We start from the raw sequence: 41,394 nt of genomic DNA, 5'->3' as shown, positions 1-41,394 counted from the left end.
GGACGTCCGCGGACGTCCGCCCTACTCCGAATCGATCGGAGGGCGAGGGGGTCAGAAGAGCAGGCCGCCCACGTATGCGGCCTTCTGCGACTGGTCGACAGTGGCCGTGTCGCAGGCGGCGTAGTGCGAGTTCGGCGCGGCGACGCCACCAAGGACGGCACCGTTCGACCACGGCGCGACGCAGCGGAGGTCGACGGCGTCGCCGTTCGCGACGAGAACACCCTGCTGAGGGGAGTTCACGACGACCGGGGACGACGAAAAGCCGTCGCCGCCCTTGACGGTCGTGCAGTTGTCGGCCGCGGCGGTGCCGGCCGCCGCGAGGACGATGCCTGCGGCGAGGGCGGAGAGGGCCGTAACCTTGTTACGCATGAGATGGCCTTTCCGGGCTGCGTTTAGAGGGGTTCACCTGCTCGGAACTACTCGGAGCAGGGGGTCAGAAGAGGAGGCCGCCCGCGTATGCGGCCTTCTGTGACTGGTCGACAGTGGCCGTGTCGCAGGCGGCGTAGTGCGAGTTCGGCGGAACGACGCCGCCGAGGACGGCACCGTTGGACCACGGTGCGATGCAGCGACCATCGACGAGCGTGCCGTTGACGACGACGACACCCTGCTGGGGCGCGTTCACGACGACCGGAGACTCCGAAAAGCCGTCACCGCCGGTGACGTTGGTCGTGTTCGAGTGGGCTGAGGCAACGCCAACGCTGCCGCAGACAGCGCCAAGGGCGAGTGCAGTGATGACCGCGAGCTTCCTGGGCAACTCGGTTCCTTCCTGAAATTCACGGTAGGCCACGCTTACATAGCAAGAAACCGAAATATGCGGTGAAAAGTCACGCGGACACTGCTCATGCGGGGTGGATTCCACCGGATGGCGGAATGGCCCCGTACATGCCGGGGACCCGGAATCAATGCGCCGCGTTTCACCCGGGCCGCAAAGGGCCGGAGGAGTGAATGCAGACATGCGTCCGGCCCACTGGCAAGGAGGGGTCCAGTGGGCCGGACAGGCTTGAAGGCGGGTTCCCGGCACGGCATCGGGCGCCGAGTGGGTGCGGAGCTTTTCGGTCCGGATCCAGCCTCTGGGGCTGGGCCTTCGAGGCACCCGGACGGGGGTCGAACCAGGGCCGCCACCGGACGGACCGTCCCGCGGCAGTGCGGTGTCGGTCTCCGGCTGACGAGAACCGGATCAGAGTTCAGAATTCCAGGGGTTTACGCGTCACGCCTGGTTGAGCAGGCTGCCGAGCCCGGCACTGGTCGGCCCATTCAGCGGGTGGAGCTGAACGGCGCCGGTTCCGACCGGGTTCTTCACCGGAATTGCAGGCTTCTTGGCACTGTTGCGGCCCATACCGTCCAGGTATACGCCGGAAATCTTCGCGGCCTTGTTCGTGCCGGTGACCGTCGACGACTGGCTCTGGTCGAACGCACTGCCCTTGGTGACGTTGCCATTGCGGGCCACCCGCATCACGGTGTCGGCCGCGGGCACGAGCGCCGGAGTCACCTCGGTCTGCGACATGAGGCCGAGCGGACCGGTCTCATGGGCAGGCGTCTTGGCGGCGGCCGACGCGGCCACGGCTGAGCCACCCACAAGACCCGCACCGATGGCCAACGCCGCAGTTGTGAAAACTGCCTTCTTCATGATTCACCTCACTTGAAAGTTACCTCTGATCCGACAGATGGAGAACATAGCAGTCCGCAGTCGGCTCAAAGCGATGCACTACTCCATACGCATGAATGCCACAGGAGTGAAACAGTGCATTGCTCAGGTTTATCCAGAGGTATTCGCATCTGGTCGGCGAATCAATTGATCGTATGGTGCGTCAAGCATGGGGCGGCAATATGCTCAAATGAAAGAGAAAATGCCGCCCGCACTTGCACGGGGGATTTTACGACACCACGTCCTTGCGGGCGAATCCCCGGAAGGCCAGGGCGAAGAGCACGAGGGCGTAGGTCACGGAGATCGCCGTTCCCTGGATCATGCCGGACCATTCGGGGTGCGGCTGGACTGCGTCGGCCCAGGCGAACTGCCAGTGCGCGGGCAGGAAGTCGCGCCAGTGGCCGAGGGCCGTGACGGCGTCCAGGACATTGCCGACGATGGTCAGGCCGACGGCGCCGCCGACCGCTCCCAGCGGGGCATCCGTCCTGGTCGACAGCCAGAACGCCAGCCCTGCGGTGACCAGTTGGGACACGAAGACGTAGGCCACGACCACCACGAGCCGCTGTGCCGCCGTGGCCGGGTCCAGTGCGCCACCGGTGGGGATCTGCAGCGGGCCCCAGCCGTAGGCGGCCGTGCCGGCCGCGAGGGCCACCACGGGCAGCAGCACCATCGCGGCGAGGCTGAGCCCGAGCGCCACGACGAGCTTGGACCACAGCAGGCGGGCCCGGGGCACGGGCGCGGCGAGCAGATAGCGCAGGGAGGACCAGCTCGCCTCGGAGGCGACCGTGTCCCCGCAGAACAGGGCGACCGGGATCACCAGGAGGAAGCCCGCCGAGACGAACAGGTTCACCGCGGCGAAGTTGGCGCCGGACGCGGTGGCCGTGTCCATCAGGGTGACCTGGCCGTTGCGCCCCGCCGGGTCGCCGCCGATCGCGAAGGCGATCAGCAGCACGAACGGCAGGGCGGCCAGGATCCCGCCCATGATCAGCGTGCGCCTGCGCTTGAGCTGCCGGGCCAGCTCGACGCGCAGGGGCAGGGTGCGGCCCGCGCGGTAGCCGGAGGCGACCTCGACGGGCTCGGTGAGCGCGCTCATGCGGAACCTCCGATCAGGGTGAGGAAGGCGTCTTCCAGGCGCCGGTGGGGGCCGACCGAGGCGACGGGCACCTCCAGGCGCACCAGCTCCACGACCAGGTGCTCGGCCGCGTAGCCGGATTCGAGACGGACCAGCAGTCCGTCCTCGGTGCGTACCGCCGAGGTGACACCGGGCAGCGCGGCGACCTTCTCCGCGACCGGCTCCTCCACGGGCGTGCCGGTGCCGACGAGGAGCGTGTCGCCGGAGCCCACGATCTCCTGCACGGGACCGGCCTGCACGAGCCGCCCGCGGTCCATGACCACCAGGTGGGTGCAGGACTGCTCGACCTCGGCGAGGAGATGGCTGGAGACGATCACGGTGCGGCCGGCGGCCGCGTAGCGGATCATCACCTCGCGCATCTCGCGGATCTGCGGCGGGTCGAGGCCGTTGGTGGGCTCGTCGAGGATGAGCAGGTCGGGCAGGCCGAGCATGGCCTGGGCGATGGCCAGGCGCTGGCGCATGCCCTGGGAGTAGGTGCGCACCGCGCGGGCGAGGGCGTCGCCGAGGCCGGCGATCTCCAGGGCCTCGTCCAGGTGCGCGTCCTCGGGCGGGCGGCCGGTGGCCCGCCAGTACAGCTCCAGGTTCTCCCGGCCGGACAGGTGCGGCAGGAAGCCCGCGCCCTCCACGAAGGCGCCGACCCTCGACAGCACGGGCGCGCCGGGCCGGATGGCGTGGCCGAAGACACGGATCTCGCCGCCGTCCGGCTTGATCAGGCCCATCAGCATGCGCAGGGTGGTGGTCTTGCCCGCGCCGTTGGGGCCGAGCAGGCCGAGCACCTGGCCCTTCTCCACGCGGAAGGACAGCCCGCGGACCGCGTACCGGTCGGTGGACCCGGCGTACCGCTTGCTCAGGTCCGTTATCTGCAGCGGGACTTCGGCGAGTTCCGCATCGGGCGCGGGGGCGGTCGTACGGCGGCGGGCGGTCAGCAGCAGGGCGAGCGCGACGGCGGCACCGGCCGGGGGCAGCCACCACACCCAGGCGGGCAGGGGCGCGGCCGCGGTGGTGACGGCGGGGGCCGTGGGCACGCTCAGGGCACCCTCGAGGGAGACGGTGTACGTCGCCGGGGCGGCCGGTGAGGCGTAGCCGAGGTCGGTGGAGGCGAGGACCAGGCGGAGCCGGTGGCCCTTCTGCACCTCGTGGTCGATCGCCGGGAGGGTGACGGTGACGTCCTTGCCGGTCCTGGCGCCGGTCACCCGCAGGGGCGCGACCAGTTGGGAGGGCAGCACCTGCTGTCTGCCGCCGGGGCCGACGTCGTAGACCTTGCCGAAGAGGACGGCGTCCCCGGTGGTGGAGGTGACATGGACGGTGACCGTCGGCGAGCCGGTGACCGTGAGGCCGGTGGCGAGCGGGGCCGAGTCGAACTTCGCGTACTGGCCGGGGAAGTCGAGGGAGACACCCACGCCGAGCGCGGACAGCTGGGCGAGGCCGCCGGAGCCGCCGAGGCCGGGCAGGGCGGAGACGCCGGGCGGGCTGGCGCCTGCCGGGTTGGCGAAGTGCTGTTCGCGGCCGGTCAGGACGATGGTCCGCCGGTGACCGTGCAGGCCGGGATAGCTCGTGGCGCTCGCGCCGCGCAGCTGGGCGGCACCGCTGGTGGAGTTGACGCCTCCGGTGCGGGTGATCCGGAAGGCCGGGCCGGTGTCGGCGGACCTGTCGCCCTTGAGGTAGCGGTCGAACCAGGCCGTCACCCGGCCCTCCACCCGGGCGTTCTCCAGGTCGCCGCCGTCGTGCCCGCCGGTGATCCAGTCGACGTCCACCGGGGCGCCGCTCGCGCGGATGGCCTTCTCGGCCGCGTCGGACTGGGCGAGGGTGAACAGGGAGTCGGTCTGGCCCTGCACCAGCAGGGTGGGCACCTTGATGCGGTCCGCGACCGCGGACGGGGAGCGCTCCTGAAGCAGCTTGCGCGCGGCGGCGTCCGGGGTGCCCGACTCGGCGACGCGGTCGTACATCCGGCACAGGTCCGGCTCGAACTTGGCGCAGCCGCCCCCGGTGTTGAAGAAGATCCCGGCCCACAGCTTCTTGAACACGCCGTTCGGGAACAGCGCGTCGGCCAGGTTCCAGTAGGTGATGGCCGGGGCGATGGCGTCGACCCGGTGGTCGTACCCGGCGGCGAGCAGGGAGACCGCGCCGCCGTAGGAGCCGCCGGCCATGCCCACGCGCGGGTCGCCCGGCTTGTCGAGCCGGACCTGGGGCTGCTTCGCCAGCCAGTCGATGAGCCGGGAGACGTCGGCGACCTCGTGCCGCGGGTCGTTCAGCCCGATCTTCCCGGTGGAGTGCCCGAAGCCGCGCGCCGACCAGGTCAGCACCGCGTATCCGTCGCGGGCGAGGTCCTGGGCCTCCTCGTGCACGTCGTCCTTGGTGCCGCCGAAGCCGTGTCCCAGCAGGACGGCGGGGCGGCGGCCGGAGGCGGCGCCGGTGAAGTACGAGGTGTCGATGCGCGTCCCGTCGGCCATGGTCATGACCCGGTCGCTGCGGTGCACCGGCGCCGTGTCGCCGGAGGCGACGGCCGTCCAGGTGCCGGCGCCGGCGAGCACCACGACGGCGGCCGCGGCGGCCATCAGCCGGCGCGGCCCCTTCAGCACCCCTCGCAGCGCGGGCGCGCCCTGCCCCTGTCGCCCCCGGGAGGGCGCGCGAAGATCCATGCCTCAACGGTACGGGCCGCCGCCGACAACGGATGCGGCCGCCGGGCTGAACCCCGGCCCCTCCTTGGGGAGTACGGCGCTGTCGCCGCGTACTTCGGTCGTGGTACGAGAGGCCCCATGGAGATTCGCCGAGCCACCGCCGTCGCCGAGGTCGCCGCCGCCGGTCCCCTCTTCGACCACCCCGTGCGCACCGAGTGGGCGGAGCGGTTCCTCACCGCCGCCGGGCACCATCTGTTCCTGGCGTACGAGGACGGCAAGGACACCCCGGTCGGCTTCGTCAGCGGGGTCGAGACCGTCCACCCCGACAAGGGCACCGAGATGTTCCTGTACGAGCTGGCGGTCGCGGAGTCCTGCCGGCGCCGTGGGATCGGGCGGGCGCTGGTGCTGCGGCTCGCCGCCCTGGCCCGGGAGCGGGGCTGTTACGGCATGTGGGTCGGGGTCGACGCCGGAAACGACGTCGCCCTTGCCGCGTATCGCAGTGCGGGCGGCAAGGACGACGGGACGTGCACGGTGGTGGTGTGGGACTTCGGCTGACCGTCAGGCCTGCGCGTCCTCCGGGATGGACACCAGCCAGCGGGTGTCACGGCGCGGGCGGAGGTAGAAGACCCAGTAGAGGGTGGCGACGGCGGTGATGCCGCCCGTCCACAGCAGGTAGCTCGCCTCCTGCTGGGTGAGGATGTAGGCGAGGACCGCGATCAGCAGGACCGGCATCGTGGGCCACAGCGGCATCCGCCAGGCCGGCGTGTGCTTGTGGGAGCCGCGGCGGGCCAGCAGGGCGGCGACCGCGACCAGCAGGTACATCCCGGTCACCGAGACGCCCGTGACGCCGTACAGGGTGTCGAGGTTGACGAAGCACAGCAGCGCGCCGGGGACGCCGACCGCGAGCGTGGCGACCCACGGGGAGCCGAAGCGGCCGAGCTTGGAGAAGACGTTGTTCACCGGGCCGGGCCAGGCCTTGTCGCGGGCGGAGGCGAACAGGACGCGGGAGTTCTGGATGACCATGACGATGCCCGCGTTGATGATCGCGAGGGCGACGCACAGGCTCACGAAGGTGCCGACCGCGGAGTTGGACCAGGCGGTGACCATGGAGCTGATGTCGCCGCCGGTCAGCTCCTTCAGGTCGCCGGCGCCCATGGTGATGGCGGCGACCGGGACCAGGATGATCACGGTGGAGATCGCGAGGGTGGCCAGCACCGTGCGGGCGACGTTGCGGCGCGGGTGCTCCAGCTCCTCGGAGAGGTAGACGGCGGTCGAGAAGCCCTGGGTGACGAAGAGGGCGATGGCGAGCCCGGAGACGACCAGCATGGCCGTCACGGTGTCCGTGTGACCGTCGGCGCCGGCCACCTGCATGGAGACCAGGCTGCCGACACCGCGGTGGCTGTGCGTGAAGCCCAGCATCGCGACGACTCCGGCGGCGATGACCTCCAGGACCAGGAAGATGCCGGTGATCCAGGCGTTGGCGCGCAGGTCGAGCAGGCCGGCGAGGGTGGCCAGCAGCATCACGCCGGCGCCGGTCATCGCGGGGTCGAGATGGACGATGGGCGCCAGATAGTCGGCCGTGCCCATGGCGATCACCGGTGGCACGATCATGACGACCAGCAGGGACAGTACGAAGACGAGCCAGCCCGCGAGCCGTCCGGCCATCGTCGACACCATGGCGTACTCGCCGCCCGCGCTGGGGATGAGGGTGCCCAGCTCGGAGTAGCAGAAGGCAACGGCGATACAGAGGAGGGAGCCGATGGCGATCGTCAGGGTCGTGGCGGTGCCGAGGGAGCCGAAGAGGTCGGGGACGACCACGAAGAGCGTGGAGGCGGGCGTGACGCACGAGAGCGTCAGCAGGGTGCCGCCGACGACGCCGATGGAACGCTTGAGCTTCTGAGGGCTGTCAGCGGCCGCAGAGACTTCTGTGGCGGCTGTCTCGACAGGGCGGAGCGTGTCGGTCATGCGGCGGTTCCGATCGACTCGTGCGACTGAGGGTGGGGGTCGGGAGCGCTATCGCCTCCGGCGGCTCGTCGTACGTTCGTCTCGTCCGCTCCCGGCGCTGCATAGAGAACCCCGACGAAAACCGCCGCGTCAATGGCCGTTTACCTTCGGATTCCGCACCTCGAACCGGAGTTGCGCAGCATCACTTTCACAGGCTGTAGGGCCCTATTGATGCATCCATCAAGCTCCAGTCGGATGTGACCTTGCTTTTGAAGGTCATCCGGCGGCAACTCCTTCGCCACCCGTTTCATCCCGCCTGAACGGGAATCGCAGCCATGGCGTCAAAAAAATGTCAGGCCGTCCGGAATCCGGACGGCCTGACGGGGGCCTGGAGGGCTCTGGAGCCGGCCTCAGTGGTTGCGCGGGAAGCCCAGGTCCACGCCCGCGGGGGCATCGGCCGGGTCGGGCCAGCGCGTGGTGACGACCTTGCCGCGGGTGTAGAAGTGCGTGCCGTCGTTGCCGTAGATGTGGTGGTCGCCGAAGAGCGAGTCCTTCCAGCCGCCGAAGGAGTGGTAGCCGACGGGGACCGGGATCGGGACGTTCACGCCGACCATGCCGGCCTCGACCTCCAGCTGGAAGCGGCGGGCTGCGCCGCCGTCCCGGGTGAAGATGGCGGTGCCGTTGCCGAACGGCGAGGCGTTGATGAGGGCCAGGCCCTCCTCGTAGGTGTCGACGCGCAGCACGCACAGCACCGGGCCGAAGATCTCGTCCCGGTAGGCCTTGGCGGACGTGGGCACCTTGTCGAGCAGCGAGATGCCGATCCAGTGGCCGTCCTCGAAGCCCTCGACGGTGTAACCGGTGCCGTCGAGCACCACCTCCGCGCCCTCGGCGGCCGCACCCGTCACGTACGAGGCCACCTTGTCGCGGTGGACCTTGGTGATCAGCGGACCCATCTCGGAGGTCGGGTCGTCGCCGGGGCCGATCTTGATCTTCTCGGCGCGCTCGCGGATCTTCTCGACCAGCTCGTCGCCGATGGCGCCGACCGCGACGACCGCGGAGATGGCCATGCAGCGCTCGCCCGCGGAGCCGTAGGCGGCGCTCACGGCCGCGTCCGCCGCCGCGTCCAGGTCGGCGTCCGGCAGGACCAGCATGTGGTTCTTGGCGCCGCCCAGGGCCTGGACGCGCTTGCCGTTGGCGGAAGCGGTGGTGTGGATGTAGCGGGCGATCGGGGTCGAGCCGACGAACGACACCGCCTTCACGTCCGGGTGCTCCAGGAGGCGGTCGACGGCCACCTTGTCACCGTGCACGACGTTGAAGACACCGTCGGGCAGACCGGCCTCGGCCAGCAGCTCGGCGATCTTGACGGCGGCCGACGGGTCCTTCTCGCTCGGCTTGAGCACGAAGGTGTTGCCGGTCGCGATGGCGATCGGGAACATCCACATCGGGACCATCGCCGGGAAGTTGAACGGCGTGATGCCCGCGACGACACCGAGCGGCTGGCGGATCGCGGCCACGTCGACGCTGCTGGCGACCTGCGTGGACAGCTCACCCTTGAGCTGGACGTTGATGCCGCAGGCCAGGTCGACGATCTCCAGGCCGCGCGCGACCTCGCCGAGCGCGTCGGAGTGCACCTTGCCGTGCTCGGCGGTGATCAGCTCCGCGATCGCGTCCCGGTTGGCGTCCAGCAGCGCCCGGAACCTGAAGAGGATCGAGGTGCGCTGGGCCAGCGAGGACCGGCCCCAGGTCGCGAAGGCGTCCTTGGCCGCGGCGACCGCCGCGTCCACCTCCTCGACCGACGCGAACGCGACCTTGGTGGTGACCGCGCCGGTCGCCGGGTCCGTGACCGGCCCGTACGTACCCGACGCGCCTTCGACGGTCTTGCCGCCGATCCAGTGGTTGACGATCTTCGTCATGCCCAGAAACTCCTTTTACAGATGGCGGCGTCGGGTCGAGACGTGCCGTTCGTACAGCTCACGTGCCTTGACCGCGGACGAACGGGTCGCGGTCTCGGCCACAGGAACATCCCACCAGGCCTGCGCCGGAGGCGCGCCCGACACAGTGTCGGACGTTTCGGTCTCCACGTAGACACATGTGGGAGTGTCGGCGGCCCGCGCCTCGGCGAGCGCCGCGCGCAGGTCCCGTACGGTCTTCGCGCGCAGCACGCGCATACCGAGGCTGGCCGCGTTGGCGGCGAGGTCGACGGGCAGCGGAGCACCGGTGAAGGTGCCGTCGTCCGAGGTGAAACGGTAGGCGGTGCCGAACCGCTCGCCGCCCACCGACTCCGACAGGCCGCCGATCGAGGCGTACCCGTGATTCTGCACGAGCAGCATCTTGATCGCGACGCCCTCCTGGACGGCGGTCACGATCTCCGTCGGCATCATCAGGTACGTGCCGTCGCCGACCAGCGCCCACACGTTGCGCTCGGGGGCGGCGAGCTTCACGCCGATCGCGGCCGGGATCTCGTAGCCCATGCAGGAGTAGCCGTACTCCAGGTGGTACTGGTCCCGGGACCGGGTGCGCCACAGCTTGTGCAGGTCGCCGGGGAGCGAGCCGGCCGCGTTGATGATGATGTCCGTCTCGTCCACCAGGGCGTCCAGCACCCCGATGACCTGCGGCTGCGTGGGCCGTATGTCCGGCTCGTCGGCCTCGAAGCAGGCGTCGACGCGCTGCTCCCAGCGCTCCTTGTCCTCGGTGTACTCGGTGACGTAGGAGCCGGCGGCCCGGTGGGCGTGCATCACCAGCGCCTCGGTCAGCTCGCCCAGGCCGCTGCGGGCGTCCGCGACCAGCGGCAGCCCGGCCAGCTTGTGGCCGTCGAAGGGCGCGATGTTGAGGTTGAGGAACCGGACGTCCGGGTTCTCGAAGAGGGTGCCGGAGGCCGTGGTGAAGTCGGTGTAGCGGGTGCCCACGCCGATCACCAGGTCCGCGGTGCGGGCCAGCTCGTCGGCGGTCGCGGTGCCGGTGTGGCCGACGCCGCCGACGTCCTGCGGGTGGTCGTGGCGCAGGGATCCCTTGCCGGCCTGGGTGGAGGCGACCGGTATCCGGGTGGCCTCGGCGAACTCGGCGAGGCTCTCCTCGGCGCGGCTGTGGTGGACTCCGCCGCCCGCGACGACGAGCGGCCGCTTCGCCGCCCGGATCGCCCGGACGGCCTCGGCCAGCTCGGTGGGGTCCGCGCCCGGGCGTCGCACGGTCCACACCCGCTCGGCGAAGAACTCCGCGGGCCAGTCGTACGCCTCCGCCTGCACGTCCTGGGGCAGGGCGAGGGTGACCGCGCCGGTCTCCACGGGGTCGGTGAGGACCCGCATGGCCTGCAGCGCGCTCGGGATCAGGGCCTCCGGCCGGGTGATCCGGTCGAAGTACCTCGACACCGGGCGCAGGGTGTCGTTGACCGACACATCGCCCGCGTAGGGCACCTCCAGCTGCTGGAGCACCGGGTCGGCGGGGCGGGTGGCGAAGACGTCGCCGGGCAGCAGGAGGACCGGGAGGTGGTTGATGGTGGCGAGGGCGGCGCCGGTGACCAGGTTGGTCGCGCCCGGGCCGACGGAGGTCGTCACCGCGTGCGTGGACAGGCGGTTCGACTGGCGGGCGTAGCCGACCGCCGCGTGCACCATGGACTGCTCGTTGCGGCCCTGGTGGTACGGCATGACGTCGGCGTACTCGATCAGCGCCTGGCCGAGGCCGGCCACGTTGCCGTGGCCGAAGATGCCCCAGGTGGCGCCGATCAGCCGGTGCCGCTCGCCGTCGCGCTCGGTGTACTGGGCGGCGAGGAAGCGGACGAGTGCCTGTGCGACCGTGAGTCTCGTCGTCGAGGTCTTCATCGGTACCCCCCGGTGCTTTCCGTGTGGGCCGGGTGGAAGCAGATCCGCCACTCCCGCAGCGCGCCGGGCCCGGCCATGACGTTCAGGTAGTACATGTCGTGCCCGGGCTGGGCGACGGACGGGCCGTGCCAGCCGTCGGGAACGAGGACGGTGTCGCCGGAGCGGACCTCGGCGAGGACGTCGGATCCGCCCTCGCGCGAGGGGGATACGCGCTGATAGCCGAAACCGTTCGGTCCGTCGATCTCGAAGTAGTAGATCTCCTCCAGCTCGGACTCCTCGCCCGGCCGGTGCTCGTCGTGCTTGTGCGGCGGGTACGACGACCAGTTGCCGCCAGGGGTGATCACCTCCACGGCGATCAGCTTGTCGCAGTCGAAGGAGTCGGCGGAGGCGAAGTTGCGCACCTGGCGGGCGCAGGTGCCGCTGCCGCGCTGTTCGACGGGGACCTCCGGCGCGGGGCCGTAGCGGGCGGGGAGTCGTCGCTCGCACTTCGCTCCTGCCAGGGCGAAGCGGCCTCCCGCGCCGGAGGCGATCTGGACCCGGGCGTCCCGGGGTGCGTACGCAAAGTCGGAAGCTGCTGCGAACACGCTTTCCCGACCCAGGAGTTGGAACTCGTTTTCCTCAATTTTTACGGTACATCCGCCTTCCAGCGGAAGCACGATCCATTCGCTGTCCCCGGTGGTGAACGTATGCGTACCGCCCGGTGACAACTCCACGATGCGCAGGCTGCTGTGGGCCCAGCCGGCCCGCTTGGGGTCGATGTCGACCGTGTACTGGGCGTTCGCGGTGGTGCCCTGGGGCAGATGCAGGTCGATGCTGGTCATGCGGCCCTCACAGCAGTCCTACGGCGGTGTCCACGGCGGCGGCCACGTCGCCGTCCGCCGGGTACAGCAGCGAGCGGCCGACCACCAGGCCGCGCACGGTGGGCAGTTGGAGCGCGCCGCGCCACTTCTCGTAGGCGGCGACCTGCTCCTCGGGGGAGTCGCCGATGTCACCGCCGAGCAGCACGGCCGGCAGGGTCGAGGTCTCCATGACCCGGGCCATGTCGTCGGGGTTCTCGGTGACCGGCACCTTCAGCCAGGTGTAGGCCGAGGAGCCGCCGAGGCCCGAGGCGATGGCGATGGACTTGGTGACCGCCTCCGCGCTCAGGTCGTTGCGCAGCCGGCCGTCGGGGCCGCGCCGGCTGATGAACGGCTCCACGAAGACGGGCAGCCGGTGCGCGGCCATCGCGTCGATGGCGCGGGCGGTGGCCTCCAGCGTGGTCAGGGAGCCCGGGTCGTCGTAGTCGATGCGCAGCAGCAGCTTGGCGGCGTCGAAGCCGAGCCGCTGGATGTCCTCGGGGCGGTGGCCGGTGAAGCGGTCGTCCAGCTCGAAGCTGGCGCCCTGCAGGCCGCCGCGGTTCATCGAGCCCATGACCACCTTGTGGTCGAGGGCGCCGAGCAGGAGCAGGTCGTCCAGTATGTCGGCGGTGGCGAGGACTCCGTCGACGCCGGGCCGGGACAGCGCGAGGCACAGCCGTTCCAGCAGGTCGGCACGGTTGGCCATGGCGAGCTTGCGGTCGCCGACGCCGAGCGCGCCGCGGGCCGGGTGGTCGGCGGCGACGATCATCAGCCGGCCGTTCTCGTTGAGCAGCGGGCGGCGGGCCCGGCGCACTGCGGCCTCGGCGATCGCCTCGGGGTGATGCGTGCGGGTGTCGACCAGCGCGGAGACGTCCACGCGCGGCTGCCTGGCGGCGTCCCCGCCCTCGGTGTGCGTGCCGGCCACGCGACCGGCCCTCACAGCACCGCTCCCGTCTCGAGCGCGGATGCCACCTCGGCGGGGGTGGGCATCGCGGAGGAGCACTCCAGCCGGGAGGCGACGATCGCGCCGGCCGCGTTGGCATGTCGCATGATCGTCTCCAGGTCCCAGCCCTCCAGCAGACCGTGGCAGAGGGAGCCGCCGAAGGCGTCCCCGGCACCGAGCCCGTTGAGAACGGTGACCGGGAGCGGTGGGACCTCGGCCGACTCGCCCTTGCTGTTCACGGCGAGGACGCCCTTGGGCCCCTGCTTGACCACGGCGATCTCGACGCCGGCGTCCAGCAGCGCGCGGGCCGCGTCATGGGGTTCGCGCACGCCGGTGGCGACCTCCACCTCGTCCAGGTTGCCGACGGCGACCGTGGTGTGGCGCAGGGCCTCGGCGTAGAAGGGGCGGGCGGACTCCGGCCCGGGGCGGGCGCCGCCGGTCTCGCTGCTCCAGAACATCGGGCGCCAGTCGAGGTCGAACACCGTCGTGCCGGACTTCGCGCGGTGGGCGAGGGCCGTCAGGGTGGCCGTACGGCTGGGCTCCTCGCTCAGGCCGGTGCCGGTCACCCAGAAGATGCTCGCCTCGCGAACGGCGTCCAGGTCCAGCTCGTGGGCGTCGATCTCCAGGTCGGGCGCCTTGGGCTGCCGGTAGAAGTACAGCGGGAAGTCGTCCGGCGGGAAGACCTCGCAGAAGGTGACCGGTGTGGGCAGCCCGGGTACGGGAGTGACCCAGCGGTCGTCGACGCCGAAGCCCCGCAGGGCCTCGTGCAGATAGGCACCGAACGGGTCGTCGCCGGTGCGGGTGATCACGGCGGTCCGCCGGCCGAGTCGGGCCGCGGCGACCGCCACGTTCGTCGCCGACCCGCCGAGGAACTTGCCGAAGGACGACACCTGGGCGAGCGGGACACCGGTTTGCAACGGATAGAGGTCCACTCCGATCCGCCCCATGGTGATCAGGTCGTACGCCATCGGCTTCCCTTCGTCACGGCTCTCCCCGGATTTTTAGTCCTCTCCGCCGAGCCCTGTCAATGTTTTGTCCAGACATTCGGACTAGAGCTTGACACCGCTTTTCGCGGCCCCGCACGCTGGCGGCCATGACGTCCTTGTCGCCCTCCTCGCCTTCCCCTCTTTCCTCACCTTCCCGGATCCGGGTCGGATCGGCGCCCGACTCCTGGGGCGTGTGGTTCCCGGACGACCCGCAGCAGGTCCCCTGGCAGCGCTTCCTCGACGAGGTCGCCGGCTCGGGCTACGAATGGATCGAGCTGGGCCCCTACGGCTATCTGCCGACCGATCCGGCGGTGCTCGCCGAGGAGACCGCCCGGCGCGGCCTGAAGGTGTCGGCCGGCACGGTCTTCACCGGCCTGCACCACGGTGCGGCCGTCTGGGACAAGACCTGGGCGCACGTCTCCGACATCGCCGCCCTGACCCAGGCGATGGGCGCCCGCCACCTGGTCGTCATCCCGTCCTTCTGGCGCGACGACAAGACGGGCCAGGTGCTGGAGCCGTCCGGGCTGACATCCGAGCAGTGGCGGAATCTCACCTCGCTGACCGAGCGGCTCGGACACGAGGTGCGGGAGCGGTACGGCCTGACGATCGTCGTCCACCCGCATGCGGACACCCACATCGACAGCGAGGAGAACGTCACCCGCTTCCTCGACGCCACCGACTCCGCACTGGTGTCGCTGTGCCTGGACACCGGGCACTACGCCTACTGCGGCGGGGACAGCGTCAAGCTGATCGAGACCTACGGCGAGCGGATCGGGTATCTGCATCTCAAGCAGGTGGACCCGGAGATCCTGGCCGACGTGCACGCGAAGGGCACGCCGTTCGGCCCGGCGGTCGCCCAGGGCGTGATGTGCGAGCCGCCGGCCGGGGTGCCCGCGCTGGGGCCGGTACTGGAGGCGGCGCAGAAACTGGACGCGGACCTGTTCGCCATCGTCGAGCAGGACATGTACCCCTGCGAGCCGGACGCTCCGCTGCCGATCGCGGTGCGGACCCGGGCGTTTCTTCGGTCGTGCGGGGTGTAGGAACGCCGGGTGGCCTGCCGGGTTCTGTGGCGGCGCGAGGCGCAGGAGCGCCGACTCGTCTGCTTGGTTCTGTGGTGGCGCGGGGTGTAGCAGCGCGCCCGGCCGGAGTGCGCCTTTTCCAAGACCCGCGGCAACCGGTCCGGGCAGGCTGATCGTCGTCAGGCCGCGTGACGCCCGGAGTCCCGGGGGAAGCGGGGTCCTTCGGCGGCTCGGCCGAAGGGGGGAGCCGAGACGATCACCGAAGGAAGCGGGGGAAACCGGCGGGCCGGGCTCTGCACAGCTGAGTCCCGGCCCGCCCTCCTGCGCAGGGGCCCCGTCGACGGTGGAAGGTGCCCTGCGCGCCGGGGTGGTCCGGAGTGATCCCGGGTGATCCGGGGCGGCCCTGTCGGCACACCCGCTCCGAGTGCGGCGTGCAGGCCCCTTTGCTGCGGGCGTGTCACAAACACCTCCCTCTCGTCACACATGTCACACCTACGTGGGTTCTCGGTCACACCAGGTCAACAGGCGCTTTCCCGTGGTCACTCTGTGTCGTTGACCGGGCACAGGCTTGGTAATCGCCAGCGCAGCGCCCGGCTCCCCCGACGGCCGCCCATGGCCGCCGCTGCGGCGCGCGCAGGGAGGTGCACCTCATGACCGACCGAAGGCTCTGGTCCTACAGGGAGATCGCCGCGCACATCCGGGTGCAGCCCGACACCGTACGGTCCTACCGCAAGCACGGCCTGCTGCCGCCACCCGACCATGTGGAGGGCGGCAAACCCTACTGGTACGCCGACACCGTCCGCGCCTGGGTCGCCTCCCGACCCGGCAACCGCGGCCGCAGAGAGGACTGATCCGCGCCGGCCCGCCGCAGGAGCCGCTGTGCCCCGCCGCCCGGGGCACAGTCACCCTGCGAGCCGGCCCGAGGTCCCCCGCGAGGCGATCACGCCCGTCCTGGACCGGGAGCGGGCCGCTCTCGCCCCCCCGGGGAGCGGGCCGCCCTCATCCCCACGGCTCGACGACCGTCACACCCGCGCCCGGTGCCGTCCCCATCGCCGCCAAGGCCTGCGGGGCCGCGTTCAGCGCAATCGTGCGTGTGACGAGACGGTCCGGGCGCAGCACCCCTGAAGCGACCAGCTCCAGCATCCCGGGATAGGCGTGCGCTGCCATGCCGTGGCTGCCCAGGAGTTCGAGCTCCAGGGCTGTGGCGCGGGCCAGCGGGACGGGGGTGGTGCCGTCCGGCGAGGGCAGCAGGCCCACCTGGACGTGCCGGCCGCGACGGCGCAGACAGCCGACGGAGGCCGCGCAGGTGACGGGAGAGCCGAGCGCGTCGAGGGAGAGGTGGGCGCCGCCCCCGGTCAGCTCGCGGATCGCCGCCGCCGTGTCCGGCGTGCGTGACGCGTCCACGCACTGTGCCGCCCCGAACTCCCGTGCCAGGTCCAGGGCCTGGGGCGACACGTCGACGGCGGCCACGCGCGCTCCCGAGGCCGCCGCGATCATCACCGCCGACAGCCCGACCCCGCCGCAGCCGTGCACCGCGACCCACTCCCCCGCGGCCACCCGGCCCTGCTGCACCACCGCGCGGAAGGCGGTGGCGAAGCGGCAGCCGAGGGCGGCGGCCGTGGCGTACGTCATCCCGTCCGGGATCGCGACCAGGTTCACGTCGGCGTGGTCGAGGGCCACGTACTGGGCGAAGGAGCCCCAGTGGTGGAAGCCGGGCTGGGTCTGGCGCTCGCACACCTGCTGGTCGCCGGCCGCACAGGACGGACAGCTGCCGCAGGCGCACACGAAGGGCACGGTGACCCGGTCGCCGGGCCGCCAGCCGGTCACCCGGGAGCCCACCGCCTCGACGACACCGGCGAGTTCGTGTCCCGGCACGTGCGGCAGGGTGATGTCCGGGTCGTGGCCCATCCAGCCGTGCCAGTCGCTGCGGCACAGCCCGGTCGCCTCGACCCGCACCACCGCCCCGTGCCCGGCGGGCTCCGGATCCGGCACCTCCCGTACCCCGGCCGGCTCCCCGAACTGCTCGAACACCACGGCTCTCATGGGCTCACCCTGCCACGGCGGCCGCGGGCCTCACACCCCTGCCGTCTCCTTCACCTCCGCGGGTGCGGCCGGCTCGCCCTCGCTCAGGCCGAAGCGCTGGTGGAAGCGGCGCAGCGGGGCCGGGGCCCACCAGGTGGCACGGCCCGTGAGCCGCATGATCGCCGGGACCAGGAGGCTGCGCACGACCATCGCGTCCATGAGCACCGCGAGGGCGATACCGAGGCCCAGCATCTTGGTGTTGGTCACCCGTGAGGTGCCGATGGCGACCATCACCACCGCGAGGATGACCGCGGCCGCGGTGATCAGCCCGCCGGTGCGCTGCAGTCCGTGGCGGACCGCCTCGTTGTGGTCGCCGGTGCGGTCGTACTCCTCCTTGATGCGGGAGAGCAGGAACACGCCGTAGTCCATGGAGAGGCCGAAGGCCACGCAGAACATCAGCACGGGCAGCGTGGTCTCGATCGAGCCGGGGCTGGTGAAGCCGAGTGCGCCCGACAGGTGGCCGTCCTGGAAGACCCAGACCACGGCGCCGAACATCGCCGTCAGGCTGAGTGCGTTGAGCACCACGGCCTGCAGGGGTATCAGCACGCTGCCGGTGAGCAGGAAGACCAGCAGCAGGGTGACGATCGCGATGAACGCCCCCGCCCAGGGCAGGCGTTCCCCGATCGCGTGCTTGGAGTCGACCAGGACGGCGGCCGTGCCGGTCACCTTGGTGTCGAAGGGTGCCTTCAGGGAGCGCAGATCACCGACCAGGCGCTGGGCGGCGGTGTCGACGGACTCGCCCTTCGGCAGCACGGTGAAGTACGCCGCGTCCCCCTTGAGCAGCGGTCCGTCCACCCGGACCACCTCGGGCAGGGCGGCCACCCGCTGCTTGTAGGCGGCGTACTGGGCGTCGGTGGCCCTGCCCTCGGCGAGGATCTCCAGGCCGCCGCCGGGGCTGCCCGGGAAGCCGTCGCGGAGGTGCTGCTGCACCACGTGCGACTCGGCGCCCGAGGGCAGCTGACGGTCATCGGCGGTGCCGAACTTCACGCCCAGGAAGGGGAGTCCGAGGAGCACCAGCAGAGCGGTGGTGCCGAGCGCGAAGAGCGGGGCGCGCCGCATCACCAGCGAGGCGGTGCGCGCCCATCCCCATCGGCTCGTTCCCTCGGCGCCGGAGGGCTTCGGCTCGCGGCGGAAGAGTCGGCGCAGGTCGAGCGAGTTGACCCGGTGGCCCAGGAGGATCAGGGCGGCCGGGAGCAGGATCAGGGCGGCCGCCGCGGCGAGCAGGACCACGGCGATGCCGGCGTAGGCGAAGGACCGCAGGAAGTACTGCGGGAAGACCATCATTGCGGCCAGGGAGACCGCGACGGTGAGGGCGGAGAACAGGACCGTGCGGCCGGCCGTGCGCAGCGTCGTACCGACGGCGGTCAACGGGTCGGCTCCGGTGGACAGTTCCTCACGGTAGCGGCGCACGATGAACAGGGCGTAGTCGATGGCGAGGCCGAGACCGAGGGCCGTGGTGAGGTTCAGCGCGAAGACCGAGACGTCGGTGAAGGAGGTCAGACCGCGCAGCACGGCGTTGGTGCCCAGGATGGCGACGATGCCGATGCCCAGCGGCAGCAGGGCCGCGATCGCGCTGCCGAAGACCATCACCAGCAGCACCAGCGTGATCGGCAGGGCGATCATCTCGGCGCGGGTGAGGTCCTCCTTGATGATCGTCTGCATCTCGTGCCGCACCGCGACGACGCCGCCGACCCTCACCTGGACCGGGCCGTGCGCGCCCCGGTAGTGGGGGGCTATGCGGTCCAGGGTCTTGCCCATCGCGTTCTCGTCGCCGGTGATGCGGGCGGCGATCAGTGCCTCGTGACCGTCCTTGGCGCGCAGGGCGGGCGCCGCCGAGGGGGCGGCCTGCCAGTAGGAGCCGACGCCGGTCACCCCCTGCTCCGCGGCCAGCCGGCGGGTCAGCTCGCGGGCCTGGGCGGCAACCGCAGGGGTGTCGACCGAAGCGCCGCCGGCGTCCACCAGGAGCAGCAGATTCGGCTGGGAACCGGGGAACTCCCGCTCCAGCGCCTTGGTCGCGTACGTCGACTCGGCCGCCGGGTCCTCCCAGCCGCCGCTGCCCAGACGGTCCGCGACCCCGCTTCCGGCCAGCACGGCGAGCGCGGTGAGAACCAGGGCCACCAGCAGCGACAGGCGCGGGCGGGCGGTGACGAATCGCGTCCAGCCGCCGGGTCTGGGTGGTCCGTCCCCCGTGTGCGGCGCCTTGTTGACTTCGGTCATCGTGCGGTGTCCCCTTCACCTTGACCCATGTCCGGTAGGCCAGGCAGCACGGGTCGGTCATTGCCATAAACTGGCAAACACGAGAGATCGCTCGCGTTTCTCAAGAATGCGAGCGACCGCTCGCGTTTGTCAATCGCCTTCGGAGAGCTGGGGATAACGCGTGTCCGACACCTCGGAGAAGGGGCGACCGGAGAAGGAGCGGCCCGAGAGGGAGCAGCCGCGCCGCCGCCAGGCGCGCGGCGAACGCCGCATCGCGCAGCTCCTCGCGGCGGCCGCCCAGGTCTTCTGCACCACCGGCTACACCGCCGCCAGCACCAACGCCATCGCCCGCGAGGCGGGCGTCTCACCGGGCACCCTCTACCAGTTCTTCCCGAACAAGGAAGCGATCGCGATCGAGCTGGGCGACCGGCTCGTGCACGAGATGCGGGACACCTACGGCGAGGCGCTGGCCCCCGTCGCCCCGGACACCACGCTGGAGGAGGCGGTCGGCGCGGCCGTCGACCGGTTCATGGCCTTCAACACCGAGCACCCGGTGTTCTTCGCCCTGATGCACGGCCCCGACATGCCCGGCGGCATCACCGAGGCGCACGACCAGTTGCACGCCACCCTGATCAGCCGCGTCGAGGACCTGCTCGCCTCCCTCGTGGCCGGCGCCTCCCCGGCCGACATCACGCGCACGGCCCACGTCAGCCTCGGCATCTACAAAGCCGGCCTGGAGCTGGTCCTCGCCCACGAGGGCGCCGAGCGTGCGGCCTACATCCAGGAGATCAAGAACGTACTGATCCGCTATCTCGCACCCATGGTGGGCGACCGGCTCAGCCCCGCGTGACCCCACGGAGGTCCCCGGACTGCGACACGGTGCGCATCTGCCTACAGTGCGGATAGATCGCCCAGCTGGAGCCCGAGGGGACCCGCCGTGACCCACTCTCCGCCGCCCGGCATGCCCCGGGCCCGCATTCCCGGCCCTCAGCAGCCTCCCCCGCCGTACCCGCGCATCGGCGCCGGCCTGTGGAAGCGCTGCCTGCGCGGCGGGCTCGCCCTGTGGGCACTGGCCGCGGTGGCGACGTACACGACGCGGCACACCGCACTGCTGCCCACGCTCATCCTGCTCGGCGGCTTCCTGGTCCCCGTCGTCTTCGTACTGTGGGCGTACGAGCGGCACGGCCGCGACCTGGGCGTCAGCGCGGTCCTCGGCTGCTTCCTGACCGGCGGCGCACTCGGCGTGGTCGGCGCCTCGCTGACGGAGCCCTCCCTGTTCCGCCCCTCCTTCGGAATGTTCACCGGCGCCGCCCTGATCGAGGAGGCGGCCAAGCTGGGCGGGCTCGTGTTCGCACTGCGCCGGCAGCCGGGCATCCGCGGGACACGGGCCGGGCTGGTGCTCGGCGCGGCCGTCGGTTTCGGTTTCGCGGCCCTGGAGAGCTGCGGCCACGCCTTCGTCGCGGCAGCCTCGGCCGACGGCGTCGGCCTGCGGACACTCCTGGAGACGGAGTTGCTGCGCGGCCCGCTCGCCCCCTTCGGGCACGGCCTGTGGACGGCGATCGCGGGCGGTGTGCTGCTCGCCCACCGCCGTCCGAACGGGCACTTCCGCCTCGCCACGCCGGTCGTCGCCGCCTGCCTCGGCGTCTGCCTGCTGCACGCTCTGTGGGACGCCACGCCCGGCATCGCGCTCTGGCTGGCGGCCCGCCCGTCCGGCCCCGGCCTGGGCGGGGAGCTGTTCGGACAGGGCTACGTCCCGCGGCCCGGCGCCGCCCAGGAGCATCTGTTCGCGCTGTTCTCGGTGAGCGGCCTGGCACTCGTCGCCCTCCTCGGCCTCGCCTGGATGCGGTCGCTGGCGCACCGGGGCTCCTCTTGGAGAAATACCCCCTAGGGGTATAGTGTGGAGAGCATGGGGCCCACCGCGGGCCCCATCGGCCCCGCACGCCACGACGAGGAGCAAGGACATGACCACTCAGATCGACACTTCGGACTCCGTCACCACCGTCTACAAGGTGACCGGCATGAGCTGCGGCCACTGCGAGGGGTCCGTCTCCGGCGAGATCTCCCAGATCCCCGGCGTCAGCTCGGTCAAGGCCGTCGCGTCGACCGGCGAGGTCACCGTCGTCTCCGCGACGCCGCTCGACGAGGAGGCCGTACGCGCCGCCGTGGACGAGGCCGGCTTCGAACTCGCCGACCGGGCCTGAGAAGCACCCCCGAGAGCAAATGGCCCGAGCACAAAGGCACGAGCACGCAGAGCGCACGGACCGGTGCACGCAGGCCCGGGCGCGGCCCTGAAGAGCGTGGCCCGAGAAGCAGGCCGAGAGCAGGACCCGAGTGACCGGACCCGCCCCTGCTCGCGGGCCCCGAAACCTTTCCCCGACCGGGCCGGGCCGACCAGCTGATACTGGATCCGCACGGCCCGGTCCGATGTCTGGAGTCCGGACATGACCAGCACCACCGCACAGACCGCGACAGCGAGCGCGATAGGCAGCGCGTCGGAGGTCGAGCTGCTCATCGGCGGCATGACCTGTGCCTCCTGTGCCGCCCGGGTGGAGAAGAAGCTCAACCGCATGGACGGCGTGAGCGCCACCGTGAACTACGCGACGGAGAAGGCGAGGGTCAGCTACGCCGAGGGGGTCCGGGTCGCCGATCTGATCGCGACGGTGGTGAAGACCGGGTACACCGCCGAGGAGCCCCCGCCGCCGGAGCCCGAGCCGCAGGCCGCGGCCGAGGAGACCCGGGAACGGGACCTCGAGCTCGCCGCCCTCCGGCACCGTCTGCTCGTCTCCGCGCTGCTCGCCGTCCCCGTCGTCCTGCTCGCCATGGTGCCCGCAGCGCAGTTCGACAACTGGCAGTGGCTCTCGCTCACCCTGGCCGCGCCCGTCGTCGTCTGGGGCGGATGGCCGTTCCACCGGGCCGCCTGGACCAACGCCCGGCACGGCGCGGCGACCATGGACACGCTGGTCTCGGTCGGCACGCTGGCCGCGTTCGGCTGGTCGCTGTGGGCACTGTTCTTCGGCGACGCGGGCATGCCGGGCATGCACGACGAGTTCCGGTTCACCGTCTCACGGATGGACGGCGCCTCGGTGATCTACCTGGAGGTGGCCGCCGGGGTCGTCGCGCTGATCCTGCTGGGCCGTTATCTGGAGGCCCGCTCCAAGCGGCGCGCGGGCGCGGCCCTGCGGGCGCTGATGGAGCTGGGCGCCAAGGACGTCGCCGTGCTGCGCAACGGAGGCGAGGAGCGGGTGCCGGTGTCCGCCCTGGCCGTGGGCGACCGGTTCGTCGTACGCCCCGGCGAGAAGATCGCCACCGACGGCACGGTCGTCGAGGGCGTCTCCGCGGTGGACGCGGCCATGCTGACCGGTGAGTCGGTGCCGGTGGACGTCGGCCCCGGCGACCGGGTCACCGGCGCCACGGTCAACGCGGGCGGCCGGCTGGTGGTGGAGGCGAGCCGGATCGGCGCCGACACACAGCTGGCCCGCATGGCGAAGCTGGTGGAGGACGCGCAGAACGGCAAGGCCGAGGTGCAGCGCCTCGCGGACCGGATCTCCGCCGTCTTCGTCCCCGTGGTCATCCTCGTCGCCGTCGCCACCTTCGGCGTCTGGCTGGCGGTCACCGGGGACACGGTTGCCGCGTTCACCGCCGCCGTCGCCGTCCTGATCATCGCCTGCCCCTGCGCGCTGGGCCTGGCCACGCCGACCGCGCTGATGGTCGGCACCGGCCGGGGCGCCCAGCTCGGCATCCTGATCAAGGGCCCCGAGGTGCTGGAGTCCACGCGGCGGGTCGACACCGTCGTACTGGACAAGACCGGCACGGTCACCAGCGGCCGGATGACCCTCCAGGAGGTGTACGCCGCCGACGGCGAGGACGAGCAGGAGGTGCTGCGGCTCGCGGGCGCCCTGGAGCACGCCTCCGAGCACCCCGTCGCCCGGGCGATCGCCGCGGGCGCCGAGAAGCGCACCGGAGCGCTGCCGGGGGCCGAGCACTTCGAGAACGTCCCCGGGCGGGGCGTACGCGGGCGTGTGGAAGGCCGTGAGGTGGCCGTGGGGCGGTTGTACGACGCGCTCCCGGAGGAGTTGGCCGAGGCCCGGCGCCGGGCCGAGCAGGAGGGTCGTACGGCCGTCACCGTCGGCTGGGACGGGCGGGCCCGCGGGGTCCTCGCCGTCGCCGACGCGGCCAAGGAGACCAGTGCCGAGGCGGTGCGCGAGCTGCGCGCCCTCGGACTCACCCCGGTACTGCTCACCGGGGACAACCGGACCGTCGCCGAGGCGGTCGCACGCGCCGTAGGCATCGACGAGGTGATCGCCGAGGTGCTGCCCGAGGACAAGGTGGACGTCGTACGTCGGCTGCAGGGCGAGGGGCGGACCGTGGCCATGGTCGGCGACGGCGTCAACGACGCGGCAGCCCTGGCCACCGCCGACCTGGGGCTCGCCATGGGGACCGGAACGGACGCGGCGATCGAGGCCGGCGATCTGACCCTGGTGCGCGGCGACCTCCGGGTGGCCGCGGACGCCATCCGGCTCTCCCGGCGCACCCTCGCCACCATCAAGGGCAACCTGGTGTGGGCCTTCGGCTACAACGTGGCTGCGCTGCCGCTGGCCGCCGCGGGCCTGCTGAACCCGATGATCGCGGGCGCCGCGATGGCCTTCTCCTCGGTGTTCGTGGTGACCAACAGTCTGCGGCTGCGCAGCTTCCACTGAAGTCCCCTGGAGTTACCGGGGGTTATCCCCAGCCGAAGTAAGAGTCCCTCTAGAGTCGGACGCGAGCCTCACATAAGCTCTTCACAAGGCTCGCGCATCATCCTTACGCTTGGGCCTCGATCGCGAGATCGGGGCTCTTGCGTACCTAAAGGACATATGCAAGAGACGCAGATCACAGTGATGCGAACGTAACCATCGAAGGGGTTCGAAGGTCTAAGTTGGCGATGTCAGACCAGCGTCTTGGGGGGCGCTGACTGACGTCTGGGGATGTCTTGGGGGACTTCCTCAGAGATGCGTTGCCGGGGCACGTACACCGGGAAGCTTTGAGCGGCCCTCCCAGCGTGCTTGTCCCGGCAGACCGCACCGCATCACTGGAGTGCGACGGGTTTTGCTCGTTGTGCTCAGACAGCGGTTTCAGGCGCTGTCCTCTCCGAGCGCCCGGCCGGATCCCGTGGGGGGAATCCGTACCGGGACATGGGAAGGCGCCCTGGTCGTCGGCCCGTGGGGGGACCGGCGCTCCAGGGCGCCTTCTTCTTGGCTTCTCGTCACCGGCAGGCCTGCCACCTCACCGGCCGACTTCTCGTCACCGATTCAGGCCCGCCCGGCCCACCGATTCGGGGCCCGTCCAGCCAACCGATTCGGGGCCCGCCCGGCGGGCAGGCCCTCGTACGCGGTGCGCTCACGCCCCGGGCGGCGGGGCGCCGGAACCGGCGCCCCTCACCGGCAGGTCTCAGCGCTCCTCGACCGGCACGAAGTCGCGCTCCACCACACCGGTGTAGATCTGGCGCGGGCGGCCGATGCGGGAACCCGGCTCCTTGATCATCTCGGTCCACTGGGCGATCCAGCCCGGCAGCCGGCCGAGGGCGAACAGGACCGTGAACATCTCGGTCGGGAAGCCCATGGCGCGGTAGATCAGGCCGGTGTAGAAGTCCACGTTCGGGTAGAGCTTGCGCTCGACGAAGTAGTCGTCGGACAGCGCGTGCTCCTCCAGCTTCAGGGCGATGTCGAGGAGCTCGTCCTCCTTGCCCAGCGCGGAGAGCACGTCGTGCGCGGCGGCCTTGATGATCTTGGCGCGCGGGTCGAAGTTCTTGTAGACCCGGTGGCCGAAGCCCATCAGGCGGACGCCGTCCTCCTTGTTCTTCACCTTGCGGATGAAGGTGTCGACGTCGGAGCCGGAGTCGCGGATGCCTTCCAGCATCTCCAGCACGGACTGGTTGGCGCCGCCGTGCAGCGGGCCCCACAGGGCGCTGATGCCGGCCGAGATCGACGCGAACATGTTGGCCTGCGAGGAGCCGACCAGGCGGACCGTGGAGGTCGAACAGTTCTGCTCGTGGTCGGCGTGCAGGATCAGCAGCTTGTCGAGCGCGGCCACCACGACCGGGTCCAGCTCGTACTCGTCGGCCGGGACCGAGAAGGTCATGCGCAGGAAGTTCTCGACGTAGCCGAGGTCGTTGCGCGGGTAGACGAACGGGTGGCCGATCGACTTCTTGAACGCGTACGCCGCGATCGTCGGAAGCTTGGCGAGCAGGCGGATGGTGGAGAGGTTGCGCTGCTTCTCGTCGAACGGGTTGTGGCTGTCCTGGTAGAAGGTGGACAGCGCCGAGACGACCGAGGACAGCATGGCCATCGGGTGGGCGTCGCGCGGGAAGCCCTTGTAGAAGTTCTTGACGTCCTCGTGCAGCAGGGTGTGCCGCGTGATGTCGTTCTTGAACGTCGTCAGCTCGTCGACGGTCGGCAGCTCGCCATTGATCAGCAGGTAGGCCACCTCGAGGAAGGTGGAGCGCTCGGCCAGCTGCTCGATGGGGTAGCCGCGGTAGCGGAGGATGCCCGCCTCGCCGTCGAGGTAGGTGACAGCGGATTTATAGGCGGCAGTGTTGCCGTAACCGCTGTCCAGAGTCACCAGACCGGTCTGGGCGCGGAGCTTCCCGATGTCGAAGCCCTTGTCGCCGACGGTGCTGTCGACCACCGGGTAGGTGTACTCGCCGTCACCGAACCGCAGTACTACAGAGTTGTCGCTCACGTCTTCCCTCACCGACGTAGTGCCTCATCTTCGAGGTGCCCTGACTGTCTCTACCATCCCCCATTTGGCTCAGGAGAGTGCACTCGGGGTCGGCCATTGGGCCTATCGGCGGCACTCAGTGCCGCCAACCTGCTCATCCTGCCCCCTTCGACCGGCAACTGGAAGTGCTCTGTGACCTTCACGACTCATTTGATCGATCATTTTTTGTGATGCAGATCGCTGTGCCTGCTACGATGCAGGTCAGGGGCCGTGCAGCCGGAAATCCAGTGCCGTGCAACGCCGTCCGGCGGACACCGTGCGCACCGCCTGTCCGATCGCCTTGCGTGAACCGACGAGAACGACCAGTCGCTTGGCCCGTGTCACCGCCGTGTACAGCAGGTTCCGCTGCAGCATCATCCATGCTCCGGTGGTGACGGGGATCACCACCGCGGGATATTCACTTCCCTGCGAACGGTGGATGGTGACCGCGTACGCGTGTGCCAGTTCGTCCAGTTCGTCGAATTCATACGGAACCTCCTCGTCCTCGTCCGTCACCACCGTCAGACGCTGGTCGACCGGATCGAGCGAGGTGACCACGCCCACGGTGCCGTTGAAGACGCCGTTCTCCCCCTTCTCGTAATTGTTGCGGATCTGGGTGACCTTGTCGCCGACGCGGAAGATGCGGCCGCCGAACCGCTTCTCGGGCAGGTCGGGCCGGCCGGGTGTGATGGCCTGCTGGAGCAATCCGTTGAGCGCCCCGGCGCCGGCCGGGCCGCGGTGCATGGGCGCGAGCACCTGCACGTCCCGGCGCGGGTCGAGGCCGAACTTCGCCGGGACGCGCCGGGCGGCCACGTCCACGGTGAGCCGGCCGGCCTCCTCGGTGTCGTCCTCGACGAAGAGGAAGAAGTCCTTCATGCCGTCGGTGAGCGGATGCTGCCCGGCGTTGATCCGGTGCGCGTTGGTCACCACGCCGGACTGCTGGGCCTGCCGGAAGACCCGGGTCAGCCGCACGGCCGGGATCGGGCTGCCGTCGGCCAGCAGGTCGCGCAGCACCTCCCCCGCGCCGACGCTGGGCAGCTGGTCCACGTCACCCACGAAGAGCAGATGGGCGCCCGGCGGCACCGCCTTGACCAGCTTGTTGGCGAGCAGCAGGTCCAGCATGGACGCCTCGTCCACGACCACCAGGTCGGCATCCAGCGGGCGGTCCCGGTCGTAGGCCGCGTCCCCGCCGGGCTTCAGCTCCAGCAGCCGGTGGACGGTGGAGGCCTCGGCGCCGGTCAGCTCGGCGAGCCGCTTGGCCGCGCGGCCGGTGGGGGCGGCGAGCAGCACCTTGGCGCGTCTGGCGCGGGCCAGTTCCACGATCGAGCGGACCGTGAAGGACTTGCCGCAGCCGGGTCCGCCGGTGAGCACGGCGACCTTCTCGGTCAGGGCGAGCTTCACGGCGGACTCCTGCTCGGGGGCGAGGTCGGCGCCGGTCCGGGACTTCAGCCAGCCGAGCGCCTTGTCCCAGTCCACGTCCCGGAAGGCCGGCATCCGGTCCTCGCCCGAGCGCAGCAGGCGCAGCAGCTGGGCGGACAGGGACAGTTCGGCCCGGTGGAAAGGCACCAGATAGACGGCGGTCACGGGGTCCGCGTCGCCGTCGGGTCCGGGCACCTTCTCCCGCACGACCCCCGGGTCCTCACCGTCCCCAGGGGGCTCGGCCAGCTCCGCGAGGCACTCGATGACCAGACCGGTGTCGACCTGGAGCAGCTTCACGGCGTCGGCGATCAGCCGCTCTTCGGGGAGGAAGCAGTGCCCCTGGTCGGCGGACTGGGACAGCGCGTACTGCAGGCCCGCCTTCACGCGCTCGGGGCTGTCGTGCGGGATGCCGACGGACTGGGCGATCCGGTCGGCGGTCAGGAAGCCGATGCCCCAGACGTCGGCGGCCAGCCGGTACGGCTGCTCCTTCACGACGGAGATGGACCCGTCGCCGTACTTCTTGTAGATCCGCACCGCGATGGAGGTCGACACCTCGACGGTCTGGAGGAAGAGCATGACCTCCTTGATCGCCTTCTGCTCCTCCCAGGCGTCGGCGATCTTCCTGGTGCGCTTGGGGCCGAGGCCCGGCACCTCGATGAGCCGCTTGGGCTCCTCCTCGATGATCGTCAGGGTGTCCACGCCGAAGTGCTGGGTGATGCGGTCGGCGAAGACCGGGCCAATGCCCTTGACCAGCCCGGAGCCGAGGTAACGGCGGATGCCCTGGACGGTGGCGGGCAGCACGGTCGTGTAGTTCTCCACGTGGAACTGCTTGCCGTACTGCGGGTGCGACCCCCATCGGCCCTCCATCCGGAGCGACTCCCCCACCTGGGCGCCGAGCAGCGCGCCGACCACCGTGAGGAGGTCACCCGCTCCTCTTCCGGTGTCGACGCGGGCGACCGTGTAGCCGTTCTCCTCGTTGGCGTACGTGATGCGTTCCAGCACGCCTTCGAGCACGGCGAGCTGCCGTTCGCCCGTGGGGTTCCCCGCCTGTTGAGCCATGATCCGACGGTACCGGTGGAGTCTGACAGCGGTACCGGGTTCCGGCTTCGAGGGGCTACCGGCGACTGCGCAGCCGCCCGGACGACTCCGGCCTCCCGGGCGGAAGTTGACCGATTGTGCACCCCTCGCGGACGCGATGTACGTCACCTCCGCGCGCCGGGCCCGCACGAGGGCGCCCGGCGGCCTGACACCCGGCTGACGGAGGCATGACGTCCCCCTGTCAGGGCTCTGACCCGACTCGTGGACAAGTAGGGAAGACCCCATCACAAGGGGCACACAAACCCACACCGTCTTCACCGTGCACCAGTCCAAACGCCGCCACACCGCAGTGACGCGACGTACCAAGACGCACCGAACCGGGATGAACACAACAGGCCAATGTCTGGATTGGCCTTGCTGCTGCCCTCCCCCGGGACCCAGACTCGCTGCTGTACGACGCATGACCGTTCGGGCGCTTTAGTCATACTCGAGCGGAAATCTCCTCGCATGCCCTTCATTCGGCATGTTTCACAGCGCCATCACATCGGCGCGTTCCGATCTCCACCTTCTCCGAAGGGAGTTCGTCATGTCCCGTACCCCGAACCCGCAGGACGCCCTGGAGCTCCAGGACCTCGGCCTGGACGCGGACCTGGACCTCACCGACCTGACCGTGACCTCGCTGCGCGACACCGCCGCGCTGCCCGAGAACGGCGCCTCGTGGGGCTCCTGCTCGTGCCAGGGCTCGTCGTCGTGCGCGCAGCCGCAGGTGGAAACACCCGTGGTCCTCTGACCCCGCGCCCGCCCCGGACACCGTCCTTCGATCCAGAGAGGCTCCACATGCCCGACCACCGCGAGGACCTCCTCGCCCTCGAGGACCTCGACTCGGCGAGCTGACCGTCACCGCCCTGCGGGACACCGTCGCGCTGCCCGAGACGGGCGCCTCCGGCGGAGCGAGCTCGTGCTCGTGCGGCTCCTCCTCGTGCGCCCAGCCCAGGCTGCCCGACCTGCCCTTCCAGTGCGCCCTCGGCCTCGCATCCCACGAGGCCGGTGAGCTACGGCTCCCGTGCGGCCGGCCGGCTCGTCCGATCCTGTCCGGCCGGCCGCACAACCCCGCGCCCACCCCGCCGTTCCGACACGGTCCGCCGGCTTCCACCTGGTCCGCCGGTTTCCACCCGGTCCGCCGAAGCGGTCCGCGCATTCCCGCCCGCTCCGCCGATCCCGCCCGCCCTCCGAGCCCTACGCCGGGAGCCCCGTCATGCCGTACTCCGCCCCGCCGGCAGCCCCGGTGCGCGTGCCGCCGCCCGACCAGGCCGACCCGGCGGACCCCTGCGACCCGGCAGATCCCTGCGACCCGGCGGACCCGTACGGCCGGACCGCGCCGTACGCCCTCGTCCGTACGACCGTGCTCCCGTACCCCGCCGAGACCGCCCCCGCCGCCGAGTTACGGGCCCGGCTCGCCCGGCTCACCGCCCTGGCCGCCCAGGACGCCGCCCTGCGGGCCGCCGTCTGCGACGACCTCTTCGCCGCGCGCGCCGGCCACGACGAGGAGTTCCACCGGCAGGTGGTCCTCCCGCTCCGCCGCGCCCTGCACAACGGCCGCGAGCCCCGCCCTGCCCTCCTCGGCCGGCTCGGCGCCCTTCCCGACCGGGTGCCGCGGCTCGCCGACTGGCTCGCCCTGCGCGAGCTGCGCGCCCTGCTGCTCGACGAGCTCGACGCCGCCGTCCCACCCGCCCTGACTGCCGAGCGCGTCGCGCTCGCCGCTCTCTGCCGATCCCCCGCCTTCACCCGGGCCATCGCCCTGACCAGCGCCGACCTGCTGCGGGCGGTCAGCAGGGCCGGCCGGGGCGAGACCGGGCGGCGGGCGCGCAAGGAGGAGGCCTCGGTCCTGCGGCACGCCTTGCGGGCCAGCACGAAGACCAGTCCGCTGTCGTGGTTCACCGCCGTCGGGTGGGCGGCCGGCTCGTCCGTCGGCACAGCTGCCACGGCCACCTCCGCTCCGGAACCCGGGCCCGGGTCCACCGCCCCGCTGACCTCTGTGGTCAAGGAGAACCGCACCCTCGTCGCCGCACTCACCGCGGCCCTGCTCGACGAGCCGCGCCGCCGCCGCGCCCTCCCCCACCGCATGACGAGCACCGCACGGGTGGCCGACGGGCAGGCCCGCTTCGCCCGCACGGAGGCGCTGTTCGCCGGCGGACGGTACCTGGTCACCCGCGAGGACGAGGTCGAGGTGGCCGCCCGCCCGGCGCTGGACACGCTCGCCGCCGCCCTCGCCGACGGCCCGCTCGCCCTCGGCACGCTGACCGCCCGGCTCGCCGCCGACCTGGGCCGCACACCGGACGACCCCGCCGTGGCGGGCTTCGTGGACCGGCTCGCCGACTCCGGGCTGCTCGTGCCCGCGGAGCCCGTCGACCCGCAGCACCACGCCCCGCTCCTCGCGCTCGCCGACTGGCTGCGCCAGTGGCCCGCGGACGCCGTCCTGGCGGACCGGATCGCCCGACTCGCCCATGACACACAGAGGTTCGCGGACACGCCCGCCGCCGAGCGCCCCGCCCTGCTCGCCGCCCTGGCCGGCCGCTGGCACGAGCTGCTCGCCGACACCGGCCGAGCCGTCCCGCCGGACGCGGCCCCGCTGACCGCCCTCACCGAGGACGTCGTCGTCCCCGTTCGCCTGTCCCCGCGCCGCCCGCCGGCCCCACCGGGCAGGGACGGGCGGACCACGGGACTGCCCTACGAGGACCGGCCCGCCGGATACGACCCGTTCACCCCGGCCGACCACACGGCGCTCACCGAACTCACCTCTCTGGCCGAGCTGTTCGACCTCGGACACGTGATGAGCCGGGTCGCCCGGGACCGCTTCGTCGCCCGCTACGGGGAGGGCGGCACCTGTCACGACCCGTGGGACTTCGGCGCCGACACCGCCGCCGCCTGGGAGGAGTCCGGCCGCTTCGTGGGCCTGCCGTCCGACGACCCCGAACTGCCGGCCGCAATGGTCGAACTCGCCTGCCTGCGCGAGGAGTTCGCGGCGCTGGCACGAAGGGCTGCAGGGCCGGCCGGGGACACGGCTCCCGAGATCGTCCTGCCGGCCGACCCCGTCCGCGCCCTCGCCGACCGTCTGCCCGACTGGACGGCCGCCCGGCCGCTCAGCTACTCCCACTTCGCCCAACGTGCCCACGACGACGGGCTGTTGTGCATCAACCACGTCTACGGCGGCTGGGGCCGGTTCACCAGCCGCTTCCTCGACGCCATGCCCGCGAGCGCCGCGGCCACGGTAGGCGAGCGCGTCCGTCGCGGCCTCGGCGCGGGCGCGCGGGCGGCCCAGGTCCGGCCGCCGGGCGGGTTCAACGCCAACCTCCACCCGCTGCTGCTCGCCGAGGAGATCGGACCCGACCGCGGCCGGGCCGCCCTCGCCGAGGCCGACCTCGATCTCGTCCACGACCCGGCCACCGACCGGCTCCGGCTGCGCGTACGGGCGACCGGCGACCCGCTGGACGTGCTCTACCTGGGCTTCCTCGCCCCGATCATGCTGCCGGGGCGGCTCGGGCCGTTCCTCTCGGACCATCCCGAGGGGGTGGTGGACTTCCGTCCGCTGCTGCCCCGGCACGCCATGGCGGCGCCGGGCGGCCAGGTGGTCCGTACGCCGCGGCTGCGCCACCGCCACCTGGTGCTGGCCCGGCGCCGCTGGCACCTCGGCCCGGGCGTGCTCGACGCACTGCGCGCCGGCCTAGCCGCGGAGGAGCGGGAGGTGCCGGCCGCCGCGGTGGCCCGCTGGCGGGCCCTGCTCGACCTGCCGGATCAGCTCTTCCTGCACCCGGTTGCGCGGCCCCCGGCCGGGCGCGCGGTCGACGACTTCGTCGCGCGGCTGCGGGCGCCCAAGCCGCAGGCGCTCGACCTGGGCAACGCCCTGCACCTGCGCTGCCTGGGCAGTTGGCTGGCACGCCACCCGCAGGGCGTCGTCCTGGAGGAGGCCCTGCCCGCCTTCGGCGGCCGGGACCAGCCCGTCCACGCCGTCGAGTCCGTCCTCGAGACGTACCGCCCGGCCCGCCGCCGTGCAGCCGACCGGGCCACGCCACGGCCCGCCGTCCCGCCCGTACGCCGCCGAGGAGGCACCCGATGAACGCCCCGGCCGGCCCCGCCCCCGCCCCGCTGGACCGGGCCGTGCCCGGCTCCGCCCCGCTGGACCCCGCCGTGCCCAGCCCCGCCACCGCACCGCTGGACCCCGCCGTGCCCGGCTCCACGGCGGCCCTCGACGTCGTCCTGTACGACTACCGCGAGGACAAGGCTCCGCTGCTGCGCGAGGCGGTGCTGCCGTCGGCCCGCCGGGCCGCAGCCGAAGGCCTGACCGCGCACGTCGAGCGCCACTGGCTGTACGGCCCGCACGTACGGCTCCGGCTGCGCGGTGCACCCGGCCCGGCGGCCGCGGCGGCCGAGCGCACCGCGGCCACCCTGCGGACCTGGGCCGCCGACCACCCCTCGGCCGCCCGCGTCACCGAGGAGGAACTCCTCGCCCGGGCCGCGGTGGCCGGCCGTGCCGAGCTGATCGCCCCGCCGTACGGCCCGCTCGTACCGGACGGCACGGTCCGCGTCGAGACGGTGGACCGGTCGTCCCTGCGCGCCCTGATCGGGCCCGACGGGGTCCGGCTCCGCGACGACCTGCTGGCGCTGGGCCTGCCGGCGCTCGACACCGGGTGCGCGTTCCTGGGCGGGCACGGAGACGCACCCGCCGCCCGCGTACAGCTCGCGGTCGCGGCGCTGGCCGCGCACGCCGCGGTGCACCCGGAGGGGCTGATCGGCGGCCACTACTCGTTCGTCTCGCACCTCGAGGACTTCCTGGTCTACGAGGACCCGGGAGGGCGGCTGCGGGCGGCCTTCGAACGTCGGTGGGAGGCCACCGGGCCGGGCGCCACCGCCCTGGTCGGACGGATCACGGGCGGCGGGGCGGCCGGCTGGGAACGCGCCTGGGCCGACTGGTCCGCGCAGGCATGGCGCATCGCCGCGGAGCGGTTCGCGGCGGGCGCGGACTTCGCCGGCGATCCCCTCGAGTACCGGGACCGGGCGGCGGTGCTCGGCGACCGGACGGTGGCCGACCGCTGGAACCAGGACGTACGCACCCGCTACAGCGAGTTCCACCGCCGGCTGCGCCGCTCGGACCCGCAGGGGGCGATGTGGAGCCGGCCCGACTACCTGATCTACCGGGCCTGTACGAACGCGCTCTACCGGCTGTTCGCGATCTGCGACGTACGGCCGGTGGAGCGGTACCTCGCCGCGCACCTGGTCGTGCGCACGGTGCCGGAGCTCACCGGGCACACCTGGCAGGGCCGCATCGACGAGGTGATCGCGGCGGTGGAGGGCGCGTCATGACCACCGCCCCCGCCGCCGCGGCGGGCACGGCCCCGGAGCCCCCGGACCCCGCTCGGGGCGGGGAGCCCGCCCTGCAGACGCCCGAAACCCCACTGACCCCCGTTACCCCCGTCGCCTCCGAAGCCCCCGTCGCCCCCGTCGCCTCCGAAGCCCCCGTCGCCCCCGTCGCCCCCGTCGCCCCCGGGGCGCGGCCGGCACCGCGGCTCCGGCTGCGCCCCGGCGTGGCCGCCACCCCGCTGCTCACGGGTCTGCACCTGCGCGGCCGTGGCGCCGTCGTCACGCTGGAGGGCAGCCGCGCGCTGCCGGCCCTGTGGCAGCTGCTCTCGGAGCGGCTCGCTCCGGACCGCGCGGCGCGGGGCGACGGCGACGCACAGGCCGGTACCGGGGCCCGGACGAACGCCGGTACCCGGACCGCCACCGGTACCCGGACCGCCACCCATGCCCGGACCGACGCCCAGGCACAGGCCGACACCGAAACGCAGGCCGATGGCGGAGCGCGGGCCGTGGCCCGGGCAAGGGCCGCCGCGAGCGGTCGGGCCGGCTCTCGGGTGGACGCCGCGCTCGCCACCCTCACAGCCCGACTGCGCGAACACGACCTGGTGGTCGAGCACCCGGACGGAGCCGAACTCCCGCCCTGGCCGGGTTCGTCGGCCGCCCACCCGGCCGAGGCGGTCGAAGCGATCCGGACTGCGCGACCGGTCGTCGCAACACCGGATCCCGAGGGCCCTCTCGCCATGGGCCTCGTACGGGCGCTCCGCCGCGCGGGGGCGAGCCCGCGGGTCACCGTCGACGGACGGCTGCCCGTCGGCCGGGCCGTGGTCACGGCCGACGCGCCGTCCGGGACCGTGGCGCTGGCCGTGTCCTGCGACGCCGACGGCGGCTTCGTCACCGAGCCCGGGCCCCCGAACCGCGCCCGCTCCGACGCCCACGCCATCGCCACCCGCCTCGCCACCGGCACCACGGCCACCGCCACCGCCACCAGCACCAGCACAGGCACAGGCACCGGCACCGGCACCGGCACACCACCGTGGGCACCGGGCGATCCCGTCACCGCGCAGTCGCGGTCGGCGGCGCCTGCCACGGCGCCTGTCGGTGCCGGGGCGCCGTCGCAGACGGCTGCCGGGGCGCCGTCCCGTACGCATTTCGCGCTGCTCGCCGGTGCCGCGGCCGGGCGGCTGCTCGCGGCCGTCGCCGACCTGCCCGACCCCGCCGCACACGAGGACGCCTCCAGCACGGCGAAGGCCGGGCACCCGGCCGTGCTGATCGCCCGGGCCGAGCCGCCGGAGGCGACGTACCACCCGTGGGCGGCGGCCCCGCGGGCCGCCGGCCGGAGGCCGGACGCCCCGCCCGCGCCGGACCTCGGGGAGGCCCTGCGCCGGGTGACGGCCCTGGGCGACCCCCGTCTCGGCGTGCTCGACGCGCCGCTGCCCGGGGACCTGCCGCAGCTCCCCGCGTCGCTCGCATCCTGCCGGACCCCGGAGGGTCTGCTGGTCGCCGGCGCGGTACGGGCGGACCTGGCCCGGCTGGAAGCGGCCTGCCGGGCCGCCGAACTCGCCCTCGCCGACGGCCCGTCCGCCCCGGTCGTCGGAGCGGGCCCCGACCATGCCCACGGCCGGGCACTGCGCCGTGCCGTCCTCGACCGCATCGGGCTGGAAGCCGCCTCCACCGCGTGCGAGGCGGATCCGGTCGCTGCCGGCGCCCGCACCGACGGGATCGGGGCCGGCGCCCGCACCGACGGGATCGGGGCCGACGTCTGGCGCATGCACCCTCAGGCCCGCCACTGGTGGACCGTGCTGACCGAACGCATGGGTCGCTCCGCCGATCTGTCGGTCCGGCAACTCGGCGCCGAGGAAGCCCATGCGGCCGTCGTCCGGGTCCGGCCGACCCCGGCCGGTACCGGCGCCGCCCCCGGCACGGTGAGCCGCGCCGTCGAGGCCACCGCGGCCGACGCCGTGGCCCTCGCCGCCCTCGACGCGATCACGCGCGCGATGGCGGCGGAGCACGCACCGGACCGGGCGCTCCACACCACGCTCAGCGGCGCCGCGGCTGCGCTCGCCGCGGCGGGCGTCGAGCCGGCCGGCTGGGCGGACGAGGGCTGGACCGACGCCTGGCTGGCCGGGATCGCCGCCCGGGAACCGGCCCTGCGCGCCGCCCTGTACCGCCTGACCGGCCTGCTCCCCGAACCCTGGCGGGGCACCGGCCGGCACCCCCTCGCCGACGCCCTGCGCGCATCCGGATTCACGGTCCTGGCCGGACGGGGAGGCCCCCGATGAACACCACCGATCCGCACGCCGTCCGCATCCCCGATCCGCACGCCGCCCCCGTCCCCGATCCGCACGCCGCCCCCGCCCTCGATCCGTACGCCGTCCCCGTCCTCGATGTCCCCGTCCTCGATCCGGCGGCGGCGCTCGCGACCGCCGCGGGCACCGCCGTCGTGCGGCTGACCGCGTGGGACCTCGGACTGGCCGAGCGGCTCAGCCGGCACGCCCTGGCCCGTCCGGTGCGGTTCGTGCCGGTGCGCGAGGACGGGGCGCTGACCGTGATCGGGCCCGTACTCCACCCCGGGGCGCGGGCCTGCGTCGGCTGCGCGGAGTACCAGCGGCTGGCCACCGCGGGCGGCCGGGTGCCGTGGCAGAGCCCGCGGCTGGCGCTCGGCGGCACCGGGACCCCGCCGCTGGCCGAGGCGGCGCTCCGGCTCGCGGCAGACCTGCTGGCGGCCGGCCCGCCCGAACCGGAGCCGCCCGCTCCCGATCGCCACGCCACGGCCACTCCCGATCGCCACGCCACGCCCGCTCCCGATGGCCACGCCACGCCCGCTGCCGACCCGCGCGCATCGGGCCCCGGCGTCCCCGACCCGGTCGAGGCCGACCCGGTCGAGGTCGACGACCGGGCCGTCGTCCACATCCTCCAGGGCGACCGGTACACCTGGTCCACCCACCGCATCCGGCCGGTCGGCGGCTGCCCGGTCTGCCGGCCGCTGCCGGACGACTCGCCCGCCGGCGCCCGGTTGCCCGCCGAGCCCCGGCCGCTGCCCGACCCGTCGGTGCTGCGCGGCCCCAACGCCCGCACCACGCCCGCCCGTTTGCGTGCCGAGTTGCACGACGAGCGGTTCGGGCCGGTGCGTCGGCTCTTCAGGACCGAGGACTCCGCGTTCGCGCTGACCACCGCCTGGGTGACGGACGGCCGCTCCCTCGACGACGGCGGCTACGGCCGGTCGGGCGACTTCCGGTCCAGCGAACGCGTCGCCCTCTTCGAGAGCGTGGAGCGGTTCGCCGGTATGCGGCCCACCGGCCGCCGCACCGCGCTCCGCGCCTCGTACGCCGACCTCGTCGCCGCGGGCGAGCACGCCGTACTCGACCCCGTCCGGCTCGGTCTGCCGGATCCCGAGTTCGACGGCCACCCCGCCCGCCGGACCGTCCCGTACTCCCCGGACCTCGTACTCGACTGGGTGTACGGCTGGTCGCTCACCGAGCGCCGCGCGCTGGCGGTACCCGAGCACGTGGCGTACTGGGACGTACCGGGGCCGGACCGGCCGCGGGTGGTGTACGAGTCCTCGAACGGCTGCGGACTGGGCAACAGCCCCCAGGAGGCCGCGCTGTACGGGCTGTTCGAGGTCGCCGAACGCGACGCCTTCCTGATGGCCTGGTACGCGCGCACCCCGCTGCCCCGGCTCGCCGTCCCCGTCGACGACCCGGAGGTCACCGCCCTGGCCGACCGCGCCGCGCTGCTGCGCTACCGCCTGACCCTGCTGGACGCCACCAACGATCTGGGCGTCCCGGCGGTGATCTCGCTCTGCCGCTACGAGGGCGCGCATCCCGACGCGCCCGGCGCGTTCCTGGCCGCCGGCGCCCACCACGACCCGCGGGTTGCGATCCGCTCGGCGGTGGCCGAGGTGGTCACCAACGTCCAGGAGGCCGCCCGCCGTTCGGCCCCGGGCGGTCCCCGGGACCCGGAGCGGCTGCGCCCGATGCTGGACCGCCCCGAGCTGGTGCTGGACCTCGACGACCACGTCGGCCTCAACACCCTGCCCCAGGCACAGCACCGGCTGGACTTCCTGTTCGGCGGCACCGCGGAGACGCCGTGGTACGAGCGGTGGCCGGGGGCGCCCGAGCCGGTGGCGGACCTGACGCTGCTGCTGGAGCGGACCGTTGAGCGGCTGGCCGCCGAGGGACTGGAGGTCGTCGCGGTCACACAGGACGAGCCGGGCGTACGGGACCGGCTGGGGCTGCACTGCGCCAAGGTGATCGTCCCCGGCACGCTTCCGATGACCTTCGGGCACGTCAACCGCCGCACCTCGGGGCTGGACCGGCTGCTGGAGGTGCCCCACCGGCTGGGCCGTACCGCCAGGCCGCAGCGCCGCGACGAACTGCCCCTCGACCCCCACCCCTTCCCGTGAGGACGCGATGACGACCGCCCGCCCCCGCCCCCGCCCGGCCGCCTCCGGCGCCGCGCCCGAGGGCCCCGGACACCCCTGGCACAGCCTGCACCTCGCCCTGCACACCGGCGGCGCGGAGACGGACGCGTTCGTCACCGACGACCTCGCCCCGCTGATGGACGGCCTGACCGCCGACCCGCGCGCCGCATGGTTCTTCATCCGCTACGGCGAGGGCGGCCCCCACCTGCGGATCCGCTTCCGGGGCCCGCTGCCCGCCGGTGCGGCGGACGGACTTCCCGCCGCCCTGGCCGAGTTGGCGGCCGCCCGGCCCGCTGAGATCACCGGCCCCTGGCCGTCCCGGCACGGCGAGGTGCGCGAGGTACCGTACGTGCCCGAGACCGAGCGGTACGGCGGCCCCGCCGCGCTGCCCCTCGCCGAGGAGGTGTTCGTCCACTCCACCCGCGTGGCGGTCGAGGCCCTGCGCGCGACCCCGGACCGCGCCGCCCGGCTCCCGCTCGCCCTCGGTCTCGCCCACGCCACCGCCCACGCGCTCGGCCTCGACGAACTTCAGGCAGCGGGCTGGCTGCGCCGGCACGCCGCCTCCTGGCGTTGGATCACCGAGGTGGAGCCGCTGCCCGGGGCCGCCGTCCATTCCCGCGTGAACTCGGTGTTCGCCCTCCAGCGGCCGAGCCTGGTCCGGCGCGCCCGGGCCCTGCGCGCCGCCCTCGACGCGGGCACCGCCGCGCCCTGGATGGCTCAGTGGACGCGCCGGGTCGGCGCCGCGGACGCCCGGTTGCGCAGCGCCCTGCCCGCGGAGCGGGCCGCCCGGCGCGTGCCCTGGGTGTGGGCCTCCCAACTGCACATGCTGTTCAACCGGCTCGGCGTGACCCCCGACGAGGAGCGGGCCGTCTGCCACCTCGCGGCCCGCACGCTGCTGGAGACCGGGGACGACCCGGGGTTCTTCCCCGCCGGGCACCGCGCGGCCGACTACCAGTACCTGGAACGCAGCAAGTTCCGGATCGGGCGGCCCGAGGACACCGCACTGCGCGACCTGCCCCCGCCGCCGGCCCCTTCGGCGGCCCAGTCGGCGGCCGAACTCCCGTTGCCCGCCGCCCCCTTGCCGGAGCTGTCGCTCGCCGAGGCGCTGCACCGGCGCAGCTCGGTGCGCGGGCCGCTGCACGGGCCGCTGGACGCGGGGATCCTGGGCGGGCTGCTGTGGTCCGCGTACGCCGAGAGCCACGCGACGCACCGGCCGCTCGCCGACGGCACCGTACACACCCGCCGGCACCGCCCGTACCCGAGCGCCGGTGCCCTCTACAGCGTGCGCGTGCGCCTGGTGGCGCTGCACGTCGCGGGGCTGGCCGCGGGCACGTACCACTGCGTGCCGGAGCGCCGCGCACTGCTCCCGATCGGGCCGGCGCCGACCGTCGCCGAGCTCAAGGCGCTGTCCTCGTATCTCTCCCGGCCGGCGGACGACCCGGACGCGGTGGGCATCGACGAGGCCCCGGCGGTGCTCGCGGTCCATCTCGACCTCGGCCTGCTGCGCCGCCGCTACGGCCTGCGGGCGCTCAGGCTGGGCCTGCTGGAGGCCGGCCACCTCGCGCAGACACTGCTGCTCACCTCGGCGGCGTTCGGTCTGGCCACCCTCCCGCTCGGCGGCCTCCACGACGACCTGACCCACGAGCTTCTCGGCCTCGACGGCCTCGACGAGCCGGTCCAGTACCTCCTCCCCCTGGGCCGCCCCGCCCCTCCCGTCCAGGCGTACTGACCACGAGCGTTGCCGCCGGTGCCCTTGCGGTGCACCGCACCCGGGGGACGCCATGCCGTCCCCCGGCCCGAGCAGGACGGCTCTCGGCAGTTGTCCACGGGGTTCCTCGCAGCTCCTTCGCCGGCCGGTGGATGAACCGTGCGAGAGGGGGAGCCGGCGATGAAGGTGCCGGTGAAGGCCGTCACGGAGGACGACGTGGCGGGCTTCAGCGGCCGAGAGGGGTAGCCTCGGCGGCTCACGGAGGCCAACGGGCTTGTGGTCGTGCACAGTTGGTGACGACCGCCCGCCCCGGACCGTCTCGCATCGGGTCATCTCTTGGGTATGAGGAGATCAATTCCATGTACGACTACGACCTCCTGGTCGTGGGTTCGGCCAATGCCGACCTGGTGATCGACGTCGAACGGCGGCCGGCCGCCGGCGAGACGGTGCTCGGCGGCGATCTCGGCGTCCACCCGGGCGGCAAGGGCGCGAACCAGGCGGTCGCCGCCGCCCGGCTCGGGGCGCATACGACGCTGCTGGCCCGCGTCGGTGACGATGCCCACGGCCGCCTGCTCCTCGACTCGCTGCGGGCGGCCGGGGCGGACACGGTGGGCGTGCTGGTGGGCGGGGCGCCGACGGGCGTCGCGCTCATCACCGTCGACCCCACCGGGGACAACAGCATCGTGGTCTCCCCCGGCGCCAACGCCCGGCTGGCGCCCGCGGACGTCCGGGCCGCCGTCAGCCTCTTCCTCGCCTCACGGGTCGTGTCGGCGCAGCTGGAGATCCCGCTGGAGACGGTCGTGGAGGTCGTACGGACCCTCGCGGAGGGAAGCAGGTTCGTGCTGAACCCGTCCCCGCCGCGGGCGCTGCCCACGGAGGTCCTGGCGGCCTGCGACCCGCTGATCGTGAACGAGCACGAGGCCCGGGTGATCCTCGGCGACGCCTGCGTGAGCGAGGAGCCGGCCGACTGGGCACGGCTGCTGCTGGCCAAGGGCCCGCGCTCGGTGGTGGTGACGCTGGGCGCGGAGGGGGCGCTGGTGTGCGACGCCTCCGGCGTGACGCGGGTTTCGCCGCTGAAGGTGGACGCGGTGGACACCACGGGCGCCGGGGACGCCTTCACGGCGGCCCTCGCGGTGCGGCTGGGCGCGGGCGCGTCACTGGCGGAGGCGGCACGGTACGCGGCCCGGGTCGGGGCGGCGGCCGTGACGAAACGGGGCGCCCAGGAGTCGTACCCGACCGCAGCGGAGGCCGACGCCCTGTGAACGGGGCGGGCGTCCTCGGCCGTCGTCCGGCCGGGGCACTCGCCGAGTCGGGGCACGGTTATGGCCACGGGTATCGGTAGGGGTACGGGTCCAGGGCGAAGCGGCCTCCCGCGCCGGTACAGGCTGCCGGCGTGCGAGCGCCGGACCACCGAAACCGAGGGGGCCCGGGGCGGCGACCCGGGCCCCGCGGCGGTACCCGCCGGGTGCCAACACCCCCAGCGCCCCCCGGGACCCCCCCCGGAGG

Annotated in this window: 29 protein-coding genes and 1 pseudogene; 15 read left to right on the top strand and 15 right to left on the bottom strand. The window is 72.8% G+C overall.

What is annotated here, in order from left to right:
* Positions 1–51 precede the first annotated feature (51 nt).
* From AB0H32_RS24775 to AB0H32_RS24755, 5 genes are all read right to left on the bottom strand, one after another.
* A complete protein-coding gene (locus AB0H32_RS24775) occupies positions 52–369 on the bottom strand; it encodes a hypothetical protein (protein ID WP_361124389.1) in 318 nt (105 codons plus the stop codon).
* Between the two features lie 64 nt (positions 370–433).
* Positions 434–754 (bottom strand): hypothetical protein, encoded by a 321-nt coding sequence (locus AB0H32_RS24770; RefSeq protein WP_361124391.1) that lies wholly within the window; start codon positions 752–754, stop codon positions 434–436.
* A 453-nt stretch (positions 755–1,207) separates the two neighbouring features.
* Entirely contained in the window at positions 1,208–1,627 is a 420-nt protein-coding gene (locus tag AB0H32_RS24765; protein ID WP_361124387.1) for a hypothetical protein, read from the bottom strand.
* A gap of 247 nt (positions 1,628–1,874) precedes the next feature.
* On the bottom strand, positions 1,875–2,738 hold the full coding sequence (locus AB0H32_RS24760) for an ABC transporter permease (RefSeq protein WP_361124385.1): 864 nt from the start codon (positions 2,736–2,738) through the stop codon (positions 1,875–1,877).
* Positions 2,735–5,332, bottom strand: a complete 2,598-nt coding sequence (locus AB0H32_RS24755; RefSeq protein ID WP_361124390.1) for a CocE/NonD family hydrolase — start codon at positions 5,330–5,332, stop codon at positions 2,735–2,737. The genes AB0H32_RS24760 and AB0H32_RS24755 overlap by 4 nt, the downstream gene beginning before the upstream one ends.
* A 201-nt stretch (positions 5,333–5,533) precedes the next feature.
* Here AB0H32_RS24755 and AB0H32_RS24750 point away from each other — a divergent pair, with 201 nt between their 5' ends.
* Positions 5,534–5,950, top strand: a complete 417-nt coding sequence (locus AB0H32_RS24750) for a GNAT family N-acetyltransferase (protein ID WP_361124383.1) — start codon at positions 5,534–5,536, stop codon at positions 5,948–5,950.
* Positions 5,951–5,953: 3 nt separating this feature from the next.
* Here the strand turns inward: AB0H32_RS24750 and AB0H32_RS24745 are convergent, their stop codons facing one another.
* The 6 genes from AB0H32_RS24745 to iolC all read right to left on the bottom strand — a co-directional run bounded on the left by AB0H32_RS24745 (position 5,954) and on the right by iolC (position 13,901).
* On the bottom strand, positions 5,954–7,360 hold the full coding sequence (locus AB0H32_RS24745) for an APC family permease (RefSeq protein ID WP_361124381.1): 1,407 nt from the start codon (positions 7,358–7,360) through the stop codon (positions 5,954–5,956).
* Between the two features lie 389 nt (positions 7,361–7,749).
* Positions 7,750–9,252, bottom strand: a complete 1,503-nt coding sequence (mmsA, locus tag AB0H32_RS24740; protein WP_361124379.1) for a CoA-acylating methylmalonate-semialdehyde dehydrogenase — start codon at positions 9,250–9,252, stop codon at positions 7,750–7,752.
* A gap of 15 nt (positions 9,253–9,267) precedes the next feature.
* On the bottom strand, positions 9,268–11,154 hold the full coding sequence (iolD, locus tag AB0H32_RS24735) for a 3D-(3,5/4)-trihydroxycyclohexane-1,2-dione acylhydrolase (decyclizing) (protein WP_361124377.1): 1,887 nt from the start codon (positions 11,152–11,154) through the stop codon (positions 9,268–9,270).
* Positions 11,151–11,975 carry a 5-deoxy-glucuronate isomerase gene (gene iolB, locus AB0H32_RS24730; protein ID WP_361124375.1) on the bottom strand — a complete coding sequence of 275 codons (825 nt, stop codon included), beginning with the start codon at positions 11,973–11,975 and terminating at the stop codon, positions 11,151–11,153. The genes iolD and iolB overlap by 4 nt, the downstream gene beginning before the upstream one ends.
* Before the next feature lie 7 nt (positions 11,976–11,982).
* Positions 11,983–12,915 carry a deoxyribose-phosphate aldolase gene (locus tag AB0H32_RS24725; RefSeq protein WP_361124373.1) on the bottom strand — a complete coding sequence of 311 codons (933 nt, stop codon included), beginning with the start codon at positions 12,913–12,915 and terminating at the stop codon, positions 11,983–11,985.
* 11 nt (positions 12,916–12,926) lie between these two features.
* On the bottom strand, positions 12,927–13,901 hold the full coding sequence (gene iolC, locus AB0H32_RS24720; RefSeq protein WP_361124371.1) for a 5-dehydro-2-deoxygluconokinase: 975 nt from the start codon (positions 13,899–13,901) through the stop codon (positions 12,927–12,929).
* Positions 13,902–14,026: 125 nt separating this feature from the next.
* Here iolC and AB0H32_RS24715 point away from each other — a divergent pair, with 125 nt between their 5' ends.
* Both AB0H32_RS24715 and AB0H32_RS24710 read left to right on the top strand, forming a co-directional pair.
* Positions 14,027–14,959, top strand: a complete 933-nt coding sequence (locus tag AB0H32_RS24715; RefSeq protein WP_361124369.1) for a sugar phosphate isomerase/epimerase — start codon at positions 14,027–14,029, stop codon at positions 14,957–14,959.
* Positions 14,960–15,588: 629 nt separating this feature from the next.
* Positions 15,589–15,789 (top strand): MerR family transcriptional regulator, encoded by a 201-nt coding sequence (locus tag AB0H32_RS24710; RefSeq protein WP_361124367.1) that lies wholly within the window; start codon positions 15,589–15,591, stop codon positions 15,787–15,789.
* A gap of 148 nt (positions 15,790–15,937) precedes the next feature.
* Here the strand turns inward: AB0H32_RS24710 and AB0H32_RS24705 are convergent, their stop codons facing one another.
* Positions 15,938–16,981, bottom strand: a complete 1,044-nt coding sequence (locus tag AB0H32_RS24705) for a zinc-dependent alcohol dehydrogenase family protein (protein WP_361124365.1) — start codon at positions 16,979–16,981, stop codon at positions 15,938–15,940.
* A 30-nt stretch (positions 16,982–17,011) separates the two neighbouring features.
* Positions 17,012–19,237 carry an MMPL family transporter gene (locus AB0H32_RS24700; protein ID WP_361124363.1) on the bottom strand — a complete coding sequence of 742 codons (2,226 nt, stop codon included), beginning with the start codon at positions 19,235–19,237 and terminating at the stop codon, positions 17,012–17,014.
* Between the two features lie 160 nt (positions 19,238–19,397).
* Between AB0H32_RS24700 and AB0H32_RS24695 the strand changes: the two genes are divergently transcribed.
* The 4 genes from AB0H32_RS24695 (at position 19,398) to AB0H32_RS24680 (ending at position 23,913) form a co-directional block, all read left to right on the top strand.
* Positions 19,398–20,066 (top strand): TetR family transcriptional regulator, encoded by a 669-nt coding sequence (locus tag AB0H32_RS24695; RefSeq protein WP_361124361.1) that lies wholly within the window; start codon positions 19,398–19,400, stop codon positions 20,064–20,066.
* A gap of 87 nt (positions 20,067–20,153) precedes the next feature.
* A complete protein-coding gene (locus AB0H32_RS24690; protein WP_361124359.1) occupies positions 20,154–21,104 on the top strand; it encodes a PrsW family glutamic-type intramembrane protease in 951 nt (316 codons plus the stop codon).
* A 73-nt stretch (positions 21,105–21,177) separates the two neighbouring features.
* Positions 21,178–21,417 (top strand): heavy-metal-associated domain-containing protein, encoded by a 240-nt coding sequence (locus AB0H32_RS24685; RefSeq protein ID WP_361124357.1) that lies wholly within the window; start codon positions 21,178–21,180, stop codon positions 21,415–21,417.
* 240 nt (positions 21,418–21,657) lie between these two features.
* The gene (locus AB0H32_RS24680; protein ID WP_361124355.1) at positions 21,658–23,913 is read left to right on the top strand and encodes a heavy metal translocating P-type ATPase; all 2,256 of its coding nucleotides are present in this window, start codon (positions 21,658–21,660) and stop codon (positions 23,911–23,913) included.
* 730 nt (positions 23,914–24,643) lie between these two features.
* Here the strand turns inward: AB0H32_RS24680 and AB0H32_RS24675 are convergent.
* Positions 24,644–25,933 (bottom strand): citrate synthase, encoded by a 1,290-nt coding sequence (locus tag AB0H32_RS24675; protein ID WP_361124353.1) that lies wholly within the window; start codon positions 25,931–25,933, stop codon positions 24,644–24,646.
* 240 nt (positions 25,934–26,173) lie between these two features.
* Positions 26,174–28,429, bottom strand: a complete 2,256-nt coding sequence (locus tag AB0H32_RS24670; RefSeq protein WP_361124352.1) for an ATP-dependent RecD-like DNA helicase — start codon at positions 28,427–28,429, stop codon at positions 26,174–26,176.
* Between the two features lie 565 nt (positions 28,430–28,994).
* Between AB0H32_RS24670 and AB0H32_RS24665 the strand changes: the two genes are divergently transcribed.
* From AB0H32_RS24665 to AB0H32_RS24630, 8 genes and pseudogenes are all read left to right on the top strand, one after another.
* The gene (locus AB0H32_RS24665) at positions 28,995–29,198 is read left to right on the top strand and encodes a thiazolylpeptide-type bacteriocin (RefSeq protein ID WP_361124350.1); all 204 of its coding nucleotides are present in this window, start codon (positions 28,995–28,997) and stop codon (positions 29,196–29,198) included.
* Positions 29,199–29,298: 100 nt separating this feature from the next.
* Positions 29,299–29,379: pseudogene (locus tag AB0H32_RS24660) on the top strand (thiazolylpeptide-type bacteriocin); the annotation flags it as partial.
* A gap of 284 nt (positions 29,380–29,663) precedes the next feature.
* A complete protein-coding gene (locus AB0H32_RS24655; protein WP_361124348.1) occupies positions 29,664–32,522 on the top strand; it encodes a lantibiotic dehydratase in 2,859 nt (952 codons plus the stop codon).
* A complete protein-coding gene (locus AB0H32_RS24650; RefSeq protein WP_361124346.1) occupies positions 32,519–33,766 on the top strand; it encodes a hypothetical protein in 1,248 nt (415 codons plus the stop codon). The genes AB0H32_RS24655 and AB0H32_RS24650 overlap by 4 nt, the downstream gene beginning before the upstream one ends.
* A complete protein-coding gene (locus AB0H32_RS24645) occupies positions 33,763–36,039 on the top strand; it encodes a hypothetical protein (RefSeq protein ID WP_361124344.1) in 2,277 nt (758 codons plus the stop codon). The genes AB0H32_RS24650 and AB0H32_RS24645 overlap by 4 nt, the downstream gene beginning before the upstream one ends.
* Entirely contained in the window at positions 36,036–38,162 is a 2,127-nt protein-coding gene (locus AB0H32_RS24640; RefSeq protein WP_361124342.1) for a TOMM precursor leader peptide-binding protein, read from the top strand. Before AB0H32_RS24645 ends, AB0H32_RS24640 begins: the two co-directional genes overlap by 4 nt.
* Positions 38,163–38,169: 7 nt before the next feature.
* Entirely contained in the window at positions 38,170–39,909 is a 1,740-nt protein-coding gene (locus AB0H32_RS24635) for a thiopeptide-type bacteriocin biosynthesis protein (protein WP_361124340.1), read from the top strand.
* A 338-nt stretch (positions 39,910–40,247) separates the two neighbouring features.
* Positions 40,248–41,150: a ribokinase gene (locus AB0H32_RS24630; protein ID WP_361124338.1), complete on the top strand. Its 903-nt coding sequence runs from the start codon at positions 40,248–40,250 to the stop codon at positions 41,148–41,150.
* Positions 41,151–41,394 lie beyond the last annotated feature (244 nt).

The organism is Streptomyces sp. NPDC020362 (assembly GCF_040642095.1).
Lineage (GTDB): Bacteria > Actinomycetota > Actinomycetes > Streptomycetales > Streptomycetaceae > Streptomyces.
Note: the sequence above shows the minus strand (reverse complement) of the source record. Positions and strands in the feature narration are given on the sequence as shown.

What these genes read in the sequence shown, in the direction of transcription:
- AB0H32_RS24775 (WP_361124389.1), bottom strand. Translation starts at nt 369, where the DNA reads ATGCGTAACAAGGTTACGGCCCTCTCCGCCCTCGCCGCAGGCATCGTC.
- AB0H32_RS24765 (WP_361124387.1), bottom strand. Translation starts at nt 1,627, where the DNA reads ATGAAGAAGGCAGTTTTCACAACTGCGGCGTTGGCCATCGGTGCGGGT.
- AB0H32_RS24760 (WP_361124385.1), bottom strand. Translation starts at nt 2,738, where the DNA reads ATGAGCGCGCTCACCGAGCCCGTCGAGGTCGCCTCCGGCTACCGCGCG.
- AB0H32_RS24755 (WP_361124390.1), bottom strand. Translation starts at nt 5,332, where the DNA reads ATGGCCGCCGCGGCCGCCGTCGTGGTGCTCGCCGGCGCCGGCACCTGG.
- AB0H32_RS24750 (WP_361124383.1), top strand. Translation starts at nt 5,534, where the DNA reads ATGGAGATTCGCCGAGCCACCGCCGTCGCCGAGGTCGCCGCCGCCGGT.
- AB0H32_RS24745 (WP_361124381.1), bottom strand. Translation starts at nt 7,360, where the DNA reads ATGACCGACACGCTCCGCCCTGTCGAGACAGCCGCCACAGAAGTCTCT.
- mmsA (WP_361124379.1), bottom strand. Translation starts at nt 9,252, where the DNA reads ATGACGAAGATCGTCAACCACTGGATCGGCGGCAAGACCGTCGAAGGC.
- iolD (WP_361124377.1), bottom strand. Translation starts at nt 11,154, where the DNA reads ATGAAGACCTCGACGACGAGACTCACGGTCGCACAGGCACTCGTCCGC.
- iolB (WP_361124375.1), bottom strand. Translation starts at nt 11,975, where the DNA reads ATGACCAGCATCGACCTGCATCTGCCCCAGGGCACCACCGCGAACGCC.
- iolC (WP_361124371.1), bottom strand. Translation starts at nt 13,901, where the DNA reads ATGGCGTACGACCTGATCACCATGGGGCGGATCGGAGTGGACCTCTAT.
- AB0H32_RS24715 (WP_361124369.1), top strand. Translation starts at nt 14,027, where the DNA reads ATGACGTCCTTGTCGCCCTCCTCGCCTTCCCCTCTTTCCTCACCTTCC.
- AB0H32_RS24710 (WP_361124367.1), top strand. Translation starts at nt 15,589, where the DNA reads ATGACCGACCGAAGGCTCTGGTCCTACAGGGAGATCGCCGCGCACATC.
- AB0H32_RS24705 (WP_361124365.1), bottom strand. Translation starts at nt 16,981, where the DNA reads ATGAGAGCCGTGGTGTTCGAGCAGTTCGGGGAGCCGGCCGGGGTACGG.
- AB0H32_RS24700 (WP_361124363.1), bottom strand. Translation starts at nt 19,237, where the DNA reads ATGACCGAAGTCAACAAGGCGCCGCACACGGGGGACGGACCACCCAGA.
- AB0H32_RS24685 (WP_361124357.1), top strand. Translation starts at nt 21,178, where the DNA reads ATGACCACTCAGATCGACACTTCGGACTCCGTCACCACCGTCTACAAG.
- AB0H32_RS24680 (WP_361124355.1), top strand. Translation starts at nt 21,658, where the DNA reads ATGACCAGCACCACCGCACAGACCGCGACAGCGAGCGCGATAGGCAGC.
- AB0H32_RS24670 (WP_361124352.1), bottom strand. Translation starts at nt 28,429, where the DNA reads ATGGCTCAACAGGCGGGGAACCCCACGGGCGAACGGCAGCTCGCCGTG.
- AB0H32_RS24665 (WP_361124350.1), top strand. Translation starts at nt 28,995, where the DNA reads ATGTCCCGTACCCCGAACCCGCAGGACGCCCTGGAGCTCCAGGACCTC.
- AB0H32_RS24655 (WP_361124348.1), top strand. Translation starts at nt 29,664, where the DNA reads ATGCCGTACTCCGCCCCGCCGGCAGCCCCGGTGCGCGTGCCGCCGCCC.
- AB0H32_RS24650 (WP_361124346.1), top strand. Translation starts at nt 32,519, where the DNA reads ATGAACGCCCCGGCCGGCCCCGCCCCCGCCCCGCTGGACCGGGCCGTG.
- AB0H32_RS24645 (WP_361124344.1), top strand. Translation starts at nt 33,763, where the DNA reads ATGACCACCGCCCCCGCCGCCGCGGCGGGCACGGCCCCGGAGCCCCCG.
- AB0H32_RS24640 (WP_361124342.1), top strand. Translation starts at nt 36,036, where the DNA reads ATGAACACCACCGATCCGCACGCCGTCCGCATCCCCGATCCGCACGCC.
- AB0H32_RS24635 (WP_361124340.1), top strand. Translation starts at nt 38,170, where the DNA reads ATGACGACCGCCCGCCCCCGCCCCCGCCCGGCCGCCTCCGGCGCCGCG.
- AB0H32_RS24630 (WP_361124338.1), top strand. Translation starts at nt 40,248, where the DNA reads ATGTACGACTACGACCTCCTGGTCGTGGGTTCGGCCAATGCCGACCTG.